Raw genomic sequence first — 56551 nt, forward strand, 5'->3', positions numbered from 1 at the left:
GCGAGCGAAGGCGCAACAGCCGGTTTAGTGACGGGCGGCGCTTTAGGAGGATTAGGCGGCGTGATTGTCGGACTCGGGGCGCTGGCGATTCCGGGAATCGGGCCAATTGTTGCCGCAGGACCCATCGCAGCTGGAATTACAGGAGCAGCTGCAGGAGCGGGGCTCGGCGGGCTCGCGGGTGCTTTGATTGGAATGGGAATTCCGGAAGAAGAAGCGCAAGAATACGAAACCCATTTTAACAAAGGGAAAATACTCGTGCTGCTGGAAGACAACAATGACCGGGACAAAGACTCGCCGGGACGGGCGAACAGAAGTGTTCTATAAAGTACAGCAGTTAAGCCATCCTCAGAAAGGGTGGTTTTTTTGGAGAAACTCAAAAAAGGGGGAAAAGGCATGTCGTTTATCCGCAAAGTGGTAACTGAGAACGCACCTTATCATGTTGATCAAAAAGAAATTGTGGGCGTCGTGGAAAATTTATTCGGAGAGCATTATGACGACATTGAGAGGTTGCTTCGGGTATTTGGCAACGGCCAAATTGAAGGGCGCTATTTTGCGGCTCCTCTGGAATGGTTTGAACGGGAGCGAGGCCTGGAAGAAAAAAATCAGCTGTATATTGAAGAAGCCGTGCGTATGGGAAGCAATGCGGTCAAGCGCTGTCTGGAAGAGGCGGGAGTGGAAAAAGAAGAAATCGATGCTTTTGTTTTTGTCTCGAGTTCGGGCATGTCCACACCGACGATTGATGCCCGGATCATGAACGAACTGCGAATGCCTGTACATATTAAACGCATGCCGTTATGGGGGCTTGGCTGCGCAGGAGGGGCTTCCGGCATTAGCCGTGCACATGACTATTGCATGGCTTACCCGGATGCCAAAGTGATCGTCTTGTGCCTTGAGCTGTGCAGTTTGACCTTTCAGCGTTCCGACACGTCGAAAAGCAATTTGATTGGCACTTCCTTGTTCGCCGACGGGGCAGCGTGTGCTTTGGTGACCGGACGGGACGACCGGACAAAAGGAAGCGGGTTCTTTATTCGGGACACCCAGTCGACATTGATGCAGGATTCAGAAGACGTCATGGGCTGGGACGTAAAAGACGAAGGGCTGCATGTTGTGTTTTCGCGGGACATACCGAAAATCATCGAGAGCTGGCTCAAACCAAACGTCGATCTGTTTTTGGATAAAATCGGGAAAACCTCAGCAGACATTATGCATTTTGTGGCTCATCCCGGTGGCAAGAAAGTGCTGACCGCTTATGAAAAGTCCCTTGGCATCAACAAGGAGAAAACAAGTATATCAAGGGGCGTCCTCGCGCAGTATGGGAATATGTCTTCGCCGACCGTTTTATTCGTCTTGAAAGAATTCATGGAGAAAAAACCGGAGAGAGGGGAAGAAGGGCTGTTGACCGCACTTGGCCCTGGCTTTAGTTCTGAAATGCTTTGGCTTGAATGGGGGGAAGCGGGCGCATGACATTTTTTTATCTATTGGTCGGCTTTGTCATCATTCAGCGGCTGCTTGAAGTTCTGTACGCCAAGTCCAATGAACGAAGAATGAAAAGCCAAGGGGCGATTGAAGCCGGTGCGGAGCATTACAAATGGATTGTTCTGCTGCACATGCTGTTTTTTGTTTCTCTCACAGCCGAAGTGCTGTTCAAGCAGCAAGGCCTCGGACCGGCATGGACTGTTTTTTTGGCTATTTTCATCATTGCCCAAATTCTCCGGGTCTGGGCTTTGGCTTCACTCGGGCAGTTCTGGAATACCAAAATCATCGTACTTCCGGGTGCCCCAAAAGTGAGTAGAGGACCTTATCGCTGGCTGCCTCATCCGAATTATATTGTGGTGGCGCTGGAAATTGCTGCACTGCCGCTCGTATTTGGCGCCTGGCGGACTGCCCTGTTTTTTACCGTAGCGAATGCTTTGTTATTGCTGCTCGTCCGGATTCCTGCTGAAGAAACGGCTCTGCAGGAATTAAAAGAATAGGGCCAAGCTGAAAAATCTTTTAACTTTGTAGTTAAAAAGATGTTTATAGGGTATACAAAACAATAGACGTATCTATCATGTTTTTATTTGGAGGGATTTTGATGAAAAAATCGACAATGAATACGGTAATAGGAAGTGCACTGGCAGCTGCAGCAGGAGTTTTCGTTTACCGCGCATACCAGGAAAAGAATACAGTGAAAATTGCTGAAGACACGGATATGAGAAACAGCTTGGAAGTGGATCAGCGCGAAAGCGTGGAAGCGGACGTAGATCCAGCTGAAAAAGGGCTGACTCAATTGGATTCGGCATACCGCGATGAATGGCAGGCCAATGCCTTCCCGCAAACTCATAGAGAAATGAAAGAACTAGAAGAAGACAAATAAAACACGTAAAAAGAGCGGAAGCTGGAACAATGCGGCTTTCGCTCTTTTACTGTGTTTTTTCGTTTTCTGGAGAGAGGAATGGGAAGATGTGGATTAAGAAACCGTTTTTCGAGTATGCAACTGCCATACTCCTGATTGTGATTATTCTCTTTTTTATCGGCAAAATCGATTATGCTTTTTGGCCTTTTAAAATTATTATTGCGACTGTATTTGCTCCGATATTGATTGCCGGACTTCTATATTATCTGATTCGCCCTTTTCTTCAGGTATTGCTGCGTTATATGCCGAAAGTGGGAGGAATCGCCGTCGTCTTTTTTGTCTTCTTTGCAGCGCTGTCTGCATTAATCTATTATTTCGGCCCCACAATCAAAGAACAGGTGGCAAGCCTGACAGAACTGGCGCCACAAACAGTCGAGCAAGTAACAGCTGAGTCCGAAGCGAAAATGAATGGCTTTGAAGTTGCCGGGGTGAGCGGATATGAGATAAAAAATCGAGTGCTTATTTATATGGAGGACGCCTCCAAAAACTTGATGGACAATGTCATGACGATTTTGGGTACTTTAATGAACGTTGCAGTTGTTCTGATTGTCGTACCGTTCATCTTGTTCTTTTTATTAAAAGATGATCATAAATTGATTCCGTCGTTGATGAAATACGTGTCCGAAGAACACAAGCCGGAAGGCAGAAAATTATTGAAAGATGTAGACGAAACTTTATCGAATTATATTGTGGGGCAGGCGATTGTGGCGGTTGTGGTCGGGTTCTTAATGTTTATCGGCTATAGCATCATCGGCTTGGATTATGCCCTGTTGCTGGCTGTTTTTGCCATGTTCCTAATTATTGTTCCGTTTTTAGGGCCGCTCATTGGCGTCATTCCGGCTATTTTTGTCGCTTTGATGAGCGGAGAACCTTTTATGGCTGTCAAGGTGCTGGCCGTATTGTTGATTGTCCAGCAGCTTGAAGGCAATTTAGTGACTCCGAATATTATGGGAAGCCGTTTAAATATCCATCCGCTGACCATTATTTTCTTGCTGTTGATTGCTGCAGCTCTTTATGGGTTTGTCGGCATCCTGATTGCTATTCCGCTTTATGCTGTTTTAAAAACGGTGGTCCACAATTTCCGTTTGTTTATCCGGCTGCGCAAAAAAAGAGAAGTGGCAAGCAGGGGGTATTAAGGCTCATTGGATTGAAGATTCAATGAGTTTATTTTCTTAAGAAGGTTCTGAATCTTGAAAGTTTATGCTATATTAAGTAGTAGTATTTTATGAAAAGAAAAAAGGGGGCACCAAAATGAAGAAGTTTAGTCTTTTTTTAATTCTATTATCATTTATGCTGGTTTTAGCGGCTTGTGGATCGAATGATTCTGCTGATGATACGAGCGGTTCGGGCGGAGAAAGCGAAAACAAAACTTATAAAGTGGGCATTGATACAACATATCCTCCATTCGAATTTGAAGAAGGCGGAGAATACACAGGGATCGACATTGACATCATCAACGCCATTGCAGAAAGCCAAGGGTTTGAAATCGAGTTTAACCCAATGGATTTCAGTGGAATTATTCCAGCATTGCAAGCAGGCCAATTAGACGTTGCAATTGCCGGCATGAGTATTACGGATGACCGCAAAAAAGTCGTGGATTTCTCGGATCCTTACTTTGATGCCGGGTTGTCATTGGTAGTAGCAAAAGACAATACGGATATTACGTCACTGGAAGATTTGAATGGCAAAACAGTGGCTGTGAAGAGCGGAACGACCGGTTCTAAATTTGCGATGGACAACGAATCGAAATATGGCTATACAGTAGCACAATTCGAAGACAGCCCATCCATGTTCCAGGAAGTTTCAAACGGCAACGCGGATGTCCTGCTGGAAGATTATCCGGTCATCGCTTATGCAATTGCCCAAAGCGGATTGGAATTGAAAACAGTTGGCGATCGTTTGACTGGAGACCAATACGGAATTGCTGTGCTGAAAGGCGAAAATGCGGACCTGCTTGAAAAAATCAATACAGGTTTGAAAGAATTGCGTGACAGCGGGGAATACGATGAAATTCTCAACAAATATATTTCTGAATAAGGGTTAATCATGTGGCGCGCAGCAGCGCGCTGCATTTTTTTATCTTCTTTTATTGGCCATAAGGGGAAAGATGAAGCGGCTGTAAAAGGTTTGGATTGACTGGTTATCTGGAAACGCAAAAGCTTTTTGGATAGATGGTTTCTCTGTATGCAAAGGAGATGTGGAAATGGATACAGTAATTAATGCTTTGCCCTTTTTAATGGATGGATTAAAAGTTACACTTTATATTTTCTTTATTGCTATCATTATCGGTTTTATCATTGGGTTGATTGTTGCGCTGTTCCGGCTGGCGCCGATTAAAATTTTGAATTGGATCGCGAAGATTTTTGTGGACGCGATACGCGGGACGCCTTTTATCGTTCAGTTGTTCTTCATCTATTTTGGATTAAATTCACTGGGCTTCTTTTCACTGGATAATACAACAGCAGGGATTGTTACGGTTGCGATCAATGCGGGCGCTTATTTCTCGGAAATTATCCGGGCGGGTATCCAGTCGATCGATAAAGGCCAGACAGAGGCGGCGCGTTCGCTTGGCTTGAATGCTACACAGAACATGCGTTACATCATCTTGCCACAGGCTTTCCGCCGGATGTTGCCGACTATCACCAACCAAGCAATCATTTCGCTGAAAGATACGTCGTTGCTGTCAGTCATTGGAATTGCCGATTTGACCCAGGAAGGGCGTATCCAGGCGAGCCAAACCTTTGAAGCATTCACGATTTATTTGACGCTTGGCGTGATTTACTTCATTGTCATTTACTTGCTCTCCATGTTGGCGAGCTTCGTAGAAAGGAAGTTTGTATTGCGATGACTATGATTCGAGTAGAAAACTTAAAAAAATCATTCGGCCCAATCGAAGTCTTGAAAGATATGAGCACTGTGATCGAAGAAAAAGAAGTGGTTTGTGTCATCGGGCCCTCGGGTTCCGGGAAAAGCACCTTCCTTCGCTGCATGAATCGCCTTGAAGAAATTACAGATGGCCATGTGTATATTGAAGGGACGGATATCACCGATCCAAAAGTGGACATCAACAAAGTCCGCCAAGATGTCGGAATGGTGTTTCAGCAGTTCAATTTGTTCCCGCATAAAAGCGTTTTGGAAAACATCACATTGGCACCGATGAAATTAAAGAAAAGCGACAAAAAGGCCATTACCGAAAAAGCTTACGCGTTGCTGGACAAAGTCGGCTTGCGTGAAAAAGCGAATGCCTACCCCGGCGAATTGTCAGGCGGGCAGAAGCAGCGTGTCGCGATTGCGCGTGCACTGGCAATGGACCCGAAAATCATGCTGTTTGACGAACCGACGTCAGCGCTCGACCCAGAGATGGTCGGAGACGTGCTGGACGTTATGAAGCAGCTGGCGATTGAAGGGATGACAATGGTCATCGTAACGCATGAAATGGGCTTTGCCCGTGAAGTGGGTGACCGCGTCATGTTCATCGACGGCGGCTATATCGTGGAAGAAAACGTCCCAGCCGAGCTGTTTGGAAATCCTCAGCATGAACGGACGAAAGCTTTCTTGAGTAAAGTGCTTTAAACAAAGTAAAATCAAAAACAAAAGTAGGGTTAAAAACACGTCTTCCGGACGTGTTTTTAATTCGATTAATTTTCAGCTTAAGGATAAAATATTTAATAATTACCTCAAATTTATATTAATTTTCTGAAAAATGTGTTAAATTTGAGTTGTACATATAAATACGATAAGAGGTGGGAAAGGTGAAAAAGTACAGTTTCTTACTGCTTCTTTTGACACTGGTTCTTATCGTAGCAGCGTGCGTGCAGCAAGGCAGTGAATCTGGAGGAGAAGAAGGTGGCAGTGAAGGAGAAGCGAATGTTGAAAACGGCGCAGATGACGGAGTTTACACAGTGGGCATTGATACGACTTATCCACCTTTTGAATTTCAGGTTGGCGGGGAATATCAAGGGATTGACGTGGAACTAATCAAAGCGATTGCTGAAAATCAAGGGTTTGAAATTCAATTTCGGCCAATGGACTTTATCGGAATTATTCCTGCGCTCGAAGAAGGAGAGTTGGACCTGGCAATTGCTGGGATGAGCATTACGAAAGAGCGGCAAAAAGTGTTGGATTTCTCAGATCCGTATTTTGATGCAGGGTTGGCGCTGGTAACGACAAAAGACAATACGGAAATTGCGACTTTGGATGACCTGGATGGAAAAGTCATCGCGGTTAAGGGCGGAACTACCGGTTCAAAGTTTGTTGGTGAAAATCAAGAGAAATATGGCTACCGAATCGCGTATTTTGACGATAGCCCTTCTATGTTCCTGGATGTTGTAAGCGGATACTCCGAAGCTTTTGTAGAAGATTACCCGGTAATCGCTTATGCCATTACTTCACGAAATCTTGATTTTAAAGTGATTGAAGAGCGGTTGACAGGTGAGCAGTACGGCATTGCTGTTCTAAAGGGAGAGCATGGCGAACTGCTGCAGCAAATCAATGATGGGCTTCAGCAATTGAAGGACGATGGCACATATAAGGAAATTGTCGAGAAATACATCAAGAATTAATCAACCGGAAGTCTTTAAAAAACTGGTCTGGCTTTAAAAGCCAGACCAGTTTCCAGTGGAATGGAAGCTGCTTGGATTCAGGAGGAAATCGTATCTTTACAACTGCTGATCGTATTTTCAAAAATCAGCAAAAAACCGGTTCAGGCAATTGCCCGAACCGGTTTTTAAAATCTTATTCTTCGTCAAAAACGTGTACTTTTGTCATTTTGTCGCCGTTTTTCATCGCTTTAGCTGTTTCAAGACCTGAAGTTACTTGGCCGAAAACAGTGTGGACGCCGTCAAGATGCGGTTGTGGTTCATGAACGATAAAGAACTGGCTAGATCCAGTGTCTCTTCCGGCATGAGCCATTGAAAGACTGCCAGCTTGGTGTTTATGCGGGTTGCCATCAGTTTCGCATTTGATTGTTTTGCCGCTTCCGCCAGCACCAGTGCCAGTCGGGTCGCCGCCTTGAGATACGAAACCTGGAATTACGCGATGGAATGTTACATCGTTGTAGAAACCGGAGTTTGCAAGGTCCTCAAAGTTTTTTACAGTGTTTGGTGCTTCATTTGGGAAAAGTTCGAATTCGATGATTTCGCCGTTTTCCATGTGGATGTGTCCTTTTTTCGCCATTAATAACATCTCCTTTTCAAGTTGTACACTCATCAGTATATCGATTTTTTATGTAGCTGTATAATCATTTGGCATATTACAGCGCTTTTAACATTCCTCCGTCAATAACCAGCGACTGGCCGGTCATATAGGAATTGGCAGAAGAAGCGAGAAAAACGACGATTTTCGCAAATTCATCTGGTTTGCCGTAACGGCCGATCGGGATTTGGGCTTTCCTGCGCGCGACAATTTCTTCAATTGCCACGTTTTGATTGTCTGCGGAAATCTGGTCCAATTCTTCGACGCGGTCTGTCGCGATGCGGCCCGGACCAATCGTATTCACGAGGATATTGTCTTTCGCCACTTCGCGTGCCAAGGTTTTGGAAAAGCCGACCATGCCTGCCCGGAACGCATTCGACAGGATTAAGCCATCAATCACTTCTTTTGTGGAAGAGGAAGAAATGTTGATGATGCGCCCGAATTGCTGTTTTTTCATGTAAGGAAGAACGGCACGTGAAGTCCGCACATAGCTCAGCAAGTTTCGTTCAAAAGCGGCATACCAGTCGCTGTCGCCAACTTCATCAAAACCGCCTGCTTTTGGCCCGCCTGTATTGTTGATCAATACATCAACACGTCCGAACTTCTCGTCAGCAAATTGGAACAAGGAGGCAATGTCCTCTTCATTCTGCATATCGCAAACACGATAATGGATATTGTCATTGCCGGACTGCTGCTGAATTTCACTAGCCGTCTTTTGAAGCGCTTCTTCATTGCGGCTCGAAATGATGACAGTTGCCCCTTCTTTTGCAAACTCTTTTGCCGTCGCTTTGCCCAATCCTTTGCTGGAAGCCATGACAACAACTACTTTATCTTTAACGCCTAATTCCATCTCTTTCATCCTCTCTTTAATCATTCATTCAGTTACTAGTGTACTGAAAGAAATTAAAAAATGCATCGAAAATACAGAAAAGTCTAACTTTAATTTTATGCAAGTTCAATCATAAGTCTGATTGCGTGAATTAGGGGGAAATATGATAGGATATAGGTATTGATTAGATTAGGAGTGTTATATATGGAAGAGCGTGAAATTTTTGATATAACCATTATCGGCGGCGGTCCAACCGGCCTGTTTGCTTCTTTTTACGGCGGTATGCGCAAAATGAAAGTGAAAATTATCGACAGTTTGCCGCAGCTTGGCGGCCAATTGACAGAGCTGTATCCGGATAAATTCATTTACGATGTTGGCGGCTTCCAAAAAGTCCTGGCTAAAGATTTAGTGGATAACTTGGTAGTCCAGGCCAATTACGGCGATCCGGCGATTTGCCTGGAAGAGTCCGTAAAAGACATTGAACGCGATGGCGACCATTTCGAAATCCGGACGGATAAAGATGTCCATTACACGAAATCCATTTTGCTGACAGCGGGAGTCGGAGCTTTCCAGCCGCGTAAAATCGGTGTAGAAGGGGCAGAACCGTTCGAAGGCAAAACGCTCCATTACGGAGTGAAGGATTTGACTATGTTCCACGACAAGAAAGTGGTTGTTCTGGGCGGGGGAGATTCAGCGGTAGACTGGGCGATGATGCTTGAAAATGTCGCTTCACATGTGACTTTGAGCCACCGCCGCGAAAAAATGACGGCACACGAAGCGAATATCGATACGCTTCTGCAGTCTAAAGTAGAAGTGAAAAAGCCTTACGGCGTGAAAGAATTAGTTGGTGAAAATGGTGAGCTTCAAGAGCTGGTTTTGATCGATAAAGAAGGCAACGAAGAGCGCCTTGAAGTTGACCATGTCATTGTCAACTACGGAAACATCACGTCTCTTGGCCCGATTAAAGAATGGGGCTTGGAAATGGAGAAAAACTCAGTAGTGGTCAATTCGAAAATGGAAACGAATATTCCGGGAATCTATGCGGCAGGCGATATTGCCACATACGAAGGAAAAGTAAAACTGATTGCCGTCGGCTTTGGCGAAGCACCGACAGCGATCAATAACGCAAAAGCGTATCTTGATCCAAAATCAAAGATCCAGCCGCTGCACAGCACAAGCGTATTCAAATAAAAACAAACAAAAGGACCGGCTGCTGGCCGGTCCTTTTTATTATACTCTTTTTCGTTTTCTGACAAGCGGATCCTTCTGAATGGCTTTGAAAAACGATGCGCCCATCAGTAAAATGACGACCGAGAACGGCAATGCAGCGATAATCAAGGCATTTTGAAGGCCTTGTGTTCCGCCGGTGTACAGAACGATGGCTGCGACCGCTGCCTGGATAAAGCCCCAAGTGATTTTCACCAGGTTCGGGGGATTCAGCAAACCGCCTGTGGTCTGCATGCCCAATACAAATGTCGCTGAGTCAGCGGAAGTGATAAAGAAGATGGCAATGACGAACAAGGTGATGAAAGCCATTAAAGTGCCCAGCGGATAATGCTGCAGCATGCCGAATGTAGCTGTTTCAATGCTGTATGCAGAAATTTCGGCAATGCCGTTTTGTTCCAGGTTCAAGGCCGAAACTCCGAACACGGCGAAAAAGATGAAACAAACCAAGGAAGGTGCGAACAAGACACCAATCATAAACTCTTTAATTGTGCGTCCGCGCGAAATCCGGGCAATGAAAATCCCGACAAACGGTGCCCATGAAATCCACCATGCCCAGTAGAAAATCGTCCAGGCATTAACCCAGGATCTTCGTTCTGTATTCTGCGGCGCCAGATTAAAACTCATATTGAAGAAATTGGAGAGGTACCCTCCCACGGCGTCTGTAAAAGAGTTCAATATGTAAAGCGTCGGCCCTGCAAAAAGCATCATAATAAGCAATGCGACTGCCAGCACCATATTGATATTACTCAAGTATTTAATGCCTCTGCCAATGCCTGACCAAGCCGATCCGATGTATAAAATAGTCGAAACGCCGAGAATTAGCAGCTGGAATGTGAATGTGTTCGGCGTACCGAACAGGAAAGACAATCCTTCATTTAATTGGGCGGTCCCAAAACCCAGCGTTGAAGCAACGCCCACAATGGTAGCGAACACAGCGAGAATATCTATTAATTTTCCTGCGATTCCCGACATGGCCTTTTGGCCGAATAATGGAACGAGCGTGGCACTGATCAAGCCAGGTGCGCCGTTATGGAATTTGAAGTAGGCAAGCACAAGTGCCACGATGCCATAAACGGCCCATGCGTGAAGGCCCCAGTGGAAAAAGGAAAACTGCAAAGCTTCGGAAACCGCTTCCGGCGAGCCGAGTTCAGATCGCGGTGCACTTGTGAAAGCGTGGGAAATCGGTTCTGCCGTTGTCCAGAAAACCAATCCCATCCCCATGCCTGCACTAAACAGCATGGCAAACCAGGAAGGCAAAGAGAACTCGGGCTCTTCATCCGGTTTTCCTAATTTGATATTTGCATACTTGGAAAAAATCATATAAATGCAGAATGCTAAGATGATAAATACTGTCACCAAATAGTACCACCCGAAAGTATCTGATATTGCAGCGGTCAGCTTTCCGGTAGATTCATTGAACCCTGTAGGAGAGAAGAGCCCCCATCCCACCATGCCTATACAAAGAAATAACGAAATCCAAAAAACCAGTGTAACTTTTTTCATATCTTCCCTCTTTTCTATAAATCTACTTAACAAAAAAATTTTCCCTATTTCCCCACCATTAAACCTATTTAATTCAAAAAAAGGATTCAGTTTAATTACAAATTGTAATATGTTTCGGTTTAGCGTAATACAATTGTTATTTTCTATCTGTCGTTTTGACATCGGAATGAAATGTGTAGGTGGTATGATGCTCATTGTTAGTGAAAAGGAGGAATTTCATTCATGAAAAAGCATATCGTTACACTAACTGCAATCGCAGCACTTAGTGTAGGAGTAGCAAGCCAAGCTAGCGCCGAATCATATACAGTACAACCAGGTGATACACTATGGAGCATTTCGCAGGCAAACAACGTTTCTGTTGAACAAGTAAAAGGACAGAACGACTTATCATCGAACTTAATTTTCCCGCAACAACAACTTGAAATCGGCTCAGAACAAGCTGCAGCAGTTTCAGAGGAGAAAGCTACATATACAGTAGCAAGCGGAGACACATTATTTAAAATCGCGCAAGCACATAACTTGTCATTGGATACATTGATGAGCTGGAACGGCATCACAGGCCACTGGATTTTCCCTGGAGACAAATTAGTTGTTAAAGGCGGATCGCCAATTTCAGTTCCTAAAGCACCAAAAGAAGAAGCACCGGCACAAGCACCAGCTAAAGCACCGGCACAAGCTTCAGTCAAAGCTCCTGCAAAAGCAGCAGCACCAGCTAAAGCAGCATCTGCTCAATCAGGCAAAGAAATGACTGTCTCAGCTACAGCTTACACAGCATTTTGTGCAGGATGTTCAGGCGTAACAGCAACTGGCCAAGATTTGCGTTCTAACCCGAATCAGAAAGTCATCGCAGTAGACCCGACAGTTATTCCATTAGGCTCAAAAGTATGGGTTGAAGGCTACGGCACTGCAATCGCTGGCGATACAGGCGGCGCAATCAAAGGAAACAAAATTGACGTCTTCATCCCGTCACAGGGCGCAGCTCTTGACTGGGGACGCAAAACAATCAACATCAAAATTTTAGACTAATAAAAACATGCTACAAAGCCGAGGTGTCCATTCCCTTGGCCTTTTTTTATGGGGAAAAATAAAGAGGCAATCCATTTAGGATTGCCTCTCAGCCTGTAGACAAAGTATAAATGAAATGAATAGAAATGTATGAAACCAACCGGACCGCCCACTTCGCTTTCCGTGGGCTCAGCTTCAGCCTCCTCGCTGCTTCGCATCTGCGGGGTCTTCAGCTTTCGCTGTCCCACAGGAGTCTCCATGGCCGAACCGGTTGGGGCATCTCTCTTTGATTGGAGAGAGATGCTCATCCGATTGAAGCTGAAACAGACAGCTCAAGAAGAAAAGTGACACCTCTTCATAGCCTTCATGTTCAGGATCCGGAGTGAAAGCCGGCGACTCCAGCGGGATAGCGAAGTGCCGAAATCCACTCGGGACGCACGTTCCGAGTTAGTTCGGCGCAAGCCCGCGGAACGCGTCCGGCTGAAACGGAGGATCCGGGATGCCCGGTTGCATGTTCATTCATTTCTCATGTGTAAAAATTCTTTTGTCTACAAGCTAAGAGGCAATCCATTTAGGATTGCCTCTTTTTTGTTATTTAAGGGTTTTTACAGTAATTAAAGGATGAATGGAATTGTCTTTCAGCCCGAAGCGGATAATGTTTTCTTTTCCTTTTTTGTAATTTGGATCCGTAATTTCAGGATACAGATTCGTCAATACCGTAGCGGAAGAACCGTGGACTTTCACTTCGTCATTTTCAAAAGGAATGGTTTTGTTATGGACGGCCTGTTCCAAGCCGATTTCATCTTTCAGCTTTTTCTGGAATTTATTGAGGTAGGCCTGATTAAAGCATTCCACCAGAAAAATCACCAAAAAGATAAAAAGGAGTGCAAAGACCAAGGCAATCCAATCGCTTTGGAAAAAATAAAGCGCGACTGCAGGAGCCAGGATAAGCAGAAACAAAAACATGAGATTTGCTATTCTGTAAAAATATACCTGCTGTTCTGCCTTTTCGATTTCCAGTGAATACTTCTGTTTGACGCCCTGCAGGTCCAAAATTTGATAGCGTTCCAAATCTTCCTCAAGCTGCGGGTCAAAAACGCGGGTTAATGCGACATCGCGTGTATCGGTATCCACGTTGTAGCGAAGGTCCAAAGCAGGGTCTTTCCAGTTTAAATATTTCGGTACATCTTTTAAAGATACTTTTAAGTCCATCGCTCTCATCCTCTCATAGAATAATATTATTTAGGTTATCGCGTGTAAAAATCAAAATGGTAGGGTATAATATTCAAATATTCTCACTATTCTTTTTTAATCATATAAGGAGGCAGGCGGAATGTCAAAAAAAGAAAAGAATTTTTCTAGGCGAGACTTTTTGAAGACTTCGGGGGTAGCTGCCGGCGCATTGGTCGGCGGTGGGATTATCGGAGGATTAATTGCCTCCAATACCGGCAACGAGACTGCTTCTCCTGGCACAGCGCCGGCAACACATGGGGAAACTGGATCAGCTGGCGGCGTCAGAGGCCTGATGTTTTTCAAAAACGATGCGGAATTCCAAATTTTATCGCAGGCTACAGAACGAATTTTCCCGGAAGATGATTTGGGGCCTGGTGCCATCGGTTTAGGAGTGCCTTATTTTATTGACCAGCAGCTGGCCGGCGCATACGGAGAAAACTCCAAAGAATACATGCAAGGGCCTTTCTTTGAAGGGGAAACCACACAAGGGTATCAAAGCCGTTTAAAAAGAAATGAAATGTTCCGCCAAGGGCTTCAAATTATGCAGCAGGAAGCGCAAAAACGCTTTAAAGCCAACTTTGCTGATCTTGAAGGCGGCCAGATGGACGAAATCCTGACGGCCTTCCAGGAAGACCAAATCCAGATGCAAGGGGTTTCTTCTTTATTCTTTTTCCGCTTGCTGCGCTCGGCTACTCTAGAAGGGGCTTACGCAGATCCGATTTACGGCGGAAACCAAAACATGGATGGCTGGAAGATGAAAGGGTTCCCTGGGCATCAGGCGGCTTATATCAGCCAAATCGACAACGAAGAATTCCAGGAAATTGATCCGAAATCTCTTGGCACGGGTCATTAATAGAAAGAGGGGGAGTCTTGATGGTCACAACTTTGGATAAAGTGGATGTAGTAACGGTAGGCGTAGGCTGGACAGGCGGCATCATTGCAGCGGAATGTGCAAAAGAAGGGCTGAAAGTGGTCGGGCTGGAACGCGGCCGTGAGCGGGGCACTTCAGATTTCGCCATCGTGCATGATGAATACCGCTATGCCATACGCTACGAATTGATGCAGGATTTATCGCGGGAGACGGTGTCGTTCCGAAACAACCGCAAACAGCGGGCTCTGCCGATGCGCCAAATGGGTTCATTTCTTCTGGGGGAAGGGCTGGGCGGCTCCGGCACCCACTGGAACGGCCAGAACTGGCGATTCCTGCCTTACGACTTTGAAATAAAGACCATGACCGATCAAAAATACGGAGCCAACAAACTGCCTGCTGAGTACACGATTCAAGATTGGGGAATCACTTACGATGAATTGGAGCCGTATTTTGACCGTTTTGAAAAAACAGCGGGCATTTCCGGTGAAGATACCAATCCATTCTGGGGGAAACGGTCAGCTGAATATGCAACGCCGCCGATGAAAAAAACACCGATTCTGCAAAAATTCGAAACGGCTTCCAAAAATCTGGGCTACTCGCCGTTTATGATGCCTTCTGCCAATTTATCGGAAGCATATGAAAATCCGGACGGCGCCAAGATTAATGCCTGCCAATACTGTGGGTTCTGTGAACGCTTCGGCTGTGAATACGGAGCAAAAAGTTCTCCGGAAATCACGGTAGTCCCGACAGCTAAAAATACCGGCAATTACGAAATTAAATTCAATGCCAATGTAGTGGAAGTCATGAAGCAAGGAGACAAGGTCACCGGGGTTCGCTATTTTGACACGGTCTCGTTTGAAGAATTCATCCAGCCGGCAGAAGTCGTTGTGCTGACCAGTTACATGATGAATAATGCCAAGCTGCTGATGGTATCAAAAATCGGCGAACAGTATGACCCTGAGACAGGAAGAGGAACCCTGGGGCGCAATTATGCTTACCAGATATTGCCGGGTGCATCCGGTTTCTTTGACGAGAAAATGAATGTCTTTATGGGAGCAGGGGCGCTTGGGATGACAGTGGACGATTTCAACGGCGACAATTTTGACCACGGAGACCTGGACTTTATCCATGGTGCCAGTCTGTCGATCACCCAAACCGGAAACCGGCCGATCCAAACCAATCCGGTGCCGCCGGATACACCGTCATGGGGAGCAGATTTCAAAAAGGCGTCTATTGAAAACTATCCTCGAACGCTGAACATCGGCGGTCAGGGAGCTTCCATGCCGCACCGCGAAAATTATATGGCACTCGATGGCACGTATAAGGATATCTACGGCGTCCCGTTGCTGCAGCTGACATATAATTTCACCGATCAGGACCGGGCCCTGCATGCCTACCTTACTGAAAAAGCTGCGGGTATTATGCAGGAAATGGGCGCAAAAACGGTGGTCGGCGGCAGCCCGATTTCCGATTACGATATTGTTCCTTATCAAACTACACATAATACGGGCGGTACTGTCATGGGCTCAGACCCGGCTATCAGTGTAGTGAACAATTATCTACAGCATTGGGATGCTGAAAATTTATTTGTTGTGGGAGCCGGGAATTTTGCGCATAACGGAGGCTATAACCCGACTGGAACCGTAGGGGCACTTGCTTATCGCTGTGCGGAAGGCATTATCAACTACAGCAAAAACGGCGGATCACTTGTTTAAGGAAGGAGGAAAACAGCTATGGGAGGATTAGCATCAATTGGTGTACCGGGATTAATCATTATTCTGGTTATTGTCCTTATTATATTCGGACCGAAAAAATTGCCGGAAATTGGCGGGGCCGTCGGCAAGACTTTTTCAGAATTCAAGCGTTCAACAAAAGGTTTGATGGATGACGACGAAGACGAAACGGTTGAAAAGCATGAAAAAAAATCCGATAAAATATGAAGGTGGTTAAATGGATCCGTATGGAGAACGCAAACTAATTAGCCCGCTTCACAAAAAAGCGGTTCAGCCAGAACAGCCTGCGAAAACCATTCCGGAAGAGCCGCCGGAACCAGTGAAGCCGGAGCCGCCGAAAATGGAGGAGCCGCCGGAATCAGCAGAAAGTTTAGTGGACCATTTGGGGGAATTGAGAAAGCAATTGATCAAAAGTGCTTTTGTCTTCATCTTCTTCTTGCTGGTGGTTTTTTCAACCTTGAACTTTTGGTTCCCGCATGTTGTCAAAGGCCATGACTTGGTCATACTCGGACCGCTTGAAGTGATCAAGTTTTATACCTCGATTTCGGTTACATTGGCGCTTGGTTTGTCCTTGCCGTTTCTTTGCTATTTTTTATGGCAATTTGTAAAGCCAGGATTGCTGGAGCCGGAAGCCAAATTCATTGGCTTGTACTCGCCGGCCATGCTGCTGTTGTTCATTCTCGGCATTTCATTTGGTTACTTTATTGTCAATCCGCTGAGTTTTCAATTTCTCATTGGCCTTGGAGAAGCCAACTTTGCAGTCATGATTTCAGCGAGTGAATATGTCCATTTTCTAATTATGACGACGATACCGCTCGGATTACTGTTTGAATTGCCGATTGTAGCCATGTTTTTATCTTCAATCGGTTTATTGACCTCTTCTTCTATGAAAAACGTCCGGAAGTGGTCTTATTTAGTGATTGCAGTGGTGTCGGCGCTGATTACACCGCCGGATTTCATTAGCCAGTTAATCGTCTTAATTCCTATGGCCATTTTGTATGAAGCCAGTATTTATATCGTCAGAAAAATGGAGGCCAAAAAAGCCAATATCGAATCTTCTGCAGTCTAGGAAGAAAAACAGGAACTGTACTTCGGTACAGTTTTTGTTATATTAAAATATTGGAAAATTCCGATATTTAATGGCATTCCTTTTCAAACTCCGATACACTGAAGAGGCAAGGGATTATGCAGACCGACAAGCAGACTAACAGAAAAAGAAACCCATGAGGAGGAGGAGCTGTATGACGATAAACTTAAAAGTGATTGAAGATCTAAACTCGGTAGATGTTTCAAAATTAGTGGAAGAAAGTGAAGCAGAAGGTTACCGTTTCCTCAGACGGCTGGTGACTCAATACGAAGACGGTACAAACACGTTCAACCAGCCGGGGGAAGTACTTTACGGAGTTTGGGATCAGCAAGGTCATCTGGTAGCCATCGGCGGGTTAAACCGCGATCCTTATTCAAGCAAACAAGGCGTTGGAAGGCTTCGCCGCTTTTACATTTCACCTAATGCCAGAAGGCAGGGAATCGGGACAAAGCTTCTGAAAGAAATTATTGATTTTGGACGAAACCATTTCAAGGAAATTGTCGTTCGGACGGATTCGTCTACTGCTGATGCTTTTTACAGAGCGAACGGTTTTTCTGCAGATTTGGGATTGCCGGAAGCAACCCACGGATTGACATTGGACAACGGAGTAAAAGAAACGGCACAATAATTAAGGAAATCATTTAATAATGAATGGCGGCTTGCTTTTGCAGGCCGTTTTTTGACGGGAAAAGCGAGGAGGTGTTGATTCTGAGGAAAGTAGAAGTGTCCGAATACAATCCGGAATGGCGCCGGCTTTTTGAAGAGGCGGCAGCGGAATTGAAAAAAGTATTGGGGGAAGAGTGCTTAACCATTCACCATTTCGGCAGTACTTCGGTGGAAGGAATGGCAGCCAAACCGATAATCGATTTGATGCCGGTAGTACGAAAAATTGAAGCCGTGGATCGGTTTAATGGCGAGATGCAGGCTCTCGGATATCAACCGAAAGGGGAAAACGGCTTGCCGGGAAGGCGGTACTTCCAAAAAGGCGGAGATGAACGCAGCCATCATGTACATATTTACGAAAGCGGAAATCCTGAAATAAAGCGCCATTTGGCTTTCCGTGATTATTTGAAGAAACATCCCAAAGAAGCAGAAAGATATGGTACGTTAAAAAAGAAGCTGGCAGAAGTGCATCCATGGGATATTGAAAAATATATTCAAGGAAAAGAGCAGATGGCGGCGGCTATTGAAAAGCAGGCAATGGAGGAGATCTATAATGGACATGTCCGACTGGAAAGGTGCAGCGGGTGTTTGCATCAATGAAAAAAACGAAGTGCTGCTGGTGCTGCAAGGGCCTCCGGAAGAAGAGAAAAAATGGGCTGTCCCGGCAGGCGGCGTTGAACAAGGCGAAAGCTTGCAGGAATGCATCGAACGGGAATTTTTTGAAGAAACGGGACTCACGGTAAAAGTATTGAATGAATTGAAAGTCCGAAGCGGCGAGTATGAAAATGCGGCTGTGTCTTTTGACGTCCATTATTTTGAAGTAGAAGTGACGGGCGGTGAGATTACCGTTCAAGAAGGCGACGAATGGATAGCGGAAGTGGCTTGGAAACCGATTGAGGAACTTTCGGAGCTGGCCATGGCTTATCCGGATGATATTGAATTGATTGAATCGTTAATTCGAAATTAAGAAGGCTTAATAATTTTTTAAAAAGGGTATATATTGATAAGACTTTTTTCGAGGAGGAACGGTGATGAAAAAGGATAAGCAAGACCACGAAGGTGAAGAGCTGATTCCGGAAGTCGAGCCGCGCCGAGACATGCCTGATAAAAAGGAATTTGATCCAATGCCGGACCGGGATTTGGAGTACGAAGAAAATTCAAATGAAAAATACAGAGACCATCCACCTACAGACAAATGAGGCAAGCCGCTTGCGGCTTGTTTTTTGAATGAACAGATAAAGTTGTTTTTGAAAAAGGGGGATCTGAATGCCGCGTTATTCGTTTAAAGAGGCCATTTGGCAAGAAGAAGGGGACGTTCGGGACCAGGATTTTCTCAAGTTTTTGCCCGACAATCAAAAAATGCATTCCTGGATCCGGGAGTCACGCGACGTCAGCGTAAATATTCTGCATGCGGATACTTCCGAACAAGGAAACGAAGCGATTTGGGGTTCGCTTATTTACCGGCAAAACCCTAAAAAGAAAGATGATTTGAATGTCTTTCATTTTTATTTGTCGAGAGAGATTTTGGTGACGAATGAACTGAACTTCGATGTTGATGAAGACCTGGATAAACAGTCGATTCTTAAGCAAATGAAAGAGAAAGAATCCACGATTGAACTGATGATGATCCTGTTAGGCGATATGATCAGTTCCATCCTTCACCAGATTGATGAATTTGAAGAACAGCTTCGAAATTTACTGTGGGAAATAAGAGAAAAAAACGGCAAAAAGACTTTAGACAAAATTGAAGTCGTGCGCCATGAAATTTTACTGTGGAAAAATCTGGTGATGGGGTTCCTGGAGATTAAAATGGCGATTTCTGAAACCTTCGGCCAAGATGCAGAAAGCGGAAAAGAATACATCCGCACTTCAACGCGCATCGACCGGTGCATCATGCTGGTGCGGTCGTATAAAGATGAAATCAACAATATGGTGGACATGGAAAATGTTGTGGCCAATTACCGCGGAAACGAAATCATGAAGACTTTGACCGTCTTGACAACACTGTTTACTCCAGTGATGGCTTTTGGCGCCTTATGGGGAATGAACTTTAAAAATATGCCGGAATTGGATTGGTCTTATGGGTATCTGGGTTCTTTGATCCTGATTACGGCTTCCACGGTTTTCCTTTATTTCTATTTGAAACACCGAGGCTGGACGGGAGATATCTTAAAAACAGCCTTGAGTAAAGATCCGAAAACGAAAAAAGAACAAAGGAGCTAGCCCGTGTTTTAGGGCTGCTCCTTTTGTTTTAATAATGGAATTTATCTTTTTCAAGTTCATCCAGGAGGTCGGTATAGCGCTGAAGATCCTGGTCTCCATGTTTTTGAATGTAGGAAGTGATCATGTCTTTTAATTCTTTGCGCTGCCGCTCCACGCTGACCAATTTTTCTTTCATCGATTGGCGTCTCCATAGCTCAGCGTCTTTTACGTCTTCCATTTTTTCAAGCATGTCAATTTCGGCCAGCAAAACAAGCGCCGCATTTTTCTTTTCCTCGTACTTCTTCAGGGACTTTTCAATCTTTTTCGTGTCGTTGTCAAAAGCCATGTTCGAGTATATAGACAAAATGCCCACCCACCTTTCATAGATACTTGGCGTTGTTTAACCATTTCCCTAATTTCCTTAAATATAAGCGTGTGTATTATTTTTATTATAGATGAGAATATTCTGAATTTCAATTGACGTTTTTTGTTGTTTCCAGTAAGATAAAGGAAATGATAAAGGAGGTGGGTAGAATGAATCAAACTGGTAAGCGCATGACAGAATGTCAGGAATATCTTTACATTCTTCATGGCGTTACTTTCACAAAATCCATGCACGGGACAAATCTGTCCTTTTTTAGACAATCGCATGAAGTGAAAAACCAGTGAGAGACATCTGCCTACAAACAGATTTACGTAAAGGCATGCGTCTGCGCATGCCTTTTTTGTATTGCACGCGTCTCTTCTAACGAAAGGGAGAGAACCATGATTATTAGCCAATTCCAGCACATTATGTGCCATTTTGCCAACCAGAAATTATTCAATCACATTAAAGGGGAAATTGCCGAAGACCAGCGCATCGGGCTAGTCGGCAGAAACGGGGAAGGAAAGACGACTTTGCTGAATGTCCTGGCTGGGAACCTGCAGCCGACTGAAGGCGCTGTTACTTGGAAAAAAGGCTGTGCCATCGGCTTGTTGCAGCAATCACCTGACGAGAATGGTGAACAGACGGTCCATTGCCTGCTGCGAGCAGTTTTTTCAGAGTTGCTTGCGCTTCAGCGGCAGCTCGAAGAAATGGAACAGCAAATGGGAAGTGCAGCTCCGGAAACCATAGAACGGCTGCTGCAGCGCTACGGTGTGCTGCAGGATGATTTTATTCAGCGGGGCGGCTACGATATTGAAGTGAAGATCGATCAGATTCTGAATGGTTTGAAAATCAAATCCTTAAAAGACGAACGATGGGGGCATCTAAGCGGAGGCGAACGCACAAAAGTCGGATTGGCCAAACTGCTGTTGCAGGAGCCGGATTTGCTGCTGCTCGATGAGCCGACCAACCACTTGGACTTAGAAGCCATTGAATGGCTTGGTTCGTTTATCAGCCATTATAAAGGGACAATTGTGCTGGTTTCGCATGACCGCTATTTCCTGGATGAAACCGTCACGCAGATTTGGGAGTTGGATCAAGGCGATTTGATTCAGTATATCGGCAATTACTCGGCCTATGTAAAAGAACGCGAAGCCCGTCTGCTGATCGAGTTCCAGCAGTATCAGGACCAGCAAAAGAAAATCAAAAAAATGAAAGAAACCATCAAACGGCTGAAAGAGTGGGCAAACCGGGCGAATCCGCCGAATGCGGGCATGCACCGCCAGGCGAAAAGCATTGAGAAGGCTTTGGCACGGATTGAATTGCTCGACCGCCCCGTCCTTTCCAAAAAACAAATGGCGCTCGATTTCCAGATGGAGGACCGCAGCGGAAAAGATGTAGTCCGAATGGAAGGAGTTTGGAAAGGCTACGGAGAACGGATCTTGTTCCACGAATTGGATTTGCATGTCCGTTTCCGGGAGCGTGTTGCCATTGTCGGTTCCAATGGTACAGGAAAGACCACACTTTTAAATTTAATCATGAAGACGGACGTGCCGGATGCTGGGGAAATAAAGCTGGGCAATGGATTGTCTATCGGTTATTTGTCCCAGCACACCTTGGAAATGGACAACAACCGGACTGTTCTGGATGAATTCCGGGATGTCGTGCCTGTCTCGGAATACGAAGCCCGTCCGTTGCTGGCAAAATTCCTTTTTTTCGGCAATATGGTGTTTCAGCCGGTGCGCCAGCTTAGCGGAGGAGAGCGAATGCGCCTCCGGCTTGCCCAATTGATGCACATGAACCACAATTTGCTGATTTTGGACGAACCGACCAACCATTTGGATTTAGAAGCCAAAGAAGTGATGGAAGAAGCGCTCGCCAACTTTCCGGGCACCATTATTTCAGTTTCACATGACCGCTATTTTCTCGACAAGCTGTTTCCGGTAACCTACTGGCTGCACAATCAAGCGATTGAGCGTTTTGAAGGGAATTATTCATTCGCTAAAGAAAAAAAGCAAGCCATCGGTGCCGTTTGACGGAGAATGTGAAAGCGGCAACTTATCACAAGACAAAAATAAAACAGCTTATCCGACAAGGGGATAAGCTGTTTTATTTCGTTTCGACCGTTTCAATCGGTTCTATCCAAACTTGCGACCAGTTTTGGATTTCATCCATTACCGGCTTTAATGAAAAACCTTTTTCGGTCAACTCGTATTCAATCCGGACAGGCGTTTCGGGATAGACGGTGCGCGTAACGAGACCCTGTGCTTCCAGATTTTTTAATCGTTCTGACAAGAGACGGCCGCTGATGCCGATGACTTCAGTTAAATGGCTAAAACGTTGAGGTCCAGATAAAAGCTGATAAATGATCAACCCGGTCCAACGCTGGCTGAGAAGCGAAATTGCACTTTCAAAACGGGGACAAATGACGGATGTGTCCATTCTTATCACTCCTTTTTTATATAATAGCACAAAACCAGTGTGGAATAAAAGAATAAGGTTACTTGACATATATAACTTCCTTTAATATAATTGGTTACATAAAGTAACTAAAGAAAAGAGGCCATCAAAATGAATTTTCATACAAAACCGGTCACATACGTAGGCGAAGTTGGGTTAAAGGTATTGGATTTAAAAGAAATGACGCGTTTCTATAAAGAAGTAATTGGATTTGAAGTATTGAAAGAAACGGAAAGTGCAACGGTTTTAGGGGCAGGCGGCCAAGCTTTGCTGAAGCTGGAAGCTGTCGAAGGCTTAGCGCTGAAGCAAGATCGCTACGCAGGGCTTTACCATTTCGCAATCCTATTGCCAGACCGAAAAGAGTTGGCGAAAATACTTATCCATCTTCACAATTCAGGAATCCGTTTAGGTTCTTCCGATCATCTAGTCAGTGAAGCGTTGTACTTGAGCGACCCGGAAGGCAATGGCATTGAAATCTACCGGGACCGGGAGCCGGAGGAGTGGAACTGGAACGGCGGCCAAGTAGATATGGCAGTTGATCCAATCGATGCGCAAGGGCTTGTCCAAACTGCCCAGGAAGCCGGAGAAGTTTGGCAAGGCATGCCTGCAGGCACGGTTATGGGACATATTCACCTTCATGTTTCAAACTTGCAGGAAGCCCAAAAATTTTACGTCGATGGGCTGGGATTTGAAATCGTCACTTCCATGGGCGGCCAGGCACTGTTTCTTGCCGACCAGAAATACCATCACCATATCGGCTTGAACGTCTGGAACGGAATCGGCATACCGGCCTTACCGGAAAAAGAGGCTGGTTTGAATTACTATACACTTGTTTTGGAAGATGAAGAAAAACGCAGCCGTTTGGCGGAACACCTTCAAACCATGGACGTAGAAATTACAGAACACGAAAACTACTTGGAAACAACCGACCCATCCGGAAACCACATCCGCTTGACGGTTTAACAAAGAAAAGTGGAAGCGCCTGTCCAGCCCCGACAAGCGCTGGAGGATTTGAAAGCCATGGCGCTTCTTAGCCATGGATTCACAGCCGAAGCGACCTCGAGGGGCTAGGCGCTGCAGCTGGACAAAGAAGAAAAGCGGAAGCGGCCGTTAAGGTTCGACGGGCATAAGACAGAGCGGCGAAGCGGCGTTCTGTGCCGCACAGCCGAAATGGCTTATGACCCGAGGACCTGGCCGCTACAGCTGGACAAGAAAAGCGGAGGCGCCTGTCCAGCCCCGACAAGCACTGGATCCTTAAAGCATTTTTAAATACGAAAAGCCGGCTCTAATTTGAGCCGGCTTTTTCCGTGGATGGAGAAGTTCGTTCGCAACTGGCATCCAGATTATAAAATTGATTTTCCTGGCTGGGCGTTGCCTTACTGGCTGGAACAGCTGTGGTGCTGAACGCAGCTATTTCTTCTGCCGGGTGGTTTTGCCGTGTTTCCATATATGCATACAATCTTTCCTGGCTTTTCAATTCTTCCAACGGATCACCAGAATAAGACAAAAGGATTAAACCGAATGCTCCTACAATTAAAGTGATGCCCAAAAGCGAAAGGAATCCCTTCATAAAATAAACCCCGCCTTTTTGTTTTGCTTAAGAGTTAGAACGCATCGGAAATCAGAAAGTTCCCTCTTGCCGAAAATGGCTGTTATGCAATACTAGAAGAAAGAATATGGGATTAGGGAGGAATGCAGATGATTTCACTGAAAACGGAGCTTTGCGGGCTTTTCGGTATGGAGTATCCAATAATTCAAGCGGGCATGGCAGGAGGTCCAACCACACCGGAATTGGTGAGTGCAGTTAGTGAAGCAGGGGGGCTTGGCACCTTAGGAGCTGCTTATCTGGCGCCGGATGCCATGAGAAATGCAATTACGGAAATTCAGTCGCGCACGGAAAAACCTTTCGCAGTCAATATCTTTGCTTCTCACGAAAAAGACGATTTTAGCCGTTTGGAAGAAGTGCAAAAAACTTTAGCCCCTTTCCATTCCGAATTGAAGATTGAAAAGTTGCAGTCTTCCTATGCGTCACCGGATTGGAGCGCAGAGCAATTCGAAATTTGCATCGAAAAAGAAGTGCCCATTATCAGCACGGCATTCGGCTGTTTGTCGAAACGCCAGATGGACATTGCTAAGGCGCGGCGCGTAAAAACCGTTGTCATGGTTACCACGGTAAAAGAGGCGCAGCAAGCTGAACAGGCAGGAGCGGATGCGGTCGTGGCACAGGGAAGCGAAGCCGGCGGACACCGCAGCACGTTTTCGCTTGAGCGCCATCCGCAGGGAGCGTTAATTGGTACCATGTCATTGGTCCCCCAAATTGCAGATGCCGTTGCCGTTCCGGTCATTGCAGCCGGCGGCATTGCAGATGGCCGCGGGCTGGTTTCGTCGCTGGCCTTGGGGGCGCAGGCGGTACAACTGGGCACCCGCTTTCTGACAGCACATGAAGCCGGGACACACGCTGTATATAAACAAGCCATCTTTGACAGTGATGAAGAAAGCACGGTCATCACAAAAGTATTTTCCGGCCGGCCGGCAAGGGGCATTAAAAACCGTTTTATCGAAGAATTTGAAAAAGGGGGAATCGCGCCGCTTCCTTTTCCTTCACAAAACACAATCACGAAGGACTTACGGGCTGCGGCTGGCCGAAACAACGATTCGGCGTTTATGTCGTTATGGGCAGGCCAGTCGACCCGGATGCTGACAGAAGAGCAGGGAGCGGCAGATATTATTGAGGCCATTATGGAACAGGCACAGAAAATCCTTCGCTGAACCAGCAGACTTCCATTACGATGAAACGAATTTCATTTAAGCGGTTTCCTTTCAGGAAGCCGCTTTTTTACGGGCTGCTGCGGCTGGAAAAGTTTCTTTAGTGAAACTTATAAGGGGCCAATCCGTATAGATAACTAGTGGAAATCCAATCAGAATTTAAAGGGGAATTTAGTGTGGGAAGTATATTGTTATTTGCAGCTATTGCATCTCTTGTGGCTGCCGTAATTATTGTGCCGCTGGCAGGAAACGGGAAAAGAGCCGGGAACTCTCATCAGTCAATTGTTATTCCCGGCCTGGTTTTTGTTTTTATTGTCGGAATTTTATTGATTGCAGGCTATTATTATTTTACAAATGCAGACCGGACTTTGATGTCACTTTGGCCAATCGTGCTTATTGCGACGGTGCTTGGAGCCTTGTTCTCAAGTGGAACGGAGCAAAAGGTGAAGTCGGTGCTGGCAATCGGAGCTTTGGCGCTTGCCGCCTATATTTTGTCGGCGCCGTTGTTTAACGCAACGGAAAAATACGAAGCAGTGCAAATGGAAGAGCAAGAAGAAATTGAAGCATTTGATGAAACGCAGACTCCGGCCAGTGTGCCGCCGAAATTTGCGCGCAATAAAATGAAAAAAGCATTCGGCCAAGTGCCGGATACGAGCTATTACGAACTCGGAAGCTTGCAGATCCAAAAAGTCGGCGGGGAATATGTCTACATTGCCCCTGTGGAATTTTCCGGATTTTTCAAATGGTGGAACGGGGATTCGACTCCGGGCTACTTCACGATGAGCGCGACCGACGCTTCGGCAAATCCGAAGTTTGTGAAAGCGGAGATGGTGTATACGCCGTCTTCTTATTTTAATAAAAACATCGAGCGCCATATGCGCCTTGAAAATCCGGAAGCGATTTTTTATGGCGACTCGCAGCTGGAAATTGACGATGATGGAAAACCGTTTTATATCCGTTCATACGGCGATTTTATTTCTGCCCGCAACGGGTTTGCGGTTAAAGGCATTGTAACTGTCGATCCAGCTACCGGCAAAACGGAAACTTATTCACTTAAGGAAGTTCCGGCGTTTATCGACGGCGCGGTTTCTCCGGAGTCGGTCAGCCTGGAAAATAGCTACTACGGGAATTACATCCATGGGTTCTGGAACAGCAAATTCGGCAAGAAAGATGTGAAACTGCCATCGGATGAAGGAACCGAAGCAAATGTCAGCCCTGTTTTCGATGCAGAAGGGGACATGTACTATTTCACTGATTTTACCAGCCCGAAAGAAGGCGTCGATTCGATGCTCGGCTATTCCTTGACGAATGCGCGTACGGGGGAATCCACGTATTTCACCGGAAATATGGAAGATTCCTATATGGACTCCCAAGGGAATTTACAGATTATTGAGAAGCAATTCATCGAAAAACAATGGTCGGGGGAAATGCCGGTGCTTTACAATTTTTATGAAGAAGCCAGTTGGCTGACGCCGGTGCTCGATTCGAACGGCTTTTTGCAGAATTACTTTATCGTCTCGGCCGCCAATCCGGAAATTTCCGTTTTTGCCGGAACGCCGAATGAAGCCCTTCAGCTGTATAAAACGGCCCTTCAGCGCGGAGGCAGTACAGTGGACGGCAGTTCGGATGCAGAAGAAGCCTCAGCTTCCGGCGTTGTAGAACGGGTCTTCAAGGAAAAGACAGGAGACTTTACGGTCGTCTCTTTCCTGATGGAAGACGGAACAAATTTTATCGTCTCTTCTGAGAATGTTCCATTCGCGATTTACTTAAAAGAAACCGATCGGGTACAAGTCACCTACCTGCAAACGGGTGATTTGTTCCTGCCGGTAAAAGCAATGGCCATTGAAGGAATCGAATAAACCAATGGAATCCTTCTGCCTTATGGACAGAAGGATTTTTTCTTTCCGATAGAGAAGCTTATACTTTATAGAATCCCGTTTTCCAATTAAACTGGAGGGAAGAGGTGATGCACGTGCGAAAAGTTTTTTGGATCATCCTGCTGCTTGTGCTGATTTATTTCGCACGGCCACTGTGGGAAGAGAAGGCAAGTGAATACGTGGACCTGGGCTTCTTGGACAAGTTTGATGCGACGGTTGAACAAGTCGCAAACAGTCCAACAGTATCGGAAGCTTTGGAGCAAGCCAAGCAATTCACAGGCGAAATAGGCGGACAGCTGCAGTCTTTTGTCAGTGAAAGTTCTGCAGAAATGCCGGATGCTGTCGAGAAACCGGATTTGGCTGAAACCGAGTCGCTGTTTGCTGTCCATAATGTCACGCTCGGCATGGCGAAAGAAGAAGCCCAGGCAAAAGTCGGCTTGCCTCTTCGCTTAATGCGGAACGAATATGGAGCCGATTGGCATAGCTACCATCAAAACTATCAGAACTATGTGTTATTGTCGTATGACCAGAATGGCAAGGTCAATGGCATGTTTACCAATCAGGACTTGATTTCCTCGACAAAAGGGCTATCGATGGATTCCAACAAAGCAGAAGTCCGGGCAGCGCTCGGCATTCCGCTGAAGAGCCTGCAAAAAGGGAATGTGCAATACATTTTGGATACTCGTGAAGAATACGATGTGTTTAAAATAGATTCGATATACGTGACGGTATTTTATGATATTCATGAACAAGACACAGTAACGGCTCTACAAGTTGTTACGGAAGACTTGGAAAAACAGCGGGAGAAAATTTATGCCGCCCCCGATGCTGAATTGAAAGAAGGCTTTGAATTTCTGTTGTTTGAACTGACGAACTCAGCGCGCATCCAGCGGGACCTTCCGCTGTTGAAGTGGGATGAAGCAGCCCGCGCTACAGCCCGCAAACACAGTGAGGATATGGCGGAAAACCGGTATTTCAGCCATACCAACCTGGCGGGGAAATCACCTTTTGACCGCATGAAAGATGACGGCATTACGTTCTTCGTAGCCGGTGAAAACCTGGCGTATGGCCAATACAGCAGCATTTTTGCCCATGAAGGTTTGATGAATTCAATGGGGCATCGCGAAAATATTGTAAAACCGGATTTTGGCTATCTTGGAATTGGGGCAGCCTTCAACTCGGACAATCAGCCTTATTTCACCGCCAATTTCTTCAATCGATAAGGTTCAAGGCATCAGCAACGATTTTGCTGGTGCTTTTTGTATGAACAGGTCCACGGGTGAAAAAACTTCCTGTCTGCAGATAAATTTAAGGCTCATTTTCGTGATAAACTGGGTATACACAGAAAAGAAAGGAAGTGGGCTATTTGACAAACAAACTTTGGTTCCAAACGGGTGTCGGTATTATATTGGCTTTAGTCATCATCCGTCTATTCATAGAAGTCCAAGCCATATTCGACCCGTTATTCATCATTGCGCAAACTATTTTTGTGCCATTGCTGCTTGGCGGCGTGTTATTTTATCTCAGCCGGCCGCTTCTCCGGTTTTTGCAGAAGAAGCAATTTCCGAAATGGTCAATCGTTGTTATTATTCTGGTACTGATTATTTTGGTCTTTTACCTATTTTATGCAATGATTGGACCGATTGTAACGAAACAGGTCAATTCATTGGTGAACAATGCACCGGCCATCATTGACGACGTCGAACAATACAGCCAGTACGTATTCGATCAGCGTGAACGGCTGCCGGCTTCGATTGAAGAACAGATCAATCAGATGTCAGGGCAATTGGGCGACTGGGCCAGCAATATCGGCTCATGGGTTTTGACCTTCCTGGGAAGTTTCATTTCAGGAGTCGTTTCGCTCGTCCTTGTACCGTTTTTCTTGATCTATCTTTTGCTGGACCACGAAAAGTTCGCGCCGTTTGTGGCCGGTTTCTTTAAAGGGGAACGCAGAACGTGGATCCGCAAAACTTTGAGCGACGTTGATCATACCTTGCAGTCCTACATCCAGGGCCAGTTGTTTGTCAGCTTCCTGGTCGGGGTGATGTTGTTGATCGGCTATTTGATCATCGACCTCGATTATGCTTTGCTGCTTGCGTTGATCGGAATGGTGACCAACGTCATTCCATTCCTCGGGCCATATATCGCAGTCATTCCGGCAATAATCATTGCCGTAGTCCAAGACCCGATCATGGCGGTCTATGTAGCGATCATCATGCTTATCGCCCAGCAGATTGAAAGCAATCTGATTACGCCGAACGTCATGGGCAATGCGCTTGATGTCCATCCGTTGACTGTCATTACGCTTATTTTGGCAGCTGGGAATATAGCCGGGTTATGGGGAATCATTCTCGCTATCCCTGTTTATGCGGTAATCAAGACGATTGCTAAAAACGTCTATGCCCGCAGACAGCAAATTCGCGAAACCGCTACAAAAGAAGTGTAATTTTAACCTCCGCAAATTGGATTTGCGGAGGTTAATTTTTTGCAAACAAATCCGATGTGTATTTCTTGACTTCAAATAGTATACCCCCTAAACTAGTGTTTATTGGTTGAGGGGGTATACTATTTTGGATGGGCGAATAAAAGAAGCCGTTGATTTGTTTCAGGAAGTAATGCTATACGGTACGGAACGCGTCATTAAAGCGATTGATGATCCGCTATGGAAAGAGTTTTCTCCGGAACAAATGCAAATGCTTAAGCTGATCAGCAAGGAAAAACGTGTTACATCCAGCAGGCTGGCTGTTTTGCAGGCGGTACATAAAAGTGCGATTTCCAGCAGAATCAAAAAGCTGCTGCAAAAAGAAGTGATTCGCTTTGTTCAAACCGAACAGCAGGATCGGCGCGAAAAATTGATCGAACTGACCGAGCAGGGAGAAAAAGTCTTGGCGCAGTCAGATAAAGTGTTAACGGATTACATTGAGAAATTAATGGCTGAGCACGTGGACGATGAGGAAATCGATCAATTTCTAACGATTTTCCGCAAATTAAAAGATATTATCAAAACGGATGGAGTGTCGTAAATGAAGACTGTTTTAAAACTGAAATGGCCGATTACAATCGGTATGATCATTTTGACGGTTGCCTTATTCTTATTGGCGCCAAACTTAACAGAACAAGCAGAAGAAGCGGGATCATTCCAGTTGTCGCAAGATGCTTCTTCACAAATGGCAGCGACGATTCTTGCAGATGCGGATGCCGCGGATCAGACCATCTCCTTAGTCATCCCGCTTGAAAAAGAGCTCGATGAACCGATGCGTGAAACTTTGGCCGGCATGGCTAAAGATATAGAAGCTCTTGGCGAACCGGTGACAAGTGTATTGAACCCGGTGGAAAGCGCAGATCTTGAAGAACAATTGGTTTCTGAAGACCAGAAAACAATTTTGATGCCGGTAACGGTTGACGGCACCGATGAAGAAGTGAATGCGGTAGCGGATGAAATTCGCGATACCATCATTCCAAAAGACGTGACCGCTTATGTTACAGGTGAAGCGATCATCAATAATGACGTGAATATCAGCGCACAGGAAGGGCTGAAACGGACAGAAATCATTACGGTTGTCTTGATTTTCGGTTTATTGCTTGCGGTATTCCGTTCGATTGTGACGCCGTTCATCCCGCTTGTAGCTGTAGGGATTTCGTATTTGTTAAGCCAATCGATTGTCGCTTACTTGATCGACTGGGTCGGCTTCCCGGTATCGAACTATACCCAAATCTTTTTGGTAGCGATCTTGTTCGGTATCGGAACAGATTACTGTATCTTGCTGTTGAGCCGCTATAAAGAGGAATTGTCAGCAGGGCATGGTGTGGAAGAAGCGATTGTCAACACGTACAAGACAGCTGGCCGCACATTATTGATCAGCGGAATCGCGGTATTCATCGGATTCTTTGCGATTGGTTTCGCAGATTTCCCGATTTTTAAATCCGCAGTAGCTGTAGCCGTCGGGATATTCGTGCTATTGCTTGTGCTGTTTACAGTCGTACCGTTCTTCATGGCATTGCTGAAAGAAAAACTATTCTGGCCGGCGAAAAAATCTGCCGGACATAAAGACAGCAATTTGTGGATTCAAATGAGCAAGCTGTCCATCAACCGTCCGCTGTTGTCGATGCTTGTAGTGGCTGTTATTACCGTGCCATTGCTGTTTACGTACAATAATTCATTGTCGTTCAACACAGTGGATGAAATCGGTTCGGATTATGAATCGGTGAAAGGGCTGCGCGCAATTGAAGATGGTTTTGGCAAGGGCGATTCCTTGCCGATTGAAGTCATCGTAAAATCAGATGAAACGCTGACAACAGAATCCATTGTTCCGTATTTTGAAGAAGTCAGCCGCGAAATCGAAAAAATTGACGGCGTTGAAGGCGTCCGGTCAATTACCCGCCCTACAGGCGAAGTGATTGAGGACCTTTATGCAGACAAACAATTAGGCTTGTTGTCAGAAGGGCTGACAGAAGCAGGCAGCGGCCTCGGAGAAGTACAGGCCGGGCTGACTGAAATCCAGACTAACTTAACGGGAATCAGTGAACAGACCCGCGGCGCAAACGGCCTTGGCGAAGCCGCTGCAGGGCTTGAGCAGTTGAATAGCCAGCTGGGTCTGGTTACACAAGGGCTGCAGCAAACAGGGAACGTTCAGCAGACAGTCGGTGCTTTGCCGCAAATCAGCGGGGGGCTGACTGAAATTCAGCAAGGATTGGCTGGAGCAGCTGGACAAACCGGTGAACTGGGAGCAGGCTTGATGCAGCTGTCTGAAGGCGTCGGTGCTTCGAATGCTGGCCTTGTGGAAATTCAGAACGGTTTAGCAGAAGCAGCAGAAATGATGCAGAACATGAGCGACAGCAAAACGGTTCGCGATACTGGATTGTTTATTCCGGAAGGGACGCTTGAAGGCGATGAATTCGCCCAAGTGCTGGACCGTTATACGTTTGCAGAAGGCACGGGCATGAAGATGGAGGTCATCCTATCAGACGATCCATATTCTCCGGCGGCCATTGATACCACTGCGAAAATCAAAGATGCTGTCGAACGTACGGTGACGGCAACACCTCTTGAAGAAACAGATATCGCATACGGCGGCATTTCAAGCATCAACAACGATTTGCAGGACGTTTCTTCAAACGACTTTACGAATACCGTTACAATTATGCTGATCAGTTTGTTCGTGATCCTGGCCATCATGTTCCGTTCCTTGATCATGCCGCTTTACATGATCGGGTCACTGCTATTGACGTATTACACGTCGATATCAATCGCGGAATTGATTTTCGTGAACGGCCTTGGCTATGACGGCATCAGCTGGGCAGTGCCGTTCTTCGGATTTGTCATGCTGGTGGCTCTTGGGGTCGATTACTCGATCTTCCTTCTTGACCGCTTCCGTGAAGAATCCGCAAACGGCGTCAGTGTCCGCGATGCCATGAGAACATCCATGGCGAAAATGGGCACCGTCATCATCACGGCTGCGATCATCCTGGCCGGTACATTCGGCGCAATGATGCCGTCCGGCGTACTCAGCCTGGTGCAAATTGCGACGATTGTAATTACTGGCTTGTTGTTGTACGGTTTGATCGTTCTCCCGCTTCTGATTCCGGCAATTTCGGTATCATTTGACCGCGGCGTCTGGTGGCCGTTCGGCAACAAAAAACGTTCATAACTAATTGTTTTTGGAAAACCTATGATTCATCCGTTTACAAAAAAGCCGCCCTCGGGCGGCTTTTTTCTGTTTAATGTAGGATTATGGGAAGCCGTGTTATACTAGGCTAAGAATCAACAATTATGAAACGGGGTAACTATTGTGCTTACATTTGAAGAAAAATTGGCGATCATTGAATCGTTTCCGGAATTGACGCGTAAAGATGTATCGATGAAACGGGTGAATTTTCATTATGAAGAAAGCTTGTATGACAAAAAAATCGTTGTTTACCACTTGCATCCAAACGGCAACGGTTTTGTATATGTCGGCAACTTGCCGCAGTATGAAGCGGACGCCAAAGGCTTTGTCAACATCCGCGAATGTTCCGAGAAAGAACTTCGAAGCATTGTGGCAGACGCATTGGATTATTTGTCGTTAGAGCCGGAACCGCCATACGATAAGACATGGACAAACCGCAACAACGAAAAGCTGGACCTGGTTTATGAAGAACCGTTCTGGAACGTCTACACAGGAAAAAATCTGGAAGAAAGCTTCGGAACGTTTGATGACGCGGAAAATTATCTGCTCGATCAAGGCTTTAAAGAGCCGAAGTAATGGACATCCGGCGGCTCGGACAAGGTGAAGCACTGCCACTGGACTTAATGCTTGAAGCAGATCCGTCAGAAAAGCTGGTGCGTGAATACGCGGCAAAAGGCATAGTGTATGCAGCTGAAATTGATCGGCGCCTGGTCGGTGTATATGTATTGCTGCCTTTGTCGGAAACCGTCGTGGAAATCAAAAACATCGCCGTTGCCGAGCCTGAAAGAGGCAAGGGCTATGGCAAAGAATTGGTGAACCACGCTTTAGAAGAAGCAAAGCGCGGCGGATTTAAGCATGTAGAAATCGGAACTGGAAATTCGAGTTTCGATCAGCTCGCGCTTTACCAAAAATGCGGGTTTCGATTGAAGTCGATCGACCGCGGCTTTTTCACCCGCCATTACCCGGAGCCGATTATTGAAAACGGCATCTTATGCCAGGACATGGTGCGGCTTGCATATGAACTGAAATAAAACCCTTCCAAATGGAAGGGTTTTTCTTTTTGGCGTAAATTAAATTACTTTTTAAAGAAATAATCATTGCGCTTTAAAGTAATATAATTTACTATTAGAAGTAACAAGAGGAGGGGTTGGATGGAAGATATTCGATTGAACGTGGCGCTGCTCAGAAAACGGGTACCAAATTTAACGACGGCTGCCAAAGAAGCAGGAATTCGGCCAGCGACGGTTTCCAATTTATGCACAGGCAAAATTGATTTGGGAAAAGCGGAAGTCAGAACTTTAGTGGGATTGGCTAAACTGGCCAATTGCACAGTAGACGAACTCATTATCCGAGGGGAGAAGATGGCGATGATCGAAACAAAGATTAAAGCATTGGATTTTTTCGCACCATTGGTAAAAGGCGGTACGACAGGAATTGTGGCCCGTCCGGGAATGGGACAACTGGTGATTGCAGCAGAATTGCTGCACCGTTTTAAGGAACAGGGTTATCAAACGGTTTACTTGATTCCTGAAAAAGATCATCCTGAATTAGAAGGCATTGTGGAACTGGCAGACCATATCACCGATTCAGTGGAAAAAACGCTGGAACTGTTAAATCGCTACGGTGATAAGGCGGTGCTTTTCACAGACAAAGAACGGGTGGATTCGGGAGAGTTGTTCGAGCTGCATGAACAATTAGGTGCTCAATCGGTTACGGTGCTGCTGGTTGATTTGTCCGGTGAAGTCGTTGATGACGATTTTCCGTTCGGACCGCTTGAAACGCTTTGGCAGCTCGACGCAGATCTTGCAGCCCGCCACCAGTATCCGGCGTTAAGCCCGCTCTATTCGGCCTCTTCTTTATTGGAAGAAGCCGAATTGGACGAGCGCCATTTCCAGCTTCGCCAGCGTGCCCAAAAAACCTTGCGCCGTTACCGGGAACTTCGATCGGTTGCAGCTGCCCATGGCATCGAAAGAGTCGCGCAGGGCGAGCTGGAAACCTACCAGAGAGGCGAGCGGCTCGAAGCTTATTTTACACAGCCATTTTACGTGGCTGAAGAGTTTACCGGCCAGTCCGGTGCTGCAGTAACGCTGGAACAGACTTTGCATGATGTGGAAGCCATTTTGAATGGCCAGGCAGACAGACGGGAGTTAAAAGAATTGCAGTTTATCGGAACTTTGTAAGGAGCCATGTGCTCCTTTTTTTCGTTAAAAGAGGAAAAATGAAGTGGATTTCGGTATGCTAAAAGCAAGAGGTGATTTCATGTTCAAGAAAGTGACGTTATATACGAACCGGCTTAATGAAATGAAAGGCTTTTACGAATATCAATTGGGTTTCCGGATTGTTGAAGAAGACGACAGCAGTTTTACGTTGGCAATTGGGGACTCCCTGTTGGTTTTTAAAACATCCGAACGGGCAGCAATTTACCATTTTGCTTTTAACATTCCAGGCAACCAATACACCCTGGCCAAAGGATGGGCGAGTTCGCGCGTTGCCTTGAATCGCCAAGAAGGCATGGACGAAATCTATTACGCCAATTTTAATGCAGATGCGTTTTATTTTCAGGATCCTGCCGGCAATGTGGTGGAGTTTATCGCCCGGCGCCATATTGACCGGATGGGGGATTTCACCGTCGACTCCCTTCTCAATATCAGCGAAGTCAGCATTACAACGGATCACGTAGAAGAAGTGGGCGGAAAAATCGAAGCAATGGAAATTCCGGTCCGCGGCAATAAAGGAATCGAACCGAACGCGCTGAATTTCCTTGGCCATGACGATGCCTTTATCTTGCTGGTTGCACCAAAACGCACCTGGTACTTTTCCAAGCAGAAAAGTGAAGTCCATCCGCTGTCAATCGAGTTGGCGGATGGCCGGCAGATCGATATCTCGGAAGACGGCTTGTTCCAAGAAGTCCGTCCAAGCAATCCGATTGCCGACGGTATGGAAAACCTCGATTTCTCAGGTGTAGCGATGCTGAAAAATCAGGAAGTTTGGTCGATGGCGAAGGGCTTTGCAGACCGTTCAAACGAACGGCCGAACGCGTTGGATACCCGCTTTGGGATTGCTTCCGGCTGCAAAATTTTCACGGCAACCGCCATCTGCCAATTGGTGGAGGAAGGGAAGCTGTCATTTGAAGATCGTTTGCCGCAGCTTTTGCCGGAATTCTTCCCGAATTTTGATGTGACCATTCATCAGTTGTTGACGCATACATCCGGGATTCCGGATTATTTTGATGAAGAAACGATGGATGATTTTGAAGAAATCTGGGCCAAGCACCCGATGTATCTCATGCAGTCGGCGGTTGATTTTGTGCCGCTGTTTAAAGACGAACCGATGAAGTTTGTACCGGGGGAAAGATTCCAGTACAACAATGCCGGGTTTATTGTGCTGGGCCTTATTGTAGAGAAAGCCGCAGGGCAGGCGTTCACCGATTTTGTGGAAGAAAATATTTTTGCGCGGGCCGGGATGGAAAAGTCAGGATATTTTCGTCTGGACCGCTTGCCGAAAGAAACAGCTTTTGGTTATATTGAAGAAGAAAATTCGTGGCGGACCAATCAATATGCGATACCGATTAAAGGCGGAGCGGACGGCGGAGCGTTTGTAACGGCCGGCGATATGGCTTCTTTCTGGGAGAGTTTGATGGATTTCACGCTGCTTTCTGAAGAAATGACGAAGACCTTGCTGGCGCCGCATGTAGCATTCGATGTCCATGCTTACGGCTACGGTGTCTGGATTGCACGCAGTGAAGAGGCTGTAGTAAAGTACCACGTGACTGGATACGATCCAGGTGTCAGCTTCCACTCAGGCTATTATCCGGACACGAAAACCGTTTTAACGGTCCTTTCGAATAAAGGAGAAGGCGCTGCTGACGTCATGAAATTGATAGAAGCGACAACATTGAACCATAAATAAATGAGAGAACTTTTAGGAGGGGTGAGGGCATGAGCGGCAAAAAACTAGCAATTGGAATAGTGGTCGGCACCCTTGTAGCATGCGCGTTGATCTACTTTGGCTTCCAATTGTATTTCACGATGAATCCAACTCAATAAACAAAACAGGATGCCGAGAAACCACGGCATCCTGTTTTTATCTAAAAAAGAACATGAAAAAATGGACTCCCCATAAAGGGAGCCCATAGAAAGTTAAGTTAAAATTAAGCTTTAACTACGTTAGTAGCTTGAAGACCGCGTTGGCCTTGCTCGATGTCGAAAGTAACTTCTTGACCTTCTTCTAAAGATTTGAATCCTTCGCTTTGAATAGCTGAGAAGTGTACGAATACGTCGTCTCCGCCTTCGCGCTCGATGAAGCCGAATCCTTTTTCTGAGTTAAACCATTTTACTTTACCTTGTTCCATGTGTGTTTCCTCCTCGTATGCATATGCATACATTGTATTACTATCCTTGCTCAAATCTTGCAGATGAACATCTGACACTTTATAAAAAGTTATCCGAACAAAAATAATTCTTCCTTAGAATAACATGGGGTTACAGAAATTGCAAGCCTTATGCCGAAATTGGTTTTTCTATTTTATGTTTGCGCTTTTCTATATAATAAAAGAATTGCAGGGGAAAGGGGCGTGAAGAGATGAAAAAAGTAATGGTGACGGGGGTTTCAGCAGGTGCCGGCAAGTCGACTTTTGCGGCTGAACTGGGAAAGAAACTGGATATTCCGGTCTATCATCTTGATTCGATTTATTGGAAAGCCGGCTGGATCGAAGCCGATCCGGAAGAATTCAGGGCAGCCCAAGAAAAAATTACAGCAGGTGATCGCTGGATCATCGAAGGAAATTACACCGCAAGCTTTGACATCCGCATGAAAGAAGCGGACACCTTTATTTATTTGGAAGTGCCTTTAAGCGTATGCCTATACCGCGTATTGAAACGCTGGCTGACAAATTTGGGCAAAACACGACCGGATATGGCGGAAGGCTGCCCGGAAAAGATGGAGTGGGCGTTTCTGAAGTTTATCATTACGACTTATAAAGCACGAAAAGGAAAAATGCGCGCATACATGCAGGAATTCCTGGAAGCTGATCTGGCCAATCAAGTAATTTTCCTAAACAATCAAAAACAGATCGATGGATTTATAAAAGGCGTCTGCCCCCGGAAGTCCAATAAACAAATTTAAAAACTATAACAACTCCAGAAGATGAAGTGGTATCCTAAACATATAAAATACTACGGACTAGGAGAATGCGCTATGAAGTTCTTGTACGAAGGAACCATTACGAACCAAGCGCTTCGGAAAACACAGCCCATGTACATGAAACGATTGTATTTGGAAGATTTGCCGGTCATTGAACAAGTGCAAAAAGAGGTCATCGATTCGCTTCCTGAAAAAGCGATTCTGCAGCCGTTATCGACGGAAGAGTTTCTCTTTATCCTCAATGAGCGTGGTTTGCTGATTGGAGCGTTTGTTGAAGACCGCTTAATCGGATTTAGGGCACTTCTTATACCGGAAATTGACCAGGAGCATCTGGGTCTGGACCTCGGGCTTTCCGAAGAGGAATTGCCGCGCGTCATTTATCAGGAGATTTCAGTCGTTCTTCCAGAATACCGCGGCAATCGGCTTCAGCAGAAATTAGCGGAAGTGATCATGAAAGAACTGCCGAATCTGGAAGAAAAGTTCCGCTATATTTGCTGTACCGTCGCTCCGATGAACATCCCGAGTTTAAAAGATAAGTTCCTCCAGCAAATGCATATTGGCGCGTTGAAAGAAAAATACGCCGGTATGGAGCGCTACATCCTTGTCAAAGATTTAGAGCAGCCGACGGTTCGCTACGAACATCATACGAATGTGAAATTGGATGACCTGGAACGGCAGCGCCAGCTTTTGGCTGAAGGCTACGTCGGAATTGGCTTCCAATTGGTCAGGGGCTTCCATGAACTTGAATTTGCAAAACCCGTTCTTTAACTAGAACGGGTTTTTTATTTTTTTGTTTAAGAATTCTGAAACTTTAGGAGGGTTCTTCCGTATATTAAGTAGGATGAAAAAGAATGGGTGAGATGGGAGGTATTGGAATGGAGTTGCTCGGTTTGCCTATGGAACAAGTATATATGTATACGCTCGTTGCAGCAGGTGCCTTGACTGTCCTTTATGTACTGTTTGCGGATATCGCAGACGCAGGAGATGGAATCCCTTTTTTCAACCCTGCCGTGATTCTGGCATTCGTCACATTGATGGCAGCAGCCGGTTATGTGTTGGAACTGGCTACAAACTTGGGTGATCTGGCCATCTTGGGGATTGCAGCGGTGGTGGCAGTGGTTTTGGATATTTTACTTTATTTCTTCGTTTTATTGCCATTGTCATCCGCAGAATCTTCGATTGCCTATACGGAGGAATCGCTGCTCGGCCAAGTTGCGAAAGTGATTGTCCCCATTCCGGTGGATGGCTACGGAGAAGTCGTCATTGAAACCTACGGCGGCATGATTTCCAAACGGGCTGCCGGATTTGACAACGAAGCCATCGGGCAGGACAGGCAGGTCTTGATCATCCAAGTGAACGACGGCACGTTATATGTAAGGGATTATGAACCGATTTTCAGCACTGAAAAAAGAATATAAGGAGGAATTAGGATGGAAATGGCATGGATTGCAATTGGGATAGCCGCTTTTGTCGTATTGGCAATTATAGGGGTTTATGTAACAAAGTATAAGACGGTCGGGCCGGATGAAGCGCTGATTGTGACGGGCAGTTATTTGGGTTCGAAAAATGTCCACACGGATGACTCTGGGAACCGCATTAAAATCATCCGCGGCGGCGGGACGTTCCTGCTTCCTATTTTTCAGCAAGCAGCTCCACTCAGCCTGCTGTCAAGCAAATTGGAAGTGACGACACCGGAAGTTTATACAGAACAAGGGGTGCCGGTCATGGCCGATGGCACAGCCATCATCAAGATTGGCGGATCGATTTCTGAAATTGCCACAGCGGCAGAACAATTCTTAGGGAAATCCAAAGAAGACCGGGAAAATGAAGCGAAAGAAGTTCTAGAAGGCCATCTTCGGTCGATTCTCGGATCGATGACTGTAGAAGAAATCTATAAAAACCGCGATAAGTTCTCGCAGGAAGTTCAGCGCGTCGCTTCGCATGATTTGGCGAAAATGGGATTGATCATTGTTTCATTTACGATTAAAGATGTCCGCGATAAAAACGGCTATTTGGATTCACTCGGTAAAGCGCGGATTGCGCAAGTGAAGCGCGATGCCGATATTGCAACGGCAGAGTCGGAAATGCAGACGCGCATCAAACGGGCGGAAGCCGGCAAAGATGCACAGCGCGCTGAAATCGAACGCGCCACGGAAATCGCCGAAGCGGAAAAAGAGAATTTATTGAAAGTGGCAGAATACAAACGCGAGCAGGACAGTGCGAAAGCCCGTGCCGACCAGGCGTATGAATTGGAAACAGCCCGTTCGAAACAGGAAGTTGTGGAACAGGAAATGCAGATCCGCATCATCGAACGCCAGAAGCAGATCGAACTGGAAGAAAAAGAAATCCAGCGCCGTGAGCGCCAGTACGATTCCGAAGTGAAGAAAAAAGCCGATGCGGACCGCTACTCAGTCGAGCAGGCTGCTGCGGCAGAAAAGTCCAAGCAGTTGGCAGAAGCCGATGCACAGAAATACCGCGTTGAAGCGATGGCAAAAGCCGATGCCGAGAAAATCCGTCTGGATGGTCTTGCAAAAGCTGAGTCGCAGCGGGCACAAGGTGAATCGGAAGCAGATATCATCCGCCTGAAAGGTCTCGCAGAAGCGGAAGCGAAGCGCAAAATTGCAGAAGCCTTTGAAATGTACGGCCAAGCAGCGACGCTTGATATGATCGTCAACATGCTGCCTGAATACGCGAAGCAGATTGCTGCGCCTCTTGGCAACATCGATAAGATTACCGTTGTGGATACTGGCGGTGGAGAAGGCGGCGGAGCAAACAAAGTCACTTCCTATGCGACGAATTTAATGGCTTCCCTTCAGGAAACCTTAAAAGAATCATCCGGAATCGACGTCCGTGAAATGCTGGAAAACTTAACAGGCAAAACAGATTATCCGCAGACGATCGAGCAATTGCGCTACGCATTGGAAGAAAAAGAGCAGACGCTTGAAAAACAGGAAATTTAGAGATTGAGGCATAAAAGCGAACCAGCTTTTATGCCTTTTTATGTTTTTAAAGGTCTGTTGAAAATAGGTTAATAGTATGAAATGCAAAAAATTGTTAATAGATGGATCGAAACCGGTTTGCGAACAATGGTTATAATGATAGAATATTTAGACAAGAAAGCGGGAGGAAGTTCATAAGGAAACGAAACTGGATGCTAAGGGGTGTACAATGGATATTCAATTTGGCGACAAATTGCAGTTGGCAGAAGAACATCGTTTAGGGCCGGGGTCTCAGGAAATTAGTTCAATTGCTTATAATTCTGCTGATGTAACAGTCGGTTCAGTGTTCTTTTGCATCGTTGGGGAAAATACGGATGGGCATCTTTATATTTCAGAAGCACTTGAAAAAGGCGCGGTTGCCATCATCGGATCCGATTGGCAGCAATTAGAGTCGTATGCAGAAAGGTTTCCGAGCGTTACGTTCATCGCTGTAAAAGATTCACGGTCGGCTCTGGCAGCTTTTGCGATTCATTTTTTTGAAGGCTCCCAGGACCACTTGGTGAAAGTGGGGGTTACGGGAACAAATGGCAAGACGACAACGGCCACCTATGTTTATAATCTCTTCAACCTTCTGGGATTGCCGTGCGGATTTTTGGGGACAACCGGTATTTACAATTCTTCAGGAAAAACGCCCTATAAAAAAAGCACGCCCACTACACCCATTTCTTCAGATATCCATCAAATCTTTTCGCATCTTGCGGCATTTGGCGACCGGGCAGCGGCAATGGAAGTATCTTCGATTGCTCTTGACCAGAAACGTGTGGAAGGCATTCTTTTCGATGTAGCCATCCATACCAATATTTCCGAAGAGCATTTGGAGTATCATCATACTTTCGAGAATTATTTGACATGCAAATTGCAGTTGTTCAAACAGGCGAAAATGGCGGTCATTAACGTAGATGACCAAGGCATGGCAAAAGAAATTTTGGAAGTGGTTGATTATCCGGTATTGACCTATAGCCAAAGGCTCGATTCAGGAGCGGATTTGGTCTGGACCAATATCCGCATCGAAGAAAGCGGCATGCGCTTTGATTTGCACTTTCAGGAACAGGTGCATCAAGTAAAGGTTCCGTTGTTCGGAGAATACAATGCCGGAAATCTGACGGCTGCCATCGGTGCGTCTTTATTGTCCGGCAACACAATCGAACAGATTCTTTCGGTGCTGCCGCGTATGCCGCAAGTGGAAGGCCGGTTCCAACTGATTGAAGGTCCGGAAGGCCGGAAAATCATATTGGATTATGCGCATACGCCGGTTGCGTTGGACCTTGTAATGAGGGAAGTGAAAAAGTTGCCGCACAAGCGCTTGATCACTTTAGTGGCCGGAATCGGTATACGGGATTTCTCGAAAATGCCGAAAATGGCGAAAGCCGCTGAAGGAAAAGCGGATGTTCTTGTGGTGACAGTCGACCATCCGGGATTTAATGATCCGAATGATGTGGTCAATGAAGTGCTGAAAGGGTTTACGGTGCCTTATAAACAGCAGGTTTTGACGGCGACTACCCGGCATGCAGCAGTTGTAACTGCCCTGCAGGAAAGCGGTCCGAATGATATAATCTTATTATCAAGCGGCTGCATTAACGGTGCCCAAAATATCCGGGGAGAGTTTATTCCGCATTCGGATGAAGAAATCATTGCAGATTTTTTCCTTCAGCAAAATTAGCGGCTTTTTCGGCTGGAAAGGTCGCTTTTTTCGGGCTGCTTGTGTTTAATAGAAGAGAAGGCTACATAACGACATACGAATTGGAGTGAATGGAATGCAATATCGTACAGAGAAAGACACGATGGGCGAAATTCAAGTAGAAGCGGACAAAATGTGGGCAGCGCAAACGCAGCGCAGCCTCCAGAACTTCGCAATCGGCACCGAGCGCATGCCGCATGAAGTGGTGATGGCGTTTGCCCAATTGAAAAAAGCGGCAGCGAAAGCAAACCACAAACTTGGCAAGCTTTCCGAAGCGAAAATGAAAGCGATTGAAACAGCAGCAAACGAAGTGATCGAAGGCAAATGGAATGATCATTTCCCATTAGTGGTTTGGCAAACAGGAAGCGGCACGCAGTCCAACATGAACATGAACGAAGTTCTGGCACGCCGTGGAAACGAAATCCTGGCGGAGCAATCGTCAGAAGAAAAGCTTCATCCGAACGATGACGTCAACATGTCGCAAAGCTCAAACGATACATATCCGACAGCGATGCACGTTGCAGGCGTTCTGGCAGTGACAGAAAACCTGATTCCGGCAATCCAGAAACTAAAAGCGACGCTTGATGAAAAATCGAAGAAATTTGACGACATCATCAAAATCGGCCGTACGCATTTGCAGGATGCGACGCCGTTGACACTTGGCCAGGAAATCAGCGGCTGGCGGCATATGCTCGAAAAAAGCGAGCGCATGATCCGTGCGAGCGTTGAAGAAATGCGTGAACTTGCTATCGGCGGAACAGCAGTCGGAACAGGCATCAACGCTGACCCGACATTCGGTCCATCTGTTGCAGAATTCATTTCAGAAGCAGTCGGCGGAGCATTCGCTTCTGCTGAAAACAAATTCCATGCACTGACAAGCCATGATGAAATGGTCTACACGCACGGTGCCATCAAAGCACTTGCAGCGGACGCAATGAAAATCGCCAACGATGTTCGCTGGCTGGCAAGCGGCCCTCGCAGCGGCATCGGTGAAATCACGATTCCTGAAAACGAGCCGGGCAGCTCCATCATGCCAGGCAAAGTCAATCCGACGCAAAGCGAAGCATTGACGATGGTTGCCGCTCAAGTTATGGGCAACGACGCAACAATCGGATTTGCCGCAAGCCAAGGGAACTTTGAATTGAATGTCTTTAAACCGGTCATTGCATACAACTTCCTGCAATCGGTCCGTTTGTTGACAGACAGCTTGATCAGCTTTAACGACAACTGTGCAATTGGAATTGAAGCGAACCTTGAGGTCATCCAGAACCATGTAGGCAATTCGTTGATGCTGGTTACTTCTTTGAATCCGCATATCGGCTACGAAAAAGCGGCGGCGATTGCGAAACAGGCACATAAAGAAGGCACGACGTTGAAAGAGTCTGCAGTGAAGAGTGGGCATTTAACAGCTGAACAGTTTGACGAGTGGGTACGCCCGGAAAACATGGTCGGCAAAAAATAAGATGGTGTTTCGAGAGCAGCCGCAAATTTGCGGCTGTTTTTTTGTATTCTGGAAGAGTTGCGGCCGCTTATGAGCAAGTTGGAGTGTGATACGAGCAAGTGGGGGTGTGTTACGAGCGACTTCCAGCCGGTTACGAGCAACTTTCCATCAGATACGAGCAACTGCCTCCAAAAGAACATAGCGGCTTTAGAATTGGGCGTAAGATAAGAAAAGTTTGGCGTATACCAATAGAACTTGGGCATAAAGCAATCAAAGCTGGGCTTAAATTTCGATGACAACAAGAAGTGAACACCACTGGGGATCACCAAGCAAATCCACTTCGCAAAAGGTTTTATTCCCCGCATGTCGAAGTACATACAAGAAGAAGCAAATTAGATAGAAGAGGTGCATTATGCAGAAAACGTTTGTGATGTCATGGAGCGGCGGGAAAGATTCGGCGCTGGCATATTTCCGTGCAGTGATGGACGGCCATGTACCGGTCGCGCTGTTTACAATGTTTGAAGAAGACGGCACAAGGTCCCGTTCCCACGGCTTGCCGCTTGAAGTGATGCAGGCGCAGGCAGAGCGCATGGGCTTGCCGCTCATTATCGGTAAAGCGAGCTGGGCAGGGTATGAAAAGGAATTTATTGAGCAGCTGAAAATTTTCAAGTCCCAAGGAGTGCAAATGGGCGTTTACGGAGACATCGATCTCGAAGACCATTTGCTGTGGATCCGGAAAGTGAGTGCAGAAGCCGGCATGGAAGTAAATCATCCGCTTTGGCAGGAACCGAGAAAAGCGTTGTTGAAAGAATTAATAGACAAAGGCTTTAAGGCCGTGGTCACGGTAGTGGATACGGCACGCCTCGACGAGAAATTTCTGGGCCGTGAATTCACCCATAGCCTGATTGAAGAACTGGAGAGCCTGGGGATTGACGCGTGCGGCGAGGAAGGCGAGTTCCATACGGTGATCATTGATGGGCCGATTTTTGTTGAACCGGTTCCCGTAGTTTTTGGCGAAAAGGCAGCGAATGGGAACTACCGGATGCTTGAAGTGAAACTTCATTCAGAGGAGTGATGGGGATGATTCAATTTGTGGGCGTGGAAGAGCAGCATATTCGGCAGATGGCAGTCTTACTGGCCAAACGGCATGAACGGGAGCGGAAATTCTTTCCCTTTTTCCCGTCAGAATTCGAGGAATTTGATGAAGCTGAAATGGTCCTCCGCAAGATGCTGGAGCGGCCATATATCAGCGGAATCGTAGCGGTCCGGGGCATTGATGTCATTGGCTACCTGCTGTATGAATTCAAGGAAAGCGCGGAAAGAGGCCGCTACGTCTGGATGGATTATGAATCCGTGGCGATCAAAGACGCAGAACATCCGCGCCTGCTTCGGCTGTTGTATGCGGATGCCGGCGCGGAATGGGTCAAAAACGGCTATTTCCACCATGTGATGATGGTGCCGCTCGGGGACCGGAAAATCGTTGCAGAATGGCTTGACCAGTCTTTTCGGTATGAACAGAAATACGCTGTCTTGCCGCTCCAGGACTTTGAGGCGGAGGCCGCAGAACCTGTAGCGGGCTTGGTTTTCCGGACAGGAAGCCGGGAAGACGGCCCATTGCTGAAAAAGATGGCGCTATGGAACAGCATCCACCAAGCTGCGGCTCCGTCTTGGCAGCCGATCACGAAAGAGACGATGGAAGACATCAAGAGCAGCTACGAAGAATTATCGGCTGACGGCGGTGCCTATTTGTGGCTCGCGGAACAAGGGGAACAGATTGGCGGTTTCCACGTGTATTTTAGAAAAGCCGATCCGCTCAGCCTGGTAACGCCTGAGAATTGTGTGGCGCTGCCCGCCGCTTCCACCAATCCCAATTTGCGCGGAACGGGGATCGGGAAAGCGATGGCCCATTATTGCTTCAAGGAACTGAAAAATGAAGGATTTGATTATATTTTCGCCGACTGGCACTCGCCGAACCATTTGGCTTCATACTTCTGGCCAAAGCTGGGCTTTCAGCCGATCATGGTCCGCATGTCCCGCCAAATCGACCCGCGAATTGCCTTGGCGCATGGGAAATGACGCACATGAAAAACCCGCATCCTGAAACGAGGATGCGGGTTTTTTATTCTTTCCGGAAGACCCAGGAGCGCTGGACGACGAAGCCGAAAAGAAACAGAACGGTATCGACAAGCACTTTCAGGATGACTTCTCCGCGTCCCAACCACTCGGCGTACAAGAAATGGACGGATCCGGCGGACATCATCATGATGAACGCAGCCAGAATATAGTAGCGGATAAAGGATTTTCTTGATCCTTGGCCGAAAACCTTGTTGCGGTTCACATAATAATTGAATAAAGAAGACAGAATCCGGGCGGCAACTGTTGCGAAAATGATGAACAGCTGGGGTTCTTCGCTGCGCCATAATTGGATAAACAGCCAGTAAAGGCCAATGTCGAGTGCAAAAGAAGCGCCTCCGGACAAACCATATAATAAAAAGATTTTATAGACATGATAAGAGTCGCGGAGCGGGTGGAAATGGGAAGACTTGTTTTTTTCCAGATATACCGTTTCAATCGGCACTTCAGCGAGCGGGATTTTTTTGCTGCGCAGGGCAGCGAGCATGTTCATTTCGTATTCAAAGCGCTCCCCGACAACGCTCAATAAATGAGGAAGATGCCGGACCGGGATGCCGCGAAGGCCTGTTTGGGTATCCGTCAACACGGCACCGGTGGAGAGGCGGAACAATAGGCGCGTGAACCGGTTGCCGAAACGGCTGCGGAACGGAACGTCCTTTTGCTTGAAATCTCTGGCGCCCAGCACCACGTGGTCCGGAGCTTCCGCCATTTTCCGGGCGATTTTCAACATGTCCGAAACCAGATGCTGGCCATCGGCATCGACCGTAATGACGCCGTCGAAAGGGAGTTTTTGATTAAGTATGTAATGGAAAGCCGTTTTTAAGGCGCGCCCTTTGCCTTGGTTGACGGCATGGCGAAGCACCGCCACTTCCGGAACCGGAGAAAGCGATTCGAAAAAATCGGCATATTGAGGGCCGCTGCCATCATCGACCACAATGATTTGCTGAAACCCTGCCGCCAGTATTTGCTGAATCAAAGATTCGCATTTATGGTCCGGCTTATACGCCGGAATAATGACCGCAAACTGTTTCACAGAAGACCTCCTTTCAATTTCTGGGAAAGTAGAAACAGTAAGTAAAACTGCTGTTGTGAAATTGCAAATGGTAAAAAGGATGACTAAAGAAATTTTCTATGTCCAAATGCTTACTTTAAACCTACCCTCTTTCGCTGACTCTAGAACCCATCTTAAGAAATTCTTCAGAAAACCTCTTACTAATCGTTAAGATTTGCCTTTTATACTGAAGACAAGATGAAGAAGGAGGCAAGGCGATGATTAACATTAAAAATTTAGAGCATACCTTTGCGATTGGCAAAAAGGGGGAAGAACGGCGGATTCCTGTCTTAAAAGGAATCACGCTTGAGGTCAAACAAGGGGAAATCGTGGCGATTCTTGGGAAAAGCGGATCCGGGAAATCCACCTTGTTGAATATTCTTGCCGGTTTTATGGCGCCGGAATCCGGTTCGGTAAAAGTGAATGCCCAGGAAACATCCGCGCTTACAGAAGCCGATTCAGCGGCCTTCCGTTTAGCGAATTTCGGTTTCATCTTTCAGAACTTCCAGTTGATGCCCGGCCTGACGGCATTTGAAAATGTGGAGCTGCCGCTGAAAATCAAAGGGCTCAGTTCCGGCGAGAGAAAAGTGCTCGTTGAAGAAATGATGAGAAAAGTCGGCCTGACCGAAGTGGCGGAACACTATCCGAGCGAACTTTCCGGCGGCCAGCAGCAACGGGTCAGCATCGCGCGTGCACTGGTGACGAACCCGCCGGTTTTATTGGCGGATGAACCTACCGGCAGCCTCGATTCGGAAACGGAACAAGAGATTCTGCAGCTGATCCAAGCGCTGAATAGCACACTCGGATTGACGTTTGTCATCATCACGCATGACGAAGAAGTGGCGAATGTCGCCCACCGGCAATACCGTCTTCATGACGGGGAATTGGTGAAAGGGGAAAAGCGCCATGCAGTTTAAAGACCAAGTGGATTTTATCCGCCAACATATGAAACGCAACAAACTCCGGGTGGCTACTACGATTCTTGCTGCCATGATGGGCTGTGCATTTTTAATCGTTTTGGCATCCGTCGGTTTTGGGCTTCACAAAACCATTACGGATGATGTGCTCGATAACCGGAAAGTGACAGAAATCGAAGTGCCGTCGAAAGTGGAGGCCGATGAAAAAATCACGCCGGCAGAAGTTCAGGCGATGCGCAATATACCGCATGTTGAGGCTGTTGTAGAACGCTCAGGAGTAGCCGCGGAGGCAGTGGCGAAAATCGGGGCGCGAAGCGGGTATGTCAATCCGATTCTGTCGGATTTAAAAGAAGAACAAAAAGCAGGACTCGCTCTTTCTGAAGGCGCCATGCCAAAAAAGGCAGAAGAAGTGGTTGTCGGGTACCATTTTGCCAAAGCGCTGCTGACGGATGAGGAACGGGAAGCTTCGGAAGAGCAGCAAAGCGAGAATGGCTTTGCCGGCAGCCTGATCGGGCAGACTTTCGAGCTGGAACTGACGCCTTATGAAGGAGAAGCCGAACCCGTGAGCTGGAGCTTTACAGTAGCCGGCGTTTTGAAAGAACCGGCAAAAGATTGGATGAGCGATGGTTCAGTTTATCTGGACGATTCATGGGCCGCTGCCTTTAATGAAAAGCTTGGAACCGATGAGGAAAGCAAATCCATTTCGGTTTATGCTGACGGCCTTCAGTCTGTTGGAGGCATCTCGGAAGCGCTGAAAGACGATGGCTATTACGTCTATTCGGTAACAGAAGAACTCGGTTCGATGAATATGTTTTTCACGGCACTGAAAGCCGGGTTGATTTTTGTGGGAACGATTGCTGTATTGATTGCTTCAATCGGCATTTTTAATACGATGACGATGGCCGTAACGGAGCGGACGCGGGAAATCGGCGTCATGAAAGCCATTGGCGCCCAGCCGAAATTGATCCAAAAGCTGTTCCTGATGGAAAGTGCCGCAATCGGAATCATTGGAACCGGAATTGCTGTTGTCCTTTCTTACGCAATCAGTATGCTGGCAAACTGGCTTGTGCCCATCATTATCAAAAGTTCCCTCGGGGAACAGGACAGCGAAGGCTTCGATATGGTCATTTCCTTGATTCCCTGGCAGCTGGTGGTCATTGCTTCTATCATCAGCATCGGTGTAGCGATGGTGTCCGGCTGGCGGCCGGCGCGAAAAGCGACGCAGATTGACGTAATTCAGGCACTGCGGCAGGAATTGTAAAAACTAAAAAACGGTCCGGTTCGTTGTGAACCAGGCCGTTTTTTCTATTTATTGCATGACATCTTCCGGCCGGTAGCCCCGCTTCAACTCGTCGATCGACAAACCGAACGTCATTTCCAAATGCGGATAATCCTTAAAGCGCTGCCAGTCGCCGCCCCATTCAAATCCAAGTTCTTTTCCGATAGCCGCCACTTCAAACCAGTCGGCTTTGCCATTCTTGTTGTCATCACGCGCCGTGTCCCACACCACTTCGCCGTTGCCGAGCTTCAGCGCAAAATCGATGGCCAATCCGTAATTGTGATAGGAATCTCCACCGCGGGCATAAGTCACCACGTTGCCCGCGGTGCTTCTTCCTTTGGCGTGCAGCCCGTTTTGTTCATCTGTGGACCGGAAGCCATCCGTAATCAGGACCTGTATGCCGATCGCCGCCGCTTTGGCAACCAGCTCGTTGCTTTTTTCCTCCACGACCGGATGCAGTCCGGAAGGGGCAGCGCGCTGTTGCAGCTCTTCGCGGAATGCCAACTCATTTTGAATCCAAATGAAGAAAAAACCGCCAAGCGCCAATAAAAAAAGAATCGAAAAAGCGGTTTTAAACTTTTTCAAATTGTTTCACCTCGTTGCCTTTATTTTATCAAAAATCGTCGAAAGAGTATCATGAAGAAGTTTTTGATAGGATAGAAGAAAGAATGGAAAGGGGATTGAATAATGGTTATTGAATTGATGAAGTCCCACGCATCTGTGCGTGATTACAAAGAAAAGCAGCTGACGCGGGAAGAAGTCAGCGAATTGGTGGCAGCAGCACAGCATGCCGCATCGTCCCATTTTGTGCAGGCCTACTCGATTGTCTGGGTGACGGATCCCGAGAAACGCAAGCAGCTCGGTGAATTGTCCCGCAATGCGCAGCAAATGGAAGGCGCAGGCGCGGTCTTTTTGATGTGCGCTGACTACAACCGCTTGAAGCATGCCGGCGACATGCAAGGCGAAGCCATTTCGTTCGACCATGCGGAAAATTTAATCGTCGCTGTAACGGATGTCGGCTTGCTTGCCCAAAACCTAGTGCTTGCAGCTGAGTCAAAAGGCTATGGCATCTGCTATATCGGCGGGGTGCGCAACAATATGGAAGCGATCAGCGAATTGGTCGGTTTGCCGGAAGGCGTTTTTCCGGTGTATGGTTTGACGGTCGGCGTGCCGAACGAATCCAATGAGGTAAAACCGCGTTTGCCGGTCGAAGCGATTTTGCATGAAAATGAATACAATGAAGCCAAATACAAAACCTTGCTTCCGGAATACGATGAAACAATCCAGCGTTACTATCAGGAACGCAGCACAAACCAGAAAGTTGCAACGTGGACACAGCAAATGGCGACATTCCTCAGAAAACCGCGCCGCCCGGATCTCAAAGATGTGCTGGCGAAAAAAGGGTATTTATTTAAATAATTGAACCGGAGAAGGGGAATGACGATGAAAATCGCGATTTTTGGAGCTACGGGGCGCGTCGGCGGACAAATCCTGAAACGGGCACTGGCGGATGGCCACGAAGTGAAGGCGCTTGTGCGTTCTCCGAAACTGGATGAACATCCGAGTTTGGAAGTTATCATAGGAGACGTCCGGAAAGCGGAAGACGTCGAGCGAACGCTGCAAGGCGCCGATGCGGTATTCAGCGCCATTGGCACCGACCGGACGACGACACTTTCTGAAGCGATGCCGCTCATTATCGGGGCAATGAAAAACGAAGGCATCCGGCGCATCATTACCATCGGCACGGCAGGCATTTTGAACAGCCGGCTGACACCGGGCATGCTCCGTTACCAAGGCGGGGACTCCAACCGCAAGCTGACATTTGCTGCCGAAGAACATGAAACGGTGTTTCGTCTCTTGGAAGCGATCGACCTGGATTGGACGATCGTCTGCCCGACTTATTTGCCGGACGGGAAAGCGCGCGGCGGCTACCGGACGGAAAAAGACTTCCTGCCGGAAGGCGGCAAGGAAATCACAGTCGGCGACACGGCTGAATTTGCATATGGGCAACTGGAGAACTCTGAGTTTCTAAAATCCCGTGTGGGAATTTCCTATTGAGTGTGGAAAGAAGCGCAGCTAAAAAATGGAGCATTCGAATTGCCATGGGGATTGGTGCGCTGGTTGCTTTAGCTGTTATCGGTTTTATCCTCTATGCGCAGTTCGATTATGGGCCAAGTGAAGTGCTGGCGGAAAAAGTCGACCTCGATGTAGTAAAAAGCGGTGACCACGGCCTTGTTTTCCTTCCAGAAAATCCGAATGGCCAAGGACTCATTCTCTATCAAGGAGCAAAAGTGGAAGCTGAAGCTTATGCGTATCTTGGCGAGAAATTAAGCGAACAAGGCTATACCGTTTCCATCCCGCAGCTGCCATTGAAGTTTGGCATCTTCGGGGTCAAAAAAGCGGAAGCTGTGATTGAAGATTATCCTGAAATCACGTCCTGGTTCATCGGCGGGCATTCGCTTGGGGGAGTCGCTGCAGCCATGTATGCAGAAGAGCATCAAGATAAATTGGCTGGCTTATTCTTCCTGGGCTCCTACCCTCCAGGTGATTTTGCGGAAAGTGAGCTGCCGATGCTGTCGCTCTACGGGGAAAACGATGGCCTGACCTCGCTTGAAGACATTGAGAATAACCGCGCGCTGTTTTCTTCCAATAGTGAATTTATTGAAATTCCGGGAGGGAACCATGCACAGTTCGGGCTGTACGGAGAGCAAAAAGGCGACAACCCGGCAAGTATTTCTCCGCTCGACCAGCAAGATTTCATTGTGGAAGCATTGCTTAATTGGATAAAGGACAAGTAAGGAGAGGATCGGGCAGTCATATTACTGGCTTCCGGCTCCTCTTTTTTCTGATCTTGTTTAATTGGTGATGTCGGAGTTTTAGGTTACGAGCAGCTTGAAGGGAGATATGAGCAACTCCAGGCTAAATACGAGCAACTCGGAACTATTTACGAGCAACTTCCCCCAAAACCAGCAAAAAGACGGCGCAAGCAGCGAAGCTTGCGCCGTCTTTTTCTATACTTCACGCCATGACATCGCGCGATACAAACACCGAATAGCTAATCGCCATAAAGACCGCAAAGTAAGCGGCAAGCACAACCAGCGATAAGGTCATGGTAATGCCGGCGACTGGCATGAAGCCGGTATAGTATTGGGTGAGATCGGTATGGGTGAACAAATAGTATTTGACAATTTCATAGCGGCTCAATAAGAATACGCCTTGAATGCCGGTAAACATCAGGAAAATCGACAGCCCGATGGCAACCGAACTGGACCGCAGCACCGTTCCGAGCATAAACGCGAAGGTGCCGATGATCCAGACGCTGGCGAAACTGAGAGTAGCTAGCTTGAATGCTTCCAGCCAGTAGGAACCGGCGGCCACTTCACTGCCATTCCAGGTCAGAAAGCTCCCTTCTCCGATGCCAAAAAACAGCAGACCGGCTAGCGCCGAAAACAGTACGGTCAGTACAGCAAAGAGAATGGCAAAAACCAGCACCGTGATGTATTTGGAGGTCAGGATTTTCCAGCGTTTTACCGGACGCGTCAGCAGCATCTTGATGGTCCCTTGGGAATATTCAGAAGCGACGATGCCTGCCGCCACAATGACAGTAAACAACGTAACAATCGACATCAGCATATAGGAGTCGAGCACTTGCTGTTGCATGCTGGTGTATTCAAATGGTGCGATGTTATTGTCGAGGCGGTATTTAGCAATCGCTACCCGTCCTTCGTAATACTCTTTCTGAACAGGACTGAGTCCCGGGTCGGCAAGCATGGACTGATTGAATTCACGTTCTGCCGAAACAATGTCCTGCCAGGTTTCCTCGATGTTGGTATTGGAAACGGAGTTGTTCCATTTGGTGATGCCGGCTGCACCGAATATGAGAATGGCCAGCAAAATCGCCATAATCCAGGTAGGCTTTCGGCTCCATAGTTTCATCCATTCATTTTGAAGGAGTTTGTGCAATTTGGCCGCCTCCCGTCATTTCCAGAAACTGATCTTCCAGCGTGGCATGGAATGGGTGGACGGCATAAATTTTGACGCCGGCCGCCACCAAGAGTTTGATCGCTCCCGGAATGTGCTCGGCTTCCGTATCGATCAGGCAGCCATCTTCCTGATAGGTGATGGGGAATCCGGCGCCATAAAGCACCTCATAAGCTGTCTCCAACGGTTTGGCTTGAATGTAATAGCGGGATTGCTCTTCGTCGTGGACGCCGATAATATCGACCAATTCACCGTTCTGGATAACGGCAAAACGGTCGCACAGCAATTCGACTTCAGACAGCAAATGGCTGGAGACAAAGACTGCTACGCCCTCTTCCTGCGCTGCCCGCTGGAGATACATCCGAAATTCGCGGATGCCGGCTGGATCCAAGCCATTTGTCGGTTCATCCAAAATCAAAAAATGGGGTTTGTGCAGCAAAGCTTGCGCAAGACCAAGGCGCTGCCGCATGCCAAGCGAATACGCACTGACTTTTTCGTGGATCCGGTTCTGCAAGCCGACCAGCTGCACCACTTCATGGATGCGTTGTTTCGAAACCCCTTTGTGCATGCGGGAGAAATGCAGCAGGTTCTTGTAACCGGACATAAATTTGTACATTTCGGGATTTTCAACAATTACGCCGACTTTTTGGATGCTTTCTTCGAAATCTTTCAGGACCGATTGGCCTTCAATTACGACATCGCCTTCGGTTGGCCGCACCAAGCCGACCATCATCCGGATGGTTGTGGTTTTTCCGGCGCCGTTTGGACCAAGAAACCCCGTAATTTGGCCTCTGTATAAATCGAGGTTCAAGCCTTTAATAATTTTCTTTCTGCCAATCGTCTTTGATAAATTCCGGATTTGCACAATCGGTTTCTCGTTCATCGTTCCCACCTTCTTCCGCTGGATTGGCATTCGGATGTATCTTTATTAGTAGTAATGGCTTAATTATAATTAAAATTAAAAATTCTGAATACTGTTTAGCGAATAAAAAAGCATATTATCGTGAAAATAAGGGAATATGAGGGACACAATAAGAATCAGGAGGAATTGCCATGAAACAATTTGAAGATAAAGAGCAAGTGTTGTTGGCGTATTATGTGCAATATTACCGAGGAGCTGAAACAGGGGAAGTAAAGGCCTTGGACCAGCGCCTTAGGGAAGAGATTGGAAAAGAACGCTATGAAAAAGCGATGGCCGCGCTGCAGGAAGAGGGCTTGGTCATGGGGATGGAGCAAGTGGAGAAAAATGAGAAAGAAGGCACGCCTGTACCCATGGCAACCAATGAAGGCATGCTTTACATCAACGACACATTAAACCTGCAATCATATGCAGTGGAAGAACATCAACTGGATTATTTGGAAAACAATTTAAAGACAAGTAATCTGGAGTTCACTTTGGAGCCGGTCAAAGCTTATGTGGAGGAGTCGATCCGTAAAGAAGCAGAAGACGAGCCGAATTCCAACCGGCCATAAACCGCTGCTAATTGAATGCCAACCGTCAATAGCGCCTTCTCGTTAGGGTGCTATTTTTAATGGTCCGGTTCTGGGGAGATGTGTACATTTTTTAAAGGTGAAGCGTTTTTAAATGTTAAAAATGTGTGAAAAGAGTAATTTCTTCTTTCTATTTTGTCCCGATTGCGTATAATGCTTATATCGGGGGAGTGATAGAATGAATCGTTATAAAATCGAAGAGATCAAAGAACAAAACAGCAAATCAGCAAAAGCCATTGGTTTTTTATTCGCTGCGATAGCCGTTTCACTCGTTTGGGGTTTTCTACAAGATTCGCTTCCGGCGTTTCTTCTGGCAGGTGTATTCAGCTTAATCATGTTTGCTGAAACGCGCGAATACAAAAAAAGTTATCAAATCGAAATGGAAGCAGCAAAACTGGAAGACGATCAAGTTTCTTGATGAAGATATGCAAAAAGCCCGCTAACCTCAAATGAGGCCAGCGGGCTTTTTTTGCATTTTACAGACCCAAAGCGAAAAACGCTATAAAGATCACCAATACGACCGTGATGTTTGTAATCATCGCTGCCCGTTTTCCCACAGGTTTATCCAAAGAAGGAAAACGGTCCACAAGTTTCATCAATCCGGCAATCAATACGACAATCAGCAAAAGAGTGAAAAGTAAATTCATATCATAAACATGGACATCGAGGAAACGGATGAAAATCACCGAGAATGCAAGAACGATCCCGTTGACTAAATTTTTCCGTTTCATAGCAGTTCCTTCAATTCGTTTTCAAGGAACGGTTTGGCAGACAACAGCTGAGTGAATGCCTTGTAGCGTTCATACTGTCCAGGGGCCGGTTTTTTGCCGGTTTGGTAAGCACGGATCAAAATATTCTTCGGCGTATGTTCCATGTCGATAAATTCCATCAGCTGGGTTTCATAGCCGACAAGTGACAAGATTTCCGCCCGGATGGAATCGGTGGCAAGTGCGCTGAAACGTTCCTTGATAAGTCCGTTTTGCAGCATGATGCCAAGTTCCGGCGCCGCAATTTGGCTGTTCAGTTCGTGCTGGCAGCAAGGCACACTCAAAATCACTTTGGCATTCCATTTGACGGCCCGGGACAAGGCCATATCGGTTGCGACGTCACAGGCATGAAGCGTCACAACCATATCGACGGCGGATTCTTCGTTGTAGTCGTTGATATCGCCAACTAAAAACTCCAACTGATCGTAGCCAAGATCATCTGCGATGCGCTGGCATTCCTCAATTACTTCTTTTTTCAAATCGAGGCCAGTCACCCTCAGGTCCAGCCCTTTTTCAATGCGCAAATAATGATACAGCGCGAACGTCAAATACGATTTGCCAGAACCGAAATCCAAGATCCGGACAGTGCGGTCTTTTG

Annotated in this window: 62 protein-coding genes and 1 pseudogene (2 of these 63 running past the window's edge); 49 read left to right on the plus strand and 14 right to left on the minus strand. The window is 46.7% G+C overall.

Features of this window, described 5'->3' with window-relative positions; genetic code table 11:
- The 9 genes from HU147_RS06680 to HU147_RS06720 all read left to right on the plus strand — a co-directional run.
- A protein-coding gene (locus HU147_RS06680) for a general stress protein (RefSeq protein ID WP_224075515.1) crosses the window boundary here: on the plus strand, nucleotides 1-324 show its 3' portion. Its footprint begins 159 nt before the window's first position; the window shows 324 of its 483 coding nt (coding positions 160-483); the start codon falls outside the window, past its left edge; it ends in the stop codon at nucleotides 322-324.
- Between the two features lie 69 nt (nucleotides 325-393).
- Nucleotides 394-1464 carry a type III polyketide synthase gene (locus tag HU147_RS06685; protein ID WP_224075516.1) on the plus strand — a complete coding sequence of 357 codons (1071 nt, stop codon included), beginning with the start codon at nucleotides 394-396 and terminating at the stop codon, nucleotides 1462-1464.
- Nucleotides 1461-1973 (plus strand): isoprenylcysteine carboxyl methyltransferase family protein, encoded by a 513-nt coding sequence (locus HU147_RS06690; protein ID WP_224075517.1) that lies wholly within the window; start codon nucleotides 1461-1463, stop codon nucleotides 1971-1973. Before HU147_RS06685 ends, HU147_RS06690 begins: the two co-directional genes overlap by 4 nt.
- 101 nt (nucleotides 1974-2074) lie before the next feature.
- Nucleotides 2075-2356 carry a hypothetical protein gene (locus HU147_RS06695; protein WP_224075518.1) on the plus strand — a complete coding sequence of 94 codons (282 nt, stop codon included), beginning with the start codon at nucleotides 2075-2077 and terminating at the stop codon, nucleotides 2354-2356.
- A gap of 86 nt (nucleotides 2357-2442) precedes the next feature.
- Nucleotides 2443-3531 (plus strand): AI-2E family transporter, encoded by a 1089-nt coding sequence (locus HU147_RS06700; RefSeq protein ID WP_224075519.1) that lies wholly within the window; start codon nucleotides 2443-2445, stop codon nucleotides 3529-3531.
- 115 nt (nucleotides 3532-3646) lie between these two features.
- On the plus strand, nucleotides 3647-4432 hold the full coding sequence (locus tag HU147_RS06705) for a transporter substrate-binding domain-containing protein (protein ID WP_224075520.1): 786 nt from the start codon (nucleotides 3647-3649) through the stop codon (nucleotides 4430-4432).
- A gap of 166 nt (nucleotides 4433-4598) precedes the next feature.
- On the plus strand, nucleotides 4599-5243 hold the full coding sequence (locus HU147_RS06710; RefSeq protein ID WP_224075521.1) for an amino acid ABC transporter permease: 645 nt from the start codon (nucleotides 4599-4601) through the stop codon (nucleotides 5241-5243).
- Nucleotides 5240-5968 (plus strand): amino acid ABC transporter ATP-binding protein, encoded by a 729-nt coding sequence (locus HU147_RS06715; RefSeq protein ID WP_317985496.1) that lies wholly within the window; start codon nucleotides 5240-5242, stop codon nucleotides 5966-5968. Before HU147_RS06710 ends, HU147_RS06715 begins: the two co-directional genes overlap by 4 nt.
- Nucleotides 5969-6147: 179 nt before the next feature.
- Nucleotides 6148-6957, plus strand: coding sequence for a transporter substrate-binding domain-containing protein (locus HU147_RS06720; RefSeq protein WP_224075522.1), 810 nt, complete (start codon nucleotides 6148-6150; stop codon nucleotides 6955-6957).
- Between the two features lie 172 nt (nucleotides 6958-7129).
- Here the strand turns inward: HU147_RS06720 and HU147_RS06725 are convergent, their stop codons facing one another.
- Nucleotides 7130-7570, minus strand: coding sequence for a peptidylprolyl isomerase (locus HU147_RS06725; protein ID WP_224075523.1), 441 nt, complete (start codon nucleotides 7568-7570; stop codon nucleotides 7130-7132).
- A gap of 76 nt (nucleotides 7571-7646) precedes the next feature.
- Complete coding sequence (locus HU147_RS06730; protein WP_224075677.1) at nucleotides 7647-8438, minus strand: SDR family oxidoreductase; 792 nt, start codon at nucleotides 8436-8438, stop codon at nucleotides 7647-7649.
- Between the two features lie 183 nt (nucleotides 8439-8621).
- Between HU147_RS06730 and HU147_RS06735 the strand changes: the two genes are divergently transcribed.
- A complete protein-coding gene (locus HU147_RS06735) occupies nucleotides 8622-9608 on the plus strand; it encodes an NAD(P)/FAD-dependent oxidoreductase (protein ID WP_224075524.1) in 987 nt (328 codons plus the stop codon).
- Between the two features lie 39 nt (nucleotides 9609-9647).
- Here HU147_RS06735 and HU147_RS06740 read toward each other — a convergent pair whose 3' ends face one another.
- On the minus strand, nucleotides 9648-11147 hold the full coding sequence (locus tag HU147_RS06740) for a BCCT family transporter (RefSeq protein ID WP_224075525.1): 1500 nt from the start codon (nucleotides 11145-11147) through the stop codon (nucleotides 9648-9650).
- A gap of 222 nt (nucleotides 11148-11369) precedes the next feature.
- On the opposite strand from HU147_RS06740, the gene HU147_RS06745 reads away from it, so the two are divergent.
- Nucleotides 11370-12173: a LysM peptidoglycan-binding and 3D domain-containing protein gene (locus HU147_RS06745; RefSeq protein WP_224075526.1), complete on the plus strand. Its 804-nt coding sequence runs from the start codon at nucleotides 11370-11372 to the stop codon at nucleotides 12171-12173.
- 570 nt (nucleotides 12174-12743) lie between these two features.
- Here HU147_RS06745 and HU147_RS06750 read toward each other — a convergent pair.
- Entirely contained in the window at nucleotides 12744-13364 is a 621-nt protein-coding gene (locus tag HU147_RS06750; RefSeq protein ID WP_224075527.1) for a hypothetical protein, read from the minus strand.
- A gap of 121 nt (nucleotides 13365-13485) precedes the next feature.
- Here HU147_RS06750 and HU147_RS06755 point away from each other — a divergent pair, with 121 nt between their 5' ends.
- The 9 genes from HU147_RS06755 to HU147_RS06795 all read left to right on the plus strand — a co-directional run bounded on the left by HU147_RS06755 (nucleotide 13486) and on the right by HU147_RS06795 (nucleotide 19962).
- Nucleotides 13486-14238 (plus strand): gluconate 2-dehydrogenase subunit 3 family protein, encoded by a 753-nt coding sequence (locus tag HU147_RS06755; RefSeq protein WP_036809585.1) that lies wholly within the window; start codon nucleotides 13486-13488, stop codon nucleotides 14236-14238.
- A 20-nt stretch (nucleotides 14239-14258) separates the two neighbouring features.
- Nucleotides 14259-15971 carry a GMC family oxidoreductase gene (locus HU147_RS06760; protein ID WP_224075528.1) on the plus strand — a complete coding sequence of 571 codons (1713 nt, stop codon included), beginning with the start codon at nucleotides 14259-14261 and terminating at the stop codon, nucleotides 15969-15971.
- Between the two features lie 18 nt (nucleotides 15972-15989).
- Complete coding sequence (gene tatA / locus HU147_RS06765) at nucleotides 15990-16196, plus strand: twin-arginine translocase TatA/TatE family subunit (protein WP_224075529.1); 207 nt, start codon at nucleotides 15990-15992, stop codon at nucleotides 16194-16196.
- Between the two features lie 10 nt (nucleotides 16197-16206).
- Nucleotides 16207-17058 carry a twin-arginine translocase subunit TatC gene (gene tatC / locus HU147_RS06770; protein ID WP_224075530.1) on the plus strand — a complete coding sequence of 284 codons (852 nt, stop codon included), beginning with the start codon at nucleotides 16207-16209 and terminating at the stop codon, nucleotides 17056-17058.
- 172 nt (nucleotides 17059-17230) lie between these two features.
- Nucleotides 17231-17704, plus strand: a complete 474-nt coding sequence (locus HU147_RS06775; protein ID WP_224075531.1) for a GNAT family N-acetyltransferase — start codon at nucleotides 17231-17233, stop codon at nucleotides 17702-17704.
- Nucleotides 17705-17778: 74 nt separating this feature from the next.
- On the plus strand, nucleotides 17779-18339 hold the full coding sequence (locus HU147_RS06780; RefSeq protein ID WP_317985497.1) for a GrpB family protein: 561 nt from the start codon (nucleotides 17779-17781) through the stop codon (nucleotides 18337-18339).
- Nucleotides 18293-18706, plus strand: coding sequence for an NUDIX hydrolase (locus HU147_RS06785; protein ID WP_224075532.1), 414 nt, complete (start codon nucleotides 18293-18295; stop codon nucleotides 18704-18706). Before HU147_RS06780 ends, HU147_RS06785 begins: the two co-directional genes overlap by 47 nt.
- A gap of 64 nt (nucleotides 18707-18770) precedes the next feature.
- The gene (locus HU147_RS06790; protein ID WP_224075533.1) at nucleotides 18771-18938 is read left to right on the plus strand and encodes a hypothetical protein; all 168 of its coding nucleotides are present in this window, start codon (nucleotides 18771-18773) and stop codon (nucleotides 18936-18938) included.
- Nucleotides 18939-19005: 67 nt separating this feature from the next.
- Nucleotides 19006-19962, plus strand: a complete 957-nt coding sequence (locus tag HU147_RS06795) for a magnesium transporter CorA family protein (protein ID WP_224075534.1) — start codon at nucleotides 19006-19008, stop codon at nucleotides 19960-19962.
- A 28-nt stretch (nucleotides 19963-19990) separates the two neighbouring features.
- Here HU147_RS06795 and HU147_RS06800 read toward each other — a convergent pair whose 3' ends face one another.
- The gene (locus tag HU147_RS06800; protein WP_224075535.1) at nucleotides 19991-20305 is read right to left on the minus strand and encodes a hypothetical protein; all 315 of its coding nucleotides are present in this window, start codon (nucleotides 20303-20305) and stop codon (nucleotides 19991-19993) included.
- A gap of 170 nt (nucleotides 20306-20475) precedes the next feature.
- Here HU147_RS06800 and HU147_RS19390 point away from each other — a divergent pair, with 170 nt between their 5' ends.
- Complete coding sequence (locus HU147_RS19390) at nucleotides 20476-20610, plus strand: hypothetical protein (protein ID WP_263427761.1); 135 nt, start codon at nucleotides 20476-20478, stop codon at nucleotides 20608-20610.
- Between the two features lie 96 nt (nucleotides 20611-20706).
- Complete coding sequence (gene abc-f, locus HU147_RS06805; protein ID WP_224075536.1) at nucleotides 20707-22341, plus strand: ribosomal protection-like ABC-F family protein; 1635 nt, start codon at nucleotides 20707-20709, stop codon at nucleotides 22339-22341.
- A 73-nt stretch (nucleotides 22342-22414) separates the two neighbouring features.
- Here the strand turns inward: abc-f and HU147_RS06810 are convergent, their stop codons facing one another.
- On the minus strand, nucleotides 22415-22747 hold the full coding sequence (locus HU147_RS06810) for a winged helix-turn-helix transcriptional regulator (protein ID WP_224075537.1): 333 nt from the start codon (nucleotides 22745-22747) through the stop codon (nucleotides 22415-22417).
- 129 nt (nucleotides 22748-22876) lie between these two features.
- On the opposite strand from HU147_RS06810, the gene HU147_RS06815 reads away from it, so the two are divergent.
- Nucleotides 22877-23728 carry a VOC family protein gene (locus HU147_RS06815; protein WP_224075538.1) on the plus strand — a complete coding sequence of 284 codons (852 nt, stop codon included), beginning with the start codon at nucleotides 22877-22879 and terminating at the stop codon, nucleotides 23726-23728.
- Between the two features lie 322 nt (nucleotides 23729-24050).
- Here the strand turns inward: HU147_RS06815 and HU147_RS06820 are convergent, their stop codons facing one another.
- On the minus strand, nucleotides 24051-24335 hold the full coding sequence (locus HU147_RS06820; protein ID WP_224075539.1) for a hypothetical protein: 285 nt from the start codon (nucleotides 24333-24335) through the stop codon (nucleotides 24051-24053).
- 128 nt (nucleotides 24336-24463) lie between these two features.
- Between HU147_RS06820 and HU147_RS06825 the strand changes: the two genes are divergently transcribed.
- From HU147_RS06825 to HU147_RS06875, 11 genes and pseudogenes are all read left to right on the plus strand, one after another.
- On the plus strand, nucleotides 24464-25534 hold the full coding sequence (locus HU147_RS06825; protein WP_224075540.1) for an NAD(P)H-dependent flavin oxidoreductase: 1071 nt from the start codon (nucleotides 24464-24466) through the stop codon (nucleotides 25532-25534).
- A 173-nt stretch (nucleotides 25535-25707) separates the two neighbouring features.
- Nucleotides 25708-27390, plus strand: coding sequence for a hypothetical protein (locus HU147_RS06830; RefSeq protein WP_224075541.1), 1683 nt, complete (start codon nucleotides 25708-25710; stop codon nucleotides 27388-27390).
- Nucleotides 27391-27497: 107 nt separating this feature from the next.
- On the plus strand, nucleotides 27498-28631 hold the full coding sequence (locus HU147_RS06835; protein ID WP_224075542.1) for a CAP-associated domain-containing protein: 1134 nt from the start codon (nucleotides 27498-27500) through the stop codon (nucleotides 28629-28631).
- A gap of 143 nt (nucleotides 28632-28774) precedes the next feature.
- Entirely contained in the window at nucleotides 28775-29854 is a 1080-nt protein-coding gene (locus HU147_RS06840; RefSeq protein ID WP_224075543.1) for an AI-2E family transporter, read from the plus strand.
- Nucleotides 29855-29978: 124 nt separating this feature from the next.
- Nucleotides 29979-30431: a MarR family winged helix-turn-helix transcriptional regulator gene (locus HU147_RS06845; RefSeq protein ID WP_224075544.1), complete on the plus strand. Its 453-nt coding sequence runs from the start codon at nucleotides 29979-29981 to the stop codon at nucleotides 30429-30431.
- Nucleotides 30432-33056, plus strand: coding sequence for an MMPL family transporter (locus tag HU147_RS06850; RefSeq protein ID WP_224075545.1), 2625 nt, complete (start codon nucleotides 30432-30434; stop codon nucleotides 33054-33056).
- A 141-nt stretch (nucleotides 33057-33197) separates the two neighbouring features.
- Nucleotides 33198-33650 carry a hypothetical protein gene (locus tag HU147_RS06855; protein ID WP_224075546.1) on the plus strand — a complete coding sequence of 151 codons (453 nt, stop codon included), beginning with the start codon at nucleotides 33198-33200 and terminating at the stop codon, nucleotides 33648-33650.
- Nucleotides 33650-34105: a GNAT family N-acetyltransferase gene (locus HU147_RS06860; protein ID WP_224075547.1), complete on the plus strand. Its 456-nt coding sequence runs from the start codon at nucleotides 33650-33652 to the stop codon at nucleotides 34103-34105. Before HU147_RS06855 ends, HU147_RS06860 begins: the two co-directional genes overlap by 1 nt.
- A 120-nt stretch (nucleotides 34106-34225) precedes the next feature.
- A complete protein-coding gene (locus HU147_RS06865; protein ID WP_224075548.1) occupies nucleotides 34226-35254 on the plus strand; it encodes a hypothetical protein in 1029 nt (342 codons plus the stop codon).
- A 433-nt stretch (nucleotides 35255-35687) separates the two neighbouring features.
- Nucleotides 35688-35867: pseudogene (locus HU147_RS06870) on the plus strand (serine hydrolase); the annotation flags it as partial.
- Between the two features lie 144 nt (nucleotides 35868-36011).
- Nucleotides 36012-36983: a serine hydrolase domain-containing protein gene (locus tag HU147_RS06875; RefSeq protein ID WP_224075679.1), complete on the plus strand. Its 972-nt coding sequence runs from the start codon at nucleotides 36012-36014 to the stop codon at nucleotides 36981-36983.
- A 241-nt stretch (nucleotides 36984-37224) separates the two neighbouring features.
- Here HU147_RS06875 and HU147_RS06880 read toward each other — a convergent pair whose 3' ends face one another.
- Nucleotides 37225-37425 carry a cold-shock protein gene (locus HU147_RS06880; protein ID WP_036807810.1) on the minus strand — a complete coding sequence of 67 codons (201 nt, stop codon included), beginning with the start codon at nucleotides 37423-37425 and terminating at the stop codon, nucleotides 37225-37227.
- Between the two features lie 230 nt (nucleotides 37426-37655).
- Between HU147_RS06880 and HU147_RS06885 the strand changes: the two genes are divergently transcribed.
- The 8 genes from HU147_RS06885 to HU147_RS06920 all read left to right on the plus strand — a co-directional run bounded on the left by HU147_RS06885 (nucleotide 37656) and on the right by HU147_RS06920 (nucleotide 46410).
- Nucleotides 37656-38198, plus strand: coding sequence for a topology modulation protein (locus HU147_RS06885; RefSeq protein ID WP_224075549.1), 543 nt, complete (start codon nucleotides 37656-37658; stop codon nucleotides 38196-38198).
- 72 nt (nucleotides 38199-38270) lie between these two features.
- Nucleotides 38271-38984 carry a hypothetical protein gene (locus HU147_RS06890; protein WP_224075550.1) on the plus strand — a complete coding sequence of 238 codons (714 nt, stop codon included), beginning with the start codon at nucleotides 38271-38273 and terminating at the stop codon, nucleotides 38982-38984.
- Between the two features lie 107 nt (nucleotides 38985-39091).
- Entirely contained in the window at nucleotides 39092-39634 is a 543-nt protein-coding gene (locus HU147_RS06895; protein WP_224075680.1) for a hypothetical protein, read from the plus strand.
- Nucleotides 39635-39646: 12 nt separating this feature from the next.
- The gene (locus tag HU147_RS06900) at nucleotides 39647-41176 is read left to right on the plus strand and encodes a flotillin family protein (protein WP_224075551.1); all 1530 of its coding nucleotides are present in this window, start codon (nucleotides 39647-39649) and stop codon (nucleotides 41174-41176) included.
- Between the two features lie 208 nt (nucleotides 41177-41384).
- Nucleotides 41385-42875, plus strand: a complete 1491-nt coding sequence (locus tag HU147_RS06905; protein ID WP_224075552.1) for a UDP-N-acetylmuramoyl-L-alanyl-D-glutamate--2,6-diaminopimelate ligase — start codon at nucleotides 41385-41387, stop codon at nucleotides 42873-42875.
- Nucleotides 42876-42969: 94 nt separating this feature from the next.
- Complete coding sequence (gene fumC / locus HU147_RS06910) at nucleotides 42970-44355, plus strand: class II fumarate hydratase (RefSeq protein ID WP_224075553.1); 1386 nt, start codon at nucleotides 42970-42972, stop codon at nucleotides 44353-44355.
- Nucleotides 44356-44746: 391 nt separating this feature from the next.
- Nucleotides 44747-45409, plus strand: a complete 663-nt coding sequence (locus tag HU147_RS06915; protein WP_224075554.1) for a diphthine--ammonia ligase — start codon at nucleotides 44747-44749, stop codon at nucleotides 45407-45409.
- A gap of 5 nt (nucleotides 45410-45414) precedes the next feature.
- Nucleotides 45415-46410, plus strand: a complete 996-nt coding sequence (locus HU147_RS06920) for a GNAT family N-acetyltransferase (RefSeq protein WP_224075555.1) — start codon at nucleotides 45415-45417, stop codon at nucleotides 46408-46410.
- 43 nt (nucleotides 46411-46453) lie between these two features.
- Here the strand turns inward: HU147_RS06920 and HU147_RS19515 are convergent, their stop codons facing one another.
- The gene (locus HU147_RS19515; RefSeq protein ID WP_224075556.1) at nucleotides 46454-47500 is read right to left on the minus strand and encodes a glycosyltransferase; all 1047 of its coding nucleotides are present in this window, start codon (nucleotides 47498-47500) and stop codon (nucleotides 46454-46456) included.
- 236 nt (nucleotides 47501-47736) lie between these two features.
- Here HU147_RS19515 and HU147_RS06930 point away from each other — a divergent pair, with 236 nt between their 5' ends.
- Complete coding sequence (locus HU147_RS06930) at nucleotides 47737-48435, plus strand: ABC transporter ATP-binding protein (RefSeq protein WP_224075557.1); 699 nt, start codon at nucleotides 47737-47739, stop codon at nucleotides 48433-48435.
- Nucleotides 48425-49696 carry an ABC transporter permease gene (locus tag HU147_RS06935; protein WP_224075558.1) on the plus strand — a complete coding sequence of 424 codons (1272 nt, stop codon included), beginning with the start codon at nucleotides 48425-48427 and terminating at the stop codon, nucleotides 49694-49696. The genes HU147_RS06930 and HU147_RS06935 overlap by 11 nt, the downstream gene beginning before the upstream one ends.
- A gap of 48 nt (nucleotides 49697-49744) precedes the next feature.
- Here the strand turns inward: HU147_RS06935 and HU147_RS06940 are convergent, their stop codons facing one another.
- The gene (locus tag HU147_RS06940; protein WP_317985498.1) at nucleotides 49745-50299 is read right to left on the minus strand and encodes a M15 family metallopeptidase; all 555 of its coding nucleotides are present in this window, start codon (nucleotides 50297-50299) and stop codon (nucleotides 49745-49747) included.
- A gap of 102 nt (nucleotides 50300-50401) precedes the next feature.
- Here HU147_RS06940 and nfsA point away from each other — a divergent pair, with 102 nt between their 5' ends.
- From nfsA to HU147_RS06955, 3 genes are read left to right on the plus strand one after another with little or no spacing between them, the layout of a single operon-like run.
- Nucleotides 50402-51133, plus strand: a complete 732-nt coding sequence (nfsA, locus tag HU147_RS06945; RefSeq protein ID WP_224075559.1) for an oxygen-insensitive NADPH nitroreductase — start codon at nucleotides 50402-50404, stop codon at nucleotides 51131-51133.
- A gap of 24 nt (nucleotides 51134-51157) precedes the next feature.
- Complete coding sequence (locus HU147_RS06950; protein ID WP_224075682.1) at nucleotides 51158-51772, plus strand: NAD(P)-dependent oxidoreductase; 615 nt, start codon at nucleotides 51158-51160, stop codon at nucleotides 51770-51772.
- A 44-nt stretch (nucleotides 51773-51816) separates the two neighbouring features.
- Nucleotides 51817-52512, plus strand: a complete 696-nt coding sequence (locus HU147_RS06955) for an alpha/beta hydrolase (protein ID WP_224075560.1) — start codon at nucleotides 51817-51819, stop codon at nucleotides 52510-52512.
- 220 nt (nucleotides 52513-52732) lie between these two features.
- On the opposite strand, the gene HU147_RS06960 is transcribed toward HU147_RS06955, so the two are convergent.
- Together HU147_RS06960 and HU147_RS06965 are read right to left on the minus strand one after the other, a co-directional pair.
- Nucleotides 52733-53617: an ABC transporter permease gene (locus tag HU147_RS06960; protein WP_263427762.1), complete on the minus strand. Its 885-nt coding sequence runs from the start codon at nucleotides 53615-53617 to the stop codon at nucleotides 52733-52735.
- 37 nt (nucleotides 53618-53654) lie between these two features.
- Nucleotides 53655-54578: an ABC transporter ATP-binding protein gene (locus HU147_RS06965; RefSeq protein ID WP_224075561.1), complete on the minus strand. Its 924-nt coding sequence runs from the start codon at nucleotides 54576-54578 to the stop codon at nucleotides 53655-53657.
- Between the two features lie 170 nt (nucleotides 54579-54748).
- Between HU147_RS06965 and HU147_RS06970 the strand changes: the two genes are divergently transcribed.
- Both HU147_RS06970 and HU147_RS06975 read left to right on the plus strand, forming a co-directional pair.
- The gene (locus HU147_RS06970) at nucleotides 54749-55168 is read left to right on the plus strand and encodes a hypothetical protein (RefSeq protein ID WP_224075562.1); all 420 of its coding nucleotides are present in this window, start codon (nucleotides 54749-54751) and stop codon (nucleotides 55166-55168) included.
- Between the two features lie 196 nt (nucleotides 55169-55364).
- Nucleotides 55365-55604, plus strand: coding sequence for a hypothetical protein (locus HU147_RS06975; RefSeq protein WP_224075563.1), 240 nt, complete (start codon nucleotides 55365-55367; stop codon nucleotides 55602-55604).
- 58 nt (nucleotides 55605-55662) lie between these two features.
- Here HU147_RS06975 and HU147_RS06980 read toward each other — a convergent pair whose 3' ends face one another.
- Together HU147_RS06980 and HU147_RS06985 are read right to left on the minus strand one after the other, a co-directional pair.
- Nucleotides 55663-55917, minus strand: coding sequence for a hypothetical protein (locus HU147_RS06980; protein ID WP_224075564.1), 255 nt, complete (start codon nucleotides 55915-55917; stop codon nucleotides 55663-55665).
- Nucleotides 55914-56551, minus strand: the 3' portion of a protein-coding gene (locus tag HU147_RS06985; RefSeq protein WP_224075565.1) for a class I SAM-dependent methyltransferase. The gene runs 520 nt beyond the window's last position; only the last 638 of its 1158 coding nucleotides appear in the window; its start codon lies off the right edge, out of view; its stop codon occupies nucleotides 55914-55916. Before HU147_RS06985 ends, HU147_RS06980 begins: the two co-directional genes overlap by 4 nt.

It is taken from the genome of Planococcus chinensis (genome assembly GCF_020071995.1).
GTDB lineage: Bacteria > Bacillota > Bacilli > Bacillales_A > Planococcaceae > Planococcus > Planococcus chinensis_A.

Coding starts and splice junctions, on each gene's coding strand:
- HU147_RS06740 (WP_224075525.1), bottom strand. CDS start 11,147: ATGAAAAAAGTTACACTGGTTTTTTGGATTTCGTTATTTCTTTGTATA.
- tatA (WP_224075529.1), top strand. CDS start 15,990: ATGGGAGGATTAGCATCAATTGGTGTACCGGGATTAATCATTATTCTG.
- HU147_RS06980 (WP_224075564.1), bottom strand. CDS start 55,917: ATGAAACGGAAAAATTTAGTCAACGGGATCGTTCTTGCATTCTCGGTG.
- HU147_RS06750 (WP_224075527.1), bottom strand. CDS start 13,364: ATGGACTTAAAAGTATCTTTAAAAGATGTACCGAAATATTTAAACTGG.
- HU147_RS06960 (WP_263427762.1), bottom strand. CDS start 53,617: ATGGCGATTTTGCTGGCCATTCTCATATTCGGTGCAGCCGGCATCACC.
- HU147_RS06975 (WP_224075563.1), top strand. CDS start 55,365: ATGAATCGTTATAAAATCGAAGAGATCAAAGAACAAAACAGCAAATCA.
- HU147_RS06695 (WP_224075518.1), top strand. CDS start 2,075: ATGAAAAAATCGACAATGAATACGGTAATAGGAAGTGCACTGGCAGCT.
- HU147_RS06965 (WP_224075561.1), bottom strand. CDS start 54,578: ATGAACGAGAAACCGATTGTGCAAATCCGGAATTTATCAAAGACGATT.
- HU147_RS06875 (WP_224075679.1), top strand. CDS start 36,012: ATGGAAAACCTCGATTTCTCAGGTGTAGCGATGCTGAAAAATCAGGAA.
- HU147_RS06775 (WP_224075531.1), top strand. CDS start 17,231: ATGACGATAAACTTAAAAGTGATTGAAGATCTAAACTCGGTAGATGTT.
- HU147_RS06705 (WP_224075520.1), top strand. CDS start 3,647: ATGAAGAAGTTTAGTCTTTTTTTAATTCTATTATCATTTATGCTGGTT.
- fumC (WP_224075553.1), top strand. CDS start 42,970: ATGCAATATCGTACAGAGAAAGACACGATGGGCGAAATTCAAGTAGAA.
- HU147_RS06955 (WP_224075560.1), top strand. CDS start 51,817: ATGGGGATTGGTGCGCTGGTTGCTTTAGCTGTTATCGGTTTTATCCTC.
- abc-f (WP_224075536.1), top strand. CDS start 20,707: ATGATTATTAGCCAATTCCAGCACATTATGTGCCATTTTGCCAACCAG.
- HU147_RS06755 (WP_036809585.1), top strand. CDS start 13,486: ATGTCAAAAAAAGAAAAGAATTTTTCTAGGCGAGACTTTTTGAAGACT.
- HU147_RS06690 (WP_224075517.1), top strand. CDS start 1,461: ATGACATTTTTTTATCTATTGGTCGGCTTTGTCATCATTCAGCGGCTG.
- HU147_RS06860 (WP_224075547.1), top strand. CDS start 33,650: ATGGACATCCGGCGGCTCGGACAAGGTGAAGCACTGCCACTGGACTTA.
- HU147_RS06795 (WP_224075534.1), top strand. CDS start 19,006: ATGCCGCGTTATTCGTTTAAAGAGGCCATTTGGCAAGAAGAAGGGGAC.
- HU147_RS06880 (WP_036807810.1), bottom strand. CDS start 37,425: ATGGAACAAGGTAAAGTAAAATGGTTTAACTCAGAAAAAGGATTCGGC.
- HU147_RS06935 (WP_224075558.1), top strand. CDS start 48,425: ATGCAGTTTAAAGACCAAGTGGATTTTATCCGCCAACATATGAAACGC.
- nfsA (WP_224075559.1), top strand. CDS start 50,402: ATGGTTATTGAATTGATGAAGTCCCACGCATCTGTGCGTGATTACAAA.
- HU147_RS06825 (WP_224075540.1), top strand. CDS start 24,464: ATGATTTCACTGAAAACGGAGCTTTGCGGGCTTTTCGGTATGGAGTAT.
- HU147_RS06790 (WP_224075533.1), top strand. CDS start 18,771: ATGAAAAAGGATAAGCAAGACCACGAAGGTGAAGAGCTGATTCCGGAA.
- HU147_RS06760 (WP_224075528.1), top strand. CDS start 14,259: ATGGTCACAACTTTGGATAAAGTGGATGTAGTAACGGTAGGCGTAGGC.
- HU147_RS06785 (WP_224075532.1), top strand. CDS start 18,293: ATGGACATGTCCGACTGGAAAGGTGCAGCGGGTGTTTGCATCAATGAA.
- HU147_RS06920 (WP_224075555.1), top strand. CDS start 45,415: ATGATTCAATTTGTGGGCGTGGAAGAGCAGCATATTCGGCAGATGGCA.
- HU147_RS06730 (WP_224075677.1), bottom strand. CDS start 8,438: ATGGAATTAGGCGTTAAAGATAAAGTAGTTGTTGTCATGGCTTCCAGC.
- HU147_RS06745 (WP_224075526.1), top strand. CDS start 11,370: ATGAAAAAGCATATCGTTACACTAACTGCAATCGCAGCACTTAGTGTA.
- HU147_RS06725 (WP_224075523.1), bottom strand. CDS start 7,570: ATGGCGAAAAAAGGACACATCCACATGGAAAACGGCGAAATCATCGAA.
- tatC (WP_224075530.1), top strand. CDS start 16,207: ATGGATCCGTATGGAGAACGCAAACTAATTAGCCCGCTTCACAAAAAA.
- HU147_RS06710 (WP_224075521.1), top strand. CDS start 4,599: ATGGATACAGTAATTAATGCTTTGCCCTTTTTAATGGATGGATTAAAA.
- HU147_RS06885 (WP_224075549.1), top strand. CDS start 37,656: ATGAAAAAAGTAATGGTGACGGGGGTTTCAGCAGGTGCCGGCAAGTCG.
- HU147_RS06735 (WP_224075524.1), top strand. CDS start 8,622: ATGGAAGAGCGTGAAATTTTTGATATAACCATTATCGGCGGCGGTCCA.
- HU147_RS06970 (WP_224075562.1), top strand. CDS start 54,749: ATGAAACAATTTGAAGATAAAGAGCAAGTGTTGTTGGCGTATTATGTG.
- HU147_RS19390 (WP_263427761.1), top strand. CDS start 20,476: ATGAATCAAACTGGTAAGCGCATGACAGAATGTCAGGAATATCTTTAC.
- HU147_RS06850 (WP_224075545.1), top strand. CDS start 30,432: ATGAAGACTGTTTTAAAACTGAAATGGCCGATTACAATCGGTATGATC.
- HU147_RS06890 (WP_224075550.1), top strand. CDS start 38,271: ATGAAGTTCTTGTACGAAGGAACCATTACGAACCAAGCGCTTCGGAAA.
- HU147_RS06700 (WP_224075519.1), top strand. CDS start 2,443: ATGTGGATTAAGAAACCGTTTTTCGAGTATGCAACTGCCATACTCCTG.
- HU147_RS06685 (WP_224075516.1), top strand. CDS start 394: ATGTCGTTTATCCGCAAAGTGGTAACTGAGAACGCACCTTATCATGTT.
- HU147_RS06905 (WP_224075552.1), top strand. CDS start 41,385: ATGGATATTCAATTTGGCGACAAATTGCAGTTGGCAGAAGAACATCGT.
- HU147_RS06715 (WP_317985496.1), top strand. CDS start 5,240: ATGACTATGATTCGAGTAGAAAACTTAAAAAAATCATTCGGCCCAATC.
- HU147_RS06900 (WP_224075551.1), top strand. CDS start 39,647: ATGGAAATGGCATGGATTGCAATTGGGATAGCCGCTTTTGTCGTATTG.
- HU147_RS06865 (WP_224075548.1), top strand. CDS start 34,226: ATGGAAGATATTCGATTGAACGTGGCGCTGCTCAGAAAACGGGTACCA.
- HU147_RS06820 (WP_224075539.1), bottom strand. CDS start 24,335: ATGAAGGGATTCCTTTCGCTTTTGGGCATCACTTTAATTGTAGGAGCA.
- HU147_RS06950 (WP_224075682.1), top strand. CDS start 51,158: ATGAAAATCGCGATTTTTGGAGCTACGGGGCGCGTCGGCGGACAAATC.
- HU147_RS06835 (WP_224075542.1), top strand. CDS start 27,498: ATGCACGTGCGAAAAGTTTTTTGGATCATCCTGCTGCTTGTGCTGATT.
- HU147_RS06895 (WP_224075680.1), top strand. CDS start 39,092: ATGGAGTTGCTCGGTTTGCCTATGGAACAAGTATATATGTATACGCTC.
- HU147_RS06930 (WP_224075557.1), top strand. CDS start 47,737: ATGATTAACATTAAAAATTTAGAGCATACCTTTGCGATTGGCAAAAAG.
- HU147_RS06915 (WP_224075554.1), top strand. CDS start 44,747: ATGCAGAAAACGTTTGTGATGTCATGGAGCGGCGGGAAAGATTCGGCG.
- HU147_RS06810 (WP_224075537.1), bottom strand. CDS start 22,747: ATGGACACATCCGTCATTTGTCCCCGTTTTGAAAGTGCAATTTCGCTT.
- HU147_RS06815 (WP_224075538.1), top strand. CDS start 22,877: ATGAATTTTCATACAAAACCGGTCACATACGTAGGCGAAGTTGGGTTA.